The sequence below is a fragment of the Burkholderia sp. BCC1998 genome (assembly GCF_905339875.1).
Lineage (GTDB): Bacteria > Pseudomonadota > Gammaproteobacteria > Burkholderiales > Burkholderiaceae > Burkholderia.
The window spans coordinates 56,514-105,241 of the sequence record NZ_CAJPHE010000025.1 but is presented as its reverse complement, the minus strand read 5'-3'; the positions used below and the strand labels follow the sequence as shown (position 1 = coordinate 105,241).

Below are 48,728 nucleotides of genomic sequence, written 5' to 3'. Positions count from 1 at the left end.
GTTGCGCACCAGCGTGTCGCGCTTCAAGGTCGACGCGTGACGCGCGCCGAGTCGCACGGCGCCGCGCACGCGCTGTTCCTGATGTTCGAGCTCGACGGCGAGCGCTACGCGCTCGACGCGGCCGACATCGACGAGGTGTTGCCGCTCGCGACCACCAAGGCCGTGCCCGGCGCGCCCGAATGGATCGCCGGGCTGCTGATGCGCGGCGGCCAGCCGGTGCCCGTGATCGACGTGCCGATGCTGGCGCTCGGACGGCGCGCGCATGCGTTGCGTTCGACGCGACTGGTGATGGTCCGCTACCGCGCCGGGCAGCTCGACCGCGAGCGCGTGATCGGCCTGATCATCGAGCGCGCGACGCAGACGCTGCGGATCGACCGCACGGCGTTCCGCGCCAGCGGCGTATCGACCGCGCGCACGCGCTGGCTCGGGCGCGTCGCGAACACGCCCGACGGGATCGTGCAGCAGGTCTCGGTGTCCGACCTGATCGACGACGTTGCGCGCCTGTATCTGTTCGACGGCCTGCCGGGCCACGGAGGGGAATCCGCATGAAAGAGTCCGATTCGCGATTTCGCGGCTGGCTGCTGCGCGAGACCGGCATCGACCCCGATTCGCTCGGCAACGATTTTCTGAGCCGCGCGCTGACGGAGCGCGTGCAGGCGCTGCAGGGCGACGGCGAGCGGCTGCCGTCGGCGGCGCGGCCGCCCGTCACGCCGGAAGCGCTCGACGCGTACTGGCAGCACCTCAACGCGTCGGCCGACGAACGGCGCGCGCTGATCGATCTGTTCATCGTGCCGGAGACGTGGTTCTTCCGCGATCGCGAGGCGTTCGCAACGCTCGCGCGGCACGCGGCCGAGCGGCTCGCCGCGACGCCCGGGCGCGTGATCCGCGTGCTGAGCGCGCCGTGCTCGACCGGCGAGGAGCCGTATTCGGCGGCGATGGCGCTGCTCGACGCCGGGCTCGAGCCGGCCAGCTTCACGATCGACGCGCTCGACCTGAGCCCGCGCGCGATCGAACAGGCGCGGCTCGGCTGCTACGGGCGCAATGCGTTTCGCGGCACGGCGACCGAGTTCCGCGGCCGCTACTTCACGCCGGTCGCCGACGGCTGGCTGCTCGACGAGCGCGTGCGCGCGTGCGTGCAGTTTCGCCAGGCGAACCTGGTCGAACCCGGCACCGATACGGGCATCCGCTACGATTTCGTGTTCTGCCGCAACGTGCTGATCTATTTCGACCGCGACGCGCAGGACCGTGTGATCGGTTCGCTCGAAAGCGCGCTCGCCGACGACGGCATGTTGTTCGTCGGGCCGGCCGAAACGGGCGTCGCGATGCGGCACGGGATGCGTTCGGCCCGCGTGCCGCTCGCGTTCGCGTTTCATCGCGGGCGCGATGGCGCCGCGGCGGACGGGTACGCGGCCCGCCATGCGGCACCGCTGCCCGCGGTTGCGCCGTACCGGCGCGCCGAGCGTTTCGCCGTGGCGCCGCCGGCTGCGACGCGTCCGCTGCTGGCCGTCGTCCCGCCGACGTGGCGCGATGCCGCGCCGTCACGCGCTGCCTTTGAGCCGGCCGGGCGCCCGACGGCATTCGGGCCGCGGGCCGACGTGCGCGTCGACCCGCTGGCCCATACGGCGAACGTGGCCGACACGCCGGCGCCGGCGGCCGCCGACGGCGCCGCGCCGACGCTCGAGGAAGCGCAGGCGCTGGCCAACGCGGGCGCATTCGACGAGGCCGAGCGCGTGCTCGCGCAGTTCTCCGCGCACGCCGGGCCGCACGCCGACGCGTTCTACCTGAACGGACTGATCGCGGATGCGCGCGGGCGCGTCGCGGAAGCGGGCGATTTCTACCGGAAGGCGCTGTATCTGCGGCCGACGCACCACGAAGCGCTGACGCATCTCGCGACCTTGCTGGACGTCGGCGGCGACGGCGCCGGCGCGCAATGGCTGCTCGAGCGTGCGCGGCGCTCGGCCGGATAATGAGAATACGGGTTGGGAGCCGACATCGGGATGACCGAGGAACGAATGAACCGCGACGCCGTTGCCACTGACGACACGACGATCGGCGTCGACGATTGCTGGAACCGGATCGGCACGCACGGCGACCGCTCGTGCGAGCGGCTGGCCGATTGCCTGCGCTGCCTGAACTGCCCGGTCTACGCGTATCACGCGGCGAAACTGCTCGAACGCCCGCTCGGCGCCGCCGAGCTGGCCGACGCGACGCAGCGGATCAGCGCGTTCGACGCGACCCGCGCGCACGGCGACGACGATACGCATCAGGCGGCACTGGCGTTTCGCGTCGCCGACGAATGGCTCGCGCTGCCGATCGGCGTGCTGCGCGAGATCGCCGGCACGCGTCCGATCCATTCGCTGCCGCATCGCCGCCATTCGGCCGTGCGCGGCGTGGTCAACATTCGCGGCACGCTGCGCATCGCGATCTCGATCGGCGCGCTGCTCGGCCTCGACGCGGGCAAGGGCCGCGAGGGTGGCGCGGACGGCCGTTTCACGCGGCTGCTGGTCGCCGCGCACCAGGGCGAGCCGGTGGTGTTTCCGGTCGACGAGGTCGAGGGCGTGCTGCGCTTCGGCGCATCCGAATGGGTGCCCGTGCCGGCGACGGTCGGGCGCGCGAGCGCCGGCCTGTCGCGCGGCGTGCTGTCGTGGCGCGGCAAGTCGATCGGCTTGCTCGACGACGATCGGCTGTTCGACGCCGTGACACGGAGCATGCGATGAGCGGCGATGACGATCTGAGCCAACTGTCGCTGCTCGAGCTGTATCGCGAGGAGACGCGCACGCAGACCCAGGCGCTGTCCGAGCGCCTGCTCGCGCTCGAATCGGGCGAGCCCGACTCCGTCGCGCTCGAGGCGTGCATGCGCGCCGCACATTCGCTGAAGGGCGCCGCGCGCATCGTCGGCGTGCCGCTCGGCGTCGACATCGCGGGGCGCATGGAAGAATGCTTCGTCGCGGCGCAGGCCGGCACGATCGCGCTGACGGCCACGCATGTCGACGTGCTGCTGGCCGGCGTCGACCTGCTGGTGCGCGTCGCCGATCCGCAGGCGCAGCCCGTGTCGCCGGCGGAGATCGAGGCGTTCGCGCTGGCGCTGACGGGCGCCGACGGCGCGCACGCGATGCCGGCACCGGCTTTCGCGCCGCCGCCGGCGGCCGCGGTGCCGTCCGTCGTGCCGTCTCGCGAGCACGACGGCGCCGCGAACGAGCCCGTGGGGGCCGGCGCCGCGGTGCCGCCGCTCGCGCTGCCGGCGGCCATGCCCGATCCGGTCCAGGCCGGCCGCGCGGCCGGCGCGGGCGCGATGCGCCGCGTGCGGGCCGATACGCTGAACCGGCTGCTGAGCCTGTCCGGCGAGTCGCTCGTCGAATCGCGCTGGCTCAAGCCGTTCGCGGAATCGATGCTGCGCGTGAAGCGCGCGCAGCGCGATGCGGCCCGTTCGCTCGATCTGTTGTACGAACAGTTTGCCGACGATCTCGACGCGGGCGTGCTCGCGTCGGTGAACGAAGTGCGGCACATGCTCAACGACCTGCAGCGTTCGCTCGCCGAGCGCATGGACGAATTCGACCGCTTCGAGCGGCGCAGCACGCATATCGCCGAACAGCTGTACGACGAGGCGCTGCAGTGCCGGATGCGGCCGTTCGGCGACGCGACGCGCGCGTATCCGCGGATCGTCCGCGATCTCGCGCGCTCGCTCGGCAAGCAGGTGCGCTTCTCGATCGTCGGCGAAGGCACGCAGGTCGACCGCGACATCCTCGACCTGCTCGACGCGCCGCTCGGCCACCTGCTGCGCAACGCGATCGACCACGGCGTCGAAGCGCCCGACGCGCGCCTCGCGCGCGGCAAGCCGGCCGAGGCGAGCGTGACGCTCGAAGCGCGGCATAGCGCCGGCTCGCTGCTCGTCAGCGTGATCGACGACGGGCCGGGTGTCGACATGGATGCGTTGCGCGCGGCGGTCGTGCGCCAGCGCCTGACCGACGACGAGACGGCTGCGCGGCTGTCCGATCCCGAACTGCTCGAATTCCTGCTGCTGCCGGGTTTCTCGATGCGCGATGCGGTGACCGACGTGTCGGGGCGCGGCGTCGGCCTCGACGCGGTGCAGGAGATGGTGCGCGGCGTGCGCGGCGCGGTGCGCATCTTCAACGAGCCCGGCGCGGGCATGCGCTTCGTGCTGCAGTTGCCGCTCACGCTGTCGGTGATCCGCAGCCTGCTGGTCGAGGTCGGCGGCGAGCCGTACGCGTTCCCGCTCGCGCACGTGCGCCGCACGCTCGAACTGTCGCACGACGACATCGACGTGCTCGAAGGCCAGCCGCATTTTCCGTTCGACGGCCGGCGCGCGGGCCTCGTCGCCGCGCACCAGCTGCTCGATGCCGGCGAGCCCGGCGTCGCGCGCGCGAGCACGGCGGTCGTGGTCGTCGGCGGCGAGCCCGAGCTCTACGGTGTCGCCGTCGACCGCTTCCTCGGCGAACGGATGCTCGTCGTGCAGCCGCTCGACAGCCGCCTGCACAAGATCCAGAACATCGCGGCCGGTGCGTTGCTCGAGAACGGCGACCCGGTGCTGATCGTCGATGTCGAGGACCTGATCCGCTCCGTCGACAAGCTCGTGCGTGGCGGACAGCTCGCGAAACTCACGCGCGACCGGCAGCTCGCGCTCGCCGACCGGCGCCGCCGCGTGCTCGTCGTCGACGATTCGCTGACGGTGCGCGAGCTCGAGCGCAAGCTGCTGGAAAAGCGCGGCTACGACGTGACCATCGCGGTCGACGGGATGGACGGCTGGAATGCGGTGCGCAGCGACGCGTTCGACCTGGTCGTCACCGACGTCGACATGCCGCGCATGGACGGGATCGAACTCGTCACGCTGATCAAGGGCGATCCGACGCTCAAGCGCGTGCCGGTGATGATCGTGTCGTACAAGGATCGCGACGAGGATCGCCGGCGCGGGCTCGACGCCGGTGCCGACTACTACCTCGCGAAGAGCAGTTTCCACGACGAGGCGCTGCTCGACGCGGTGCACGACCTGATCGGGGACGCACGCGGATGAACATCGGCATCGTCAACGATCTGCCGCTTGCCGTCGAGGCGCTGCGCCGCGTGATCGCGCTGCGCACGGATCACCGCGTGCTGTGGGTGGCGACCGATGGCGACGAGGCAGTGGATTTCTGCGTCGCGCATCCGCCCGATCTCGTGCTGATGGATCTCGTGATGCCGAAGCTCGACGGCGTGGCCGCGACCCGGCAGATCATGGCGCGCGCGCCGTGCGCGATCCTGATCGTGACCGCGAGCGTCAGCGCGAACACGTCGTCGGTCTACGAGGCGATGGGGGCCGGCGCGCTCGACGCGGTCGACACGCCGACGCTCGCGCTCGGCCTGCCGTCGGATGCGGCGCCGCAGCCGCTGCTCGCGAAGATCGACCAGATCGGCCGGCTGCTCGAAAGCCGGACCACGACGCTCGTGCCGCCCGGGCCGGCACCCGCGCGCGGCCAGCCGACGCTGATCGCGATCGGCGCGTCGGCGGGCGGGCCGACCGCGCTCACCGCCCTGTTGCGCGCGCTGCCGGCCGATTTTCCGGCTGCGCTCGTGATTGTCCAGCACGTCGACCAGGCGTTCGCGGTCGGCATGGCGGAGTGGCTCGACGGCTATACGCGGCTGCCCGTGCGCGTCGCGCGGCAGGGCAGCGTGCCGCAGGCGGGCGAGGTGCTGCTCGCGGCGACCAACGATCACCTGTACATCTCGCCGCGCGGCGTGCTCGGCTATACGCGGCATCCGGCCGAGACGCCGTACCGGCCGTCGATCGACGTGTTCTTCAACAGCGTCGCCGACGGCTGGGAGGGCGACGCGCTCGGCGTGCTGCTGACCGGGATGGGGCGCGATGGCGCGCTCGGGCTGAAGGCGATGCGCGCGAAGGGGTGCTACACGATCGCGCAGGACGCGGCGACGAGCGCCGTCTACGGGATGCCGAAGGCGGCCGCGGCGATCGGCGCGGCGTCGGCGATCCTGCCGCTCGACCGGATCGCGCCGCAACTGATTTCACGCGTGACGCGCATGCCGCTCGACTGACGGCGCGCCGCGGCCCCGGCGGGGCCGCATTGCGCGCGCCGTGCGGCGTCGCGTACAATTGCCGCCTGCGGAGATGGCATGCCTCCCTGCGGTCGATCCCGGCGCGTCGCGCGCGGTTCGGTCCTCAACCGCCGGTTTGCCCGGCTGATGATGCCTGCGTGTTCCTGGGTCGTCAGGAGGTCGCAGGCCGTCCATGCGGTATTCTGCCGCCCAGGTTTTGATGTCCCGTCGAATCTGGAAATCATGTTTTTCTCGACTTCTGCCGATTTTTTCGCGACCGTGCGCTACGTGTGCCGCTGGCTCGCGCTCTCTGCGTTGCTCGGCGCGCTGGCCGGCACGGCTTCCGCGTTGTTCCTGATCGCGCTCGACTGGGCGACCGGTACGCGCGTCGCGCATCCCTGGCTGCTGTGGGGGCTGCCGGCCGCCGGTTTGGCGACCGGCTGGGTCTACCACCGGTTCGGCCAGTCGGTCGCGCGCGGCAACAACCTGCTGATCGACGAGATTCACGACCCGAAGGCGCTGGTGCCGAAGCGGATGGCGCCGCTCGTGCTCGTCGCGACCGTCGTCACGCACCTGTTCGGCGGGTCGGCCGGCCGCGAGGGCACGGCCGTGCAGATGGGCGGCGCGCTCGCCGATCGCGTCACGCACCTGTTCCGGCTCGATCGCGAGCACCGGCGCGTGCTGCTGATGGGCGGCATCGCGGCCGGGTTCGCGTCGGTGTTCGGTACGCCGCTCGCGGGCGCCGTGTTCGGGCTCGAGGTGCTCGCGATCGGCCGCGTACGGTACGACGCGCTGCTGACCTGCGTCGCGTCGGCGATCGTCGCGGATGTCGTGTGCCGCGCGTGGGGCGTGCATCACACCGCTTATGCGATTCCGTTCGTGCCGGCCGTGTCGGCGACGGGGCTGGCCGCGACGGTCGTCGCGGGTGTCGCGTTCGGCGTCGTCGGCCGGCTGTTCGCGTTCGCGACGCATGCGCTGACCGCGTGGTTTCGCCGCGTGATCCGCCATGCGCCGCTGCAGCCGGTGCTCGGCGGCCTGCTGGTCGCGGTGGCCGCCACCGTGCTGAACGTGCCGCAGTATCTCGGGCTCGGCATTCCGACGATCGAAGCCGCGTTTCACGGGCCGCTGCCGGCTTACGATTTCGCGGGCAAGTTCGCGTTCACCGTCGTCACGCTCGCGTCGGGGTTCAAGGGCGGCGAAGTGACGCCGCTGTTCTACATCGGCGCGACGCTGGGCAACGCGCTCGGACAGGTGCTGGCGCTGCCGGTGCCCGTGCTGGCGGGGCTCGGTTTCGTCGCGGTGTTCGCGGGCGCGGCCAACACGCCGATCGCGTCGACGATCATGGCGATCGAACTGTTCGGCGCGGATGTCGGCGTGTATGCGATCGTCGCCTGCGTGGTCGCCTATCTGTTTTCCGGACACGCGGGGATTTATCGCGCGCAGCGGGTGGCGGTGGGGAAGGGGGCGCAGGCGGAGGCGGAGTAAGGCGGCGTGCGGGGCGGCCGACCGGGCGCATTGCGCCGGAAACCGGCGCCCGGTGATCCCGAGCGTCACCGGGAACGGCGGCGTCCTTCGCCCGTTACGCCTTCGGCAGCTTCGCGACGTTCCGCGCGAGCAGTTCCTCGATATCGATGCCCTTCTCCGCGAGCAACGTCGTGACGACGCCGGTCAATTCCCCGAGGGTTTCCTTGACCGACTCGCGGATCGTATCCACGACGACCTGCGTGCTGCGCTCGATCTCGATATTGACCTTGTCGTCGACGCCCTTCGCATCGAAGGTGGTCGCGCGTCGCGTTTCGGGAATCAGCCAGACGTCGAACCAGCCTTCGTCGCGATTGACGTCCGACACGGTGAGGCTGCAGCCGTTGATCGCGATATAGCCTTTCGCAAACACGTAGCGCCTGAAATCGGCCGGCACGCCGATGCGGATCATCCGGTTGTGTTCGGACGACGCGATGTTCGCGATCGTTCCCATGAAATCGACGTGTCCGGACAGCGGATGTCCGCCGATTTCAGCGCCGTCCTTCGCGGCCCGCTCGACGTTGATCCGGGCGCCGGTCGTGAGGTCGGCGAGCGTGGTGATGCGCAGGCTCGGCAACATCACGTCGAAGTCGATCAGCTCGGGCGAATGGATGGTCGTCACGGTCAGGCAGACGCCGTCGACCGAGACGCTCGCGCCGATCTCGATGTCGGTGGTGAACCGCTCGGGGAATTCGATGCTGAACGTTCTCAGTTCGCCGTGATCCTTGATGGCCTTGATGACGCCAACACCCTGAACAATGCCTGTAAACATGATCCGCCTTTCGTCGCAAATTGCCTGGCCGGTATGATAAGTGATCCGGGCGGCCGGCGTCGGGGCCGGATGCGTCGGCGTCGCCTGACGGACGGCGGCGTATTATTCTCGAGCACCGGCTGGAATACGGTACGAGGCTATGGAGCGCGGTTGCACGATGCGCCTGCATTTGCGGGTGTACGGGGAACGCGGTACGTGCGGACAACGTCCGGCTCGAGCCTCGGGGATCGACAGAAAAGAACGAGAAAAGGGGTATGTCGAAGAATATGCGGAAAATCTACGTGACCGCGTGGTGGGTGACCATCATGCTGATAATCGTCGACGTGATCTGGGCATACCGCGTCGATTTCCGGATTGCGAAGGGCAGTCTGGTCGAAAGCGCGCAAATGCTGTCCGTCGTTCTTGCCGTCACCGCAGCTTCCTGGCTCGCCTCGCGCCCATCGTACAAAGTGCCGGCCAGGAAGGCGTTCTACGAGAATGTCGCGCAATCGTTCCAGTGGATCGCGTTGTTGTCGGTGTTCACGCATGCAGGCGCGCTCCTTCAGTATCTGGCTGTGGCGACCGATCTGCCGCTCGTGAGCGATGCGTTGGTATCGATCGATGCCGCGCTCGGGTTTCACTGGCTGCAAGCGTATAGATGGGTGACCGCAAATCCCGGTTGGCATGCCGTGCTCGGATTCGCGTATGCGTCCGGCAGCGTCCAGCTCCTTGCGATCCCGATCATTCTCACGCTGACGTCGAATTCGAAAGACTACGCCGAGTTTGCGGTGCAATTTATCGTCGCAGTCTTCGTGTCGATTCTGATCGCGGCATGGCTGCCGGCCGAGAGTGCGTTTCTTCACTTCGACATTCGCGATCCAGGTACGATTTCCACCGTATCGGACTTTGCGCCGTTGCGAAGCGGAGTCGTCCGGGAGCTGGCTTTCGCTTCGTCCCAAGGGCTCATTTCCTTTCCGTCGCTGCACACCATCCTTGCACTGTGCTTCGCGTACTCGCTGCGGCATGTGCGTATCGTCTTCCCGGTCGGAATCGTGCTGAACGGCATGATGATCGTATCGACGCCTACGCAGGGAGGGCATTACCTGTGCGACGTATTGTCGGGGCTGGTCATCGGCGTATTGCTGATTTACCTCGTTCGCAAGGGGTTTGCCGGGCAGCGCACGGCGGCTCGCGTGGCGCCGTCGAATGGAATCGACGACGCACGCAACGGCCTCGTGAATTCCTGACGATCGTATCGACGTCCCCGCGTGACGCAACCGGCCGCGGCGGCGGTGCGCCGCGCATCCAGTTGCGATCGGGGCGCCATCAGGCTTGCGCCGGCTCCCCAAGCGGCCCGGCATGACCGTCCGCCGTGCGCCGCGGCGGATCGTTCAGGCCCTTCGCGAGTTCCAGCGCCTGCCGCTCGAACAGCCGGCGATACGTCCCGCCGTCGATGCGGATCAGCGCGTCGTGGCTGCCTTCCTCGATCACCTTGCCGCGCTCGAGCACGAGCAGACGGTCGAGCGCGCGCACCGTCGACAGCCGGTGCGCGACGACGAGCGTCGTGCGCCCGACCATCAGTCGCTCCATCGCCTGCTGGATCAGCACCTCGCTTTCGCTGTCGAGGCTCGACGTGGCTTCGTCGAGGATCAGGATCGGCGCATCCGCGAGGAACGCACGCGCGATCGCGACGCGCTGGCGTTCGCCGCCCGACAGCTTGATCCCGCGCTCGCCGACGAGCGTGTCATAGCCGTCCGGCAGCGCGACGATGAAGTCGTGCGCGCTGGCAAGACGCGCGGCGCGCTCGATCTCCGCACGGCTCGCGTCGGGGCGCGCATACGCGATGTTCTCCGCGAGCGTGCGGTGGAACAGCACGGGTTCCTGCTGGACGATCGCGATCTGGCTGCGCAGCGAATCCTGCCGCACCTGCGCGATGTCCTGGCCGTCGATCGTGATGCGGCCGCCCGACACGTCGTACAGGCGCTGGATCAGCTTGATGAACGTCGTCTTGCCCGACCCGGAATGGCCGACGAGGCCCACGCGTTCGCCGGGCGCGATGCGCATCGAGAAGTCGTCGTACAGCGGCACCGGATGGTTGCCGTAGCGGAACGTCACGTGCTCGAAGCGGATCTCGCCTTGCCCGATCCGGATCGCGGGCGCGCCGGGCCGATCGTCGATGCCGAGCGGCTGGCGCTCGAGCGCGACGAGCTCTTCCATGTCGTTGACCGAGCGCTGCAGGTTGCGGATGTGCATGCCGACGTCGCGCAGGTAGCCCTGCAGCATGAAGAACATCGTCAGCGAGAACGCGATGTCGCCGACGCTCGCTTCGTCGTTCGCCCACAGCCGCAGCGCGACGCCGATCATCGCGGCCTGCATCGCGACGAGCATCGCGCCCTGCAGCCCGCCGTTGAACGTGCCGCGCACCCACGTGCGGCGCGTGCGCTGGCGCCACTTGCCGATCACGCGATCGAGCCGCGCTTCCTCGCGCGATTCCGCGCCGAACGCCTTGACGACCGCGTTGCAGCTCACGGCGTCGGCGAGCGCGCCGCCCATGCGCGTGTCCCACAGGTTGCCGAGCCGCGCGGCCGGCGCGACGATGCCGAGCGACACCGCGACCGTTACCGAGATGTACAGCAGCGAACCCGCACCGACGACGAGCCCCATCACCGGCCAGTGCGTGCCGAGCAGCACGGTCGCGCCGACGAGCATCGTGACCGACGGCAGCAGCGCGATCAGCACCGTGTCGTTCAGCAGGTCGAGTGCCCAGATCCCGCGCGTGATCTTGCGCACGGTCGACCCCGCGAAGCTGTTCGCGTGCCAGTCGGTCGAGAAACGCTGCACGCGATGGAACGACGCCGCGGCGATCTCGCTCATCATCTTCAGCGTGAGCGTGATGATGTTCAGGTAGACGCCCTGCCGCAGCAGCGTCGCGCCGATGCCGAGCGCGGCCAGCGTGCCGAACGCGGTGACGGCCGCATGCCACGCGGCGGCGCGGTCGGTCGGGCCGCTCGACAGCGCATCGACGAGGCGCCCGGCGAACAGCGGCGTGAGCACGTCGGCAAGCGCGCCGAGCAGCGCCAGCGTCGTGATCGTCGCGATGCGCACCGGCTGCTTGCGCCAGTAGCGGAACGTGAAGCCGAAGACGGCCTGGAATGCCTGGCCGCCCAGATGGGTGGTTTTTCTGGTCATGTATCGTTGCCCGGCGCATCGCGCGACGGGACTTTCCGGTTCGGAGAACGTCGAAAACGCGACAGCCGGACCGCGCGCACGACGCGGGCGAAACGAAACGGGCTGTCGGGAAATTGCGCGGGCGGGCGGGTTAGCGGAGCACCCGGAAGCCGGCGCGGACGACGGGCTGGATCAGCCGCGTCGTGGGACCACGTTCGGGAAGGTTGCTGGCATTCGGAACATCTGCACCCCCCTGAAGTGAACGGTTGAAAGGACGCCGAAAAAGACGTGAAGGAATTTTATCAGCAGAGCCGGACGCGCCGCAACGTCTGACGAATGCGGCGTTGCAGCAGCGATGCGGTTAGTATTCGGGGTTTTGGCCCTCTTTCGTGCGTGTTCCGCGGTGCGGTGCCGCACGGGGCGGCGGGCGGCATCGATTACACTCTGCCGTTGCGCGCCGGCCGCTGCGGCCCCGCGGATTCACCCCGATACACTCCTGAGGAAACGATGAGCGACGTTCAGCAAGGCATCCTGGCTCCGATCGACACGGCGGCCCGATACCTCACTTTCACGATTTCGAACAACGTCAATGTGGCCGCGGCGCTCGCGGCATTGCGCGAGCTCGTCGACGGGCGCGACACGGTCGCAGGCTTCGGGCACGCGCTGGCCGCGCATCTCGGCCGCCCGGTTCCGGGGCTCACCGAATACCCGGCGTTCGCGGTGAACGACCGTACGCTGCCGATCACGCCGGCCGACGTCTGGGTCTGGCTGCGCGGCGACGATCGCGGCGCACTCGTGCTGCGCGCACGGGCGATCGAGCGGGCGCTCGCGCCGGCGTTCGTGCTGCAGGACGCGGTCGACGGGTTCCGCTATTCGAACGATCGCGACCTGTCGGGTTACGAGGACGGCACCGAGAACCCGACCGGCGACGACGCGCTGGCCGCGGCGGTCGTCACGGGGCAGGGCGCGGGGCTCGACGGTTCGAGCTTCGTCGCGGTTCAGCAATGGGTGCACGACTTCGACCAGATGGAGCGCATTGCGTCGGGCGACATGGATCACATCATCGGCCGCCGCCGCTCGGACAACGAGGAGCTCGACGACGCGCCCGAGTTCGCGCACGTGAAGCGCACCGCGCAGGAGAGCTTCGAGCCGGAGGCATTCATGCTGCGCCGTTCGTCGCCGTGGTCCGATGCGCGCCGCGCGGGGCTCTACTTCGTCGCGTTCGGCTGTTCGTTCCGCGCGTTCGACGTGCAGATGCGCCGGATGAGCGGCGCGGACGACGGCATCGTCGACGGCCTGTTCCGCTTCACGCGACCGCTGACGGGCGCGTATTTCTGGTGCCCGCCGGTGAAGGACGGCAAGCTGGACCTGTCCGCGCTCGGACTCTGAGCGCCGGACGACATCCGCAAACGGGCGGGCCGCGCATCGCGCGCGGCCCGCCCGTTTTCTATGTGACGCGTCGATCGCGTGCGGCGCGGTACGCCGCCCGTCAGTTCAGCGTCGTTTCGATGCGTGTGCCGCGCTTGATGAACAGCGTCACCGGCGTCTTCTCGCAGATTTCCGCGAGCCGCTGGCGCTGCGCATCGTCGAGCGGGCCGTCGAGCGTCACGACGCGGCGCACGTATTGCTGCCCTTCACGATCGGCATGCAGTTCGGTGCGCACGTCGATGCGCGTGGCCGGCCACGTCTTGCGCTGCATGTACATGCGCAGCGTCGCGGCCGTGCATTGCGCGAGCCCGGCCAGCACGAACTCGAACGGCGCCGGCCCGAGGCCCTGTCCGCCTTCGCGCGGCGCTTCGTCGCCGGTCAGCGCGTGCGTGCCGGCCTGCAGCTGGACGACGTAGTCGGGCGCGTCGGCGGCGAGGGTGGCGGCAGCGTGGATGAGCGGCATGGCAAGTCTCCGGTAAGCGGGAAAGAGGCGGCCGCGACGATGCGCGGCGTGCGAGCCGTCAGCATACCGTCTCGACGAAAAACGCGGGCGCTACGCGCGTCGCCGGGGCTCGCCGGGATCAGCCGGCGACGCCGGCACTCCGGCGCACGAGCGCGGCGACGCGTTCGCGCACCCACTGGTGCGCGCGGTCGGTCTCGCGCGACTCGTGCCAGTACGCGAGCAGCGGAAACGGCTTGAGCCGCAGCGGCAGCGGCTGCACGGCGATCGGCAGCATCGCCGCCATGCGCAGCGCATACGTGCGCGGCAGCGTCAGCAGCAGGTCGCCTGCCGCGGCGATCTGGCAGGCGGCGAAGTAATGCTGGCAGACGAGCTGGATGTGACGGAAGCGCCCGTCGTTGCCGAGCAGCACGTCGAGCGATTGCGGTTCGCCGAGCGACGACACCGCGACATGCCGCGCGGAGAAATAGTCGCTGCGCCGCAGCGGACCGCCGGTCGACGGATGATCGTGCCGCATCGCGACGACGAGCGAATCGTCGAGCAGGTGCTCGGTCACGATGCGCGGGCCGGTCTGCACGCGTCGATCGACAGCCAGATCGAGATTGCCCGACGCGAGTTCGCGTTCGATGTCGTGCACCGCGACGCGGCGGCTCACGAATCGCAGGCCCGGCGCTGCGCCGGCGAACGCGGCGACGATCTGCGGCAGCGCGATCGATTCGAGCACGTCGCGAATGCCGACCGCGATGCTCAGGTCGAGCGTCGCCGGGTCGAATGCCGCCGGGTCGCGCGCGGCGCGCTGCAGGCCGGCGAGGTGAAGCTGCACGTCCGCGATGATCGCGCGCGTGCGCTCGGTCGGCACGACGCGGTTGCCCTGGCGCACGAACAGCGGGTCGTCGAAATGCGCGCGCAGCCGGTTGAGCGCATGCGTGACGGCCGGCTGCGTCAGGTGCAGCGCACGGGCGGCCGCGCCGATGCCGCCGTGCACGTAGACCGCATCGAGCACGCGGAACAGGTTCAGGTCGAGACGATGGTCGGCAGGCACGGACGAAGGCGGCGTGGTGGGCAGTGGGGCGATTCTAATGGATGCGCGAACAACGGAACGCGGGTGCGCGTTGTACAGGCGACCGATGCCGTCCGATGCATGCCGATGACGATCGTCCCGCTACGCGAGCGTGCGTGGAGCCGATGCGCGATGCGAGGCAGGCCTCACGATGCGAGTCCGCCCGTCGACACGCGCATTTCCGCGCGGCCAGATCATCGGTCGGCGATAGCCTGTAAAAATCCGCCATCATGCTGTCCCGGTCGGCCATTTCGTGACAAAGAGACGACCCGTTCGGCTAGTTCGGCTAAGATGCCGTCGCTTCATATTTCGAGATAGCCGTCCCTGTCGCACGTGTTCAAACCAAATATAAGCCTGACAGTTCGACGGCAATTAAAAGAAGTCGAAACAGTCCGGGGGCTTGGCCAGTGGAAGCAGCAGATCAGAGGTGGGTCGTAATCTATTTGAGTACGGGGTTTTCCTTGGCCGAGGCCGCGCGTCTGAGCGAGGCCTTCAACCTGGCGAATCGCCTGAACGCGTTCAATGCGGATTACCAGCTGAAGTACGTATCCGAAAACGGGGGCTTGCTGCAGTCGTCGTCCGGTGTGCAGATCGCCGCCGACTCGCTCGGCGACGAGCATGGCCATCGTGCACACGCGTTCTTTCATCTTCATGGTGAGCGCGCGTCGATCAACTGGAACGATGCGTTGCGGCGCCGCCTGAGCGACATCCGCCGCCATGCGCGCTGGATCGTCGATGCGATGGGCCTGTCGACGCTCGCCGCGTCGCAGCGGCAGACGGAAGTCGATCGCCCGCGAACCGATCGCACCCGCGGTGCGGCGGCCACGATCGAACTGCAGGCCGGCGAGGCCGACGTGTTCGCGACCGTGCTCGACATGTTCCGCGCCGATCTCGGCGACAGCGCCGCACAGGAGATCGCCAGCAACCTGATGCAGCCGGTCGAGCAGCGCTATGCGCAGTCGATGTGGGCGTTTCGCGAACTGAGCGCGAGCCCGTCGATCCGGATGTCGGTGCAGCGGCTGCGCGCGCAGAGCGCGAACCGCATTTCGGTTGCGGAAGTCGCGCAGACGGTCGCGATGAGCGAGCGCAATTTCCTGCGGCGCTTCAAGAAGGAAATCGGCGTGACGCCGACCGAGTTCGTGCAGCACGTGCGGCTCGAGCGCGCCTGCCACATGCTGGTCCACACGACGCTGCCGGCCGACAAGGTCGCGCGGCGCACGGGCTTCGGCAGCGGCGAGCGTCTGGCCAAGCTGTTTCGCCAGCGCCTGCTGGTGTCGCCGACCGAATTTCGCGTCGCCGAGCGCGAGCGGATCCTGACGAACGGTGCCGCGACGCCGCACCCGCAGGCCGATCGGCAGCCCGCGCCGCGGCTCGCGACTGCCGACGGCGAGCGGGCGAGCCGGGGTGTGCGCGGCGATGCGCGGGAGAAAGCGGGGCGGATGAACGTAAAATCACCGTGTCGCGATCACGATCCTCGGTTTCCATGCCCCTGCTTCCCACTACCGCCACAGCCCCCTTCTGCCCGTCGGAAGTAAAGGGCAGCATCACGATCGACGCCGGCGCGTCGCGCTGGATGAAGCTCAAGCGCTTCTTCGGCCCGGGCCTGCTGGTCGCGATCGGCTACATGGATCCCGGCAACTGGGCCACCGACATCCAGGCCGGCTCGCAATTCGGCTATTCGCTGCTGTGGGTCGTCGCGTTCTCGAGCCTCGCCGCGATCTTCCTGCAGATGCTCGCCGCGCGGCTCGGCCTCGTCGCGGGCAAGGATCTCGCGCAGGCCAGCTACGACCGCTATGGCACCTTCGGCCGCATCGTGCAGTGGGTGACCGCCGAGGTGTCGATCATCGCGTGCGACATCGCCGAAGTGCTCGGCTGCGCGCTCGCGTTCAAGCTGCTGCTCGGCGTGCCGCTCGCGTGGGGGATCGTGCTGACCGCGCTCGATACGGTGATCGTGCTCGGGTTGCAAGGCAAGGGCGTCCGGCAGATCGAGGCGATCGTGCTCGGATTGATCGCGACGATGGCGTTCTGCTTCGTCGCGCAGGTCGCGATCACGCCGCCCGACTGGCATGCGGTCGCGAAGGGGCTCGTGCCGGGCAATCCGGGCCATGACCGCAAGGACGCGATCGTGCTCGCGCTTGGCATCGTCGGCGCGACGATCATGCCGCACAACCTGTATCTGCATTCGTCGGTCGTGCAGACGCGCCATGTCGTCGGCGGCGCGCGCGGCCTGATCCGCGACACGCTCGCGCTGGTGCGCATCGACACCTGCGTGTCGCTGTTCGTCGCGATGCTCGTCAATGCGGCGATCCTGGTCGTCGCGGGCGCGGCGTTCCATGCGACCGGCCAGCACGACGTGACCGACATCGAACAGGCGTACCGGCTGATCACGCCGATCGCGGGCGGCGCGGCCGCGCTGCTGTTCGGCATCGCGCTGCTCGCGTCGGGGCAAAGCTCGACGCTGACCGGCACGATCGCCGGCCAGGTGATCATGGACGGCTTCCTGCATACGAAAATCCCGTGCTACCAGCGCCGGCTGATCACGCGCGGGCTCGCACTGGTGCCCGCGCTGATCGGCGTGCTGTGGCTCGGCGAAAACTCGGTCGGGCAACTGCTCGTCTGGAGCCAGGTGCTGCTGAGCCTGCAGCTGCCGTTCGCGATGTGGCCGCTGATCCGGTCGGTCAGCGATCGCAACACGATGGGCGAGCATGCGATCGGCCGAAGGATGCAGGCCGCCGCCTGGGTATTGTTTGCCGTCATCACCGGCACGAACCTGCTGCTGATCACGGGTGTCGCGGGCTGATACAGCTTGTCACAGGCTGAAACAGGCGCGTGGCGCGCCTGCGTTAAACTGCGCCTTTTGCCAGCCGTTCGACGTCCGTCATGTGGAGTGAAATCAGCAACATCGGCGATGCCGCGCTGACCTTGCCGGTCGCGCTGACCTGCGCCGTCTGGCTCGCGCTGTCCAACTGGCGGCTCGCGGTGCGCTGGATCGCGCTGCTCGCGGCCGGCATGAGCCTGGTCGGGGCGACCAAGATTCTCTATGCGGGCTGCGGTGTCGAGATCCCGCAGTTCGATTTCCGCGTGATCAGCGGCCATACGATGCTGTCGACGTCCGTGTGGACCGTCGCGCTGTCGATGCTGTGGCAGGCATTCCGTCCGGGCAAGGAGCCGGGCGTGGCGGCCGGTCTCGTCGTCGGCGCGCTGACGGGCGTCGCGCGTGTGTTCGACCATTCGCACACGGTCCCGGAAGTCGTCGTCGGCTGGCTGCTCGGCGCGCTGGTCGCGCTGGTGTTCCTGCGCGCCTACCGGCGGGCGCACAAGCGCGCGTTCTCGCCGCGCATCGCGGCCGTCTGCCTGCTCCTCGTGTCCGGCATCGCGTACGGGCATCGCGCACCGTTCCAGCAGATGATCGACACGCATTCCCCGCAGTTCTGCGCGTTCATGCGCACGTCCGGCGACGGGTTCTGAAGGCTGTTCGTTGCCGCGCATCGGTGCGCCGGTGCCGGATGCGGTGGTCGCCGCGGCGGTGGCCCCCCGAGTCCCGTCCCATTCCTTCTCGGTCATTGTCAAAAGCCGTTTCCCGGTCGTTATCGAGCCGACATCGGCGATGATCGGCCGTGCCGTGCCGTGCCGTGCCGCCGCGCCGTGCCGTGCCGTGCCCGCCCGCCCGCCCGCCCCGCCGCCCGCGGATCCGAAGGTCATGAGTGATGTCTATGACCGGGCATTACGAAGATTCATTTCATCGATTGGCGGCAATCGCGTACGCTGGCGTTCGTTCGAGCGGGGCCGGCAGCGGCCGGCCGCCGGATTCGTCCGGCGCGGTGCGGCCGGCTCGCTATACTCGCGCATACCGCGCGGCCGTCGGCCGGCGCACGGCAACCGCCGTCGCGGCACCGGTCCGCCGCGACGATTCACGACAGGAGCAGGTCCCATGACAATCGTTTCCCCGCGCCTCGCAGGCAAGTGCGCGTACATCACGGGCGCCGCCGGCGGCCTCGGCCGCGCGATCGCGCGCCGGATGGTCGAGCAGGGTGCGCGCGTGTTCCTGACCGACGTTGCCGACGCGGCGGTGCTCGATGCATTCGCCGACGAACTCAACGCGGGCCACGCGACGCCGGTCGCGTTTGCCGCGACGCAGGACGTCCGCGACGAAGCGCGCTGGCAAGCGCTGCTCGCGCAGGCGGTCGATGCGATGGGCGGGCTGTCGGTGCTCGTCAACAACGCAGGTGTCGGCTCGATCGGCTCGCCCGCGCAGATCGAACTGGACGAATGGCGGCGCGTGATGGCGGTCAACGTCGAGAGCATCGTGCTCGGCTGCAAGCATGCGCTGTCGTATCTGGCCGAGAGCCATCCCGCATCGATCATCAACATCTCGTCGGTGGCCGCGTTCAAGGTCGAGCCGGATTTCACCGCGTACAACGCGTCGAAGGCCGCGGTCGCGTCGCTGACGAAGTCGGTCGCGATCGACTGCGCGCGCCGCGAGCTCGACGTGCGCTGCAACTCGATTCACCCGGCGTTCATTCGCACGGGGATCGTCGAGCCGCTGTTCCAGTCGCTCGGCGAACGCGATGCGACGCGCAAGCTCGCACGCGGCATTCCGCTGCGCCGGCTCGGCGAACCGGACGACGTCGCGCATGCGGCCGTCTATCTGGCATCCGACGAAAGCCGCTTCGTGACGGCCGCCGAACTCGTGATCGACGGCGGCATGTGCGCGGTCTGACGCGCATCGATAAACACAACCGGAGGAGAACATCGTGTCGACACCCGTGAACCGCCAGCTGCTGCTGAAGACACGCCCGGAAGGGCGGGTCGGCCGCGAACACTTTTCGTTCGTCGAAACGCCGGTGCCGGCGCTCGCCGACGGCGAAGTGCTCGTGCGCGTGCTGTATCTGTCGATGGATCCGACCAACCGCGTGTGGATGAGCGACGTGCCGCAATACCTGCCGCCCGTCGCGATCGGCGAAGTGATGCGTGCGCTCGGCATCGGGCGCGTGGTCGCGTCGCGCCACGCGGGGTTCGCGCAAGGCGATCTCGTGCAGGGGCTGCTCGGCTGGCAGGACTATGCGCGGGTGCCGGCCGACCAGGCCGCGCAACTCGTGAAGCTGCCCGCGCAGTCGGGCCTGCCGCTGCCGACGCTGCTCGGCGCGTGCGGAATGAGCGGCCTGACCGCGTACTACGGGCTGACCGACATCGCGCCGGTGCAGCCCGGCGAGACGCTCGTCGTGTCGGCGGCGGCCGGGTCGGTCGGCTCGATCGCCGGCCAGATCGGCAAGATCCACGGTGCGCGCGTGGTGGGTATCGCGGGTGGCGCGGACAAGTGCCGCTACCTGACCGAGACGCTCGGCTTCGACGCGGCCGTCGACTACAAGGCCGACGATTTCCGTGAGCAGCTGAAGGCGGCGACGCCGGACGGCGTGCACGTGAACTTCGAGAACGTCGGCGGCGAGGTGATGCGCGCGGTGCTGTCGCGCATGGTGATCGGCGGGCGCGTCGCGCTGTGCGGCGTGATCTCGAACTACAACAGCGGCCGCGCGGCGGACGACGTCGGCGTGCTGATCTCGAAGCGGATCACGATGCGCGGCTTCCTGATCCTCGACTACCGCAAGAGCCGCGAAGCGGTGCAGACGCTCGCGGGATGGCTGCGCGACGGCCGGCTCAAGGCCGAGGAAACCGTCGCCGACGGGCTCGAAAACGCCCCCGACGTGCTGAACCGCCTGTTCGACGGCGACCATCGCGGCAAGCTCGTGCTGCGCGTCGATCCGGATGCATGAGCCGTCGCGCTCGCGCGCATTGAGTCCGAATATTCCGGTATCAGTTTAGGACTTGTCTCATATATTGTTCCGGTCGCTCTCCCTAAAGTAATTGCCGGCAAGCGGCGGCGTGACCTGCGCGTCACGCCGCCGTTTTCATTTGCGCGGCGAGAAGCGGGAAGGGAGGCGGAACATGCAGATGAAGACGACATGGGCGGCACCGACGGCGGCGCGCGATCGAACGAAGCGGCGCATCGGTGTCCGGGCGTGGATGGCGGCAGCGGGGATCGGTATCGCGCTCGCAGTGTCGAGCGCCGGTGCGGCCGGGCACGCGGGCGCGGCTGGCATCGTGCGCTTCACCGGCGCGCTCGTCGATCGGTACGACGTGACATTCGACACGCCGTCGCTCGGGGCGCCGGGCAGCGCGAGCGCGGCGGCACTCCGCTTCGATGCGCATGGCCGGCGCTTGCCCGGTGCGCATGTGGCGCTCGTGGGGCCGGACGGCCAGCCGCTTTCGCAGCCTGCGGGCGCGGCGGTTCGCGCAACCTGGCGCGATGCGCGCGACGATCGAGCCGTGCCGCTGGAAGCGGGGCGCGCGCATCGTGTCGGGCCGTATGGCGGCGTGCTGACGATCGCGGGGCCGGACATGGAAACGGGCGCCGTGGCGCCCGTCGTGATCAGGATTCGTCATCCGTGACGCGCGGCGTCATTCCCCCTGTTCGGCGCGCGCGTAGATGTCCCAGCTCGCCATGAACAGCGCGGCGACGAGCGGCCCGATCACGAAGCCGTTGATGCCGAACAGCGCCATCCCGCCGAGCGTCGAGATCAGCACGACCCAGTCGGGCATCTTCGTGTCCTTGCCGACGAGGATCGGGCGCAGCAGGTTGTCGACAAGGCCGATCACGCCGACGCAGAACGCGACGAGGATCACGCATTTCCAGATCGCGCCGATCGCGAGGAAGTAGAGCGCGGCGGGCACCCACACGAGGCTCGCGCCGATCGCCGGCAGGAGCGACAGGAACGCCATCAGCGCGCCCCACAGCACGACGCCCTCGATTCCGAGGATCCAGAAGATCAGGCCGCCGAGCGCGCCCTGCACGAGCGCGACCGCGATGTTGCCCTTCACGGTTGCGCGCACAACCGTCGTGAACTTCGCGAGCAGCAGGTTCTTGTGCTCTTCGTCGAGCGGCATCGCGCGGCGCACGCGGCGGCCGATCTCGCCGCCGTCGCGCAGCAGGAAGAACACCATGTACAGCATCACGCCGAAGCTGACGACGAACTGGAACGTGTTCTGGCCGATGCTGAGCGCCTGGGTCGCGGCGAACTGGCTGATCTGCGCGGCGCCGTCGGTCAGCTTCTTCTGGATGCCGGGGATGTTGGTCAGCCCGTATTTCTGCAGCAGGTTCTGGATCGACGTCGGCAGCGCATGAATGATGTCATGGAAGTACTGCGAATAATTCGGCTGCGCGCTCTTCAGTTCCTGGTACACGTACGCGATTTCCTGCACGAGCGTCGCCATGACGAACACGAGCGGCAGGATCACGATCAGGATGATCAGCGACATCGTCACGAGCGCGGCCAGGTTGCGCCGCTTGCCGAAGCGCGCGGCGAGCCAGCGCTGCACCGGCTGGAACAGGATCGCGAGAATGGTGCCCCAGAAGACGGCGCCGGAGAACGGCGCGAGTATCCAGCACAGTCCGACGGTGACCGCGAACAGCAGGAAATAGAAGAATTTTTGGTGATCGTGTCCGCTATCCATGGATGGTTCGCGCAGATTGATGCCTGGTTTGATTGAATTTCGTTGCCTCGGGCGCGATCGGCTCGCGAACGTCACGGATGTCGCGGCGCAGCGCGGCAGGGCGGCCTGATCGGCAGTATGCCCGCAAAGGTGCCGCCATCATACCCGCCGCGCGCGGCGCACGAGAAAACGCCGCGGCCGGGGCCGCGGCGTTGCCGGGAAGCGAACCGGCCCGGGGGCCGTGCCGCATCGTCAGATGTGGAGCCGGGTGACCTTGGTGCCGCTGACCGACAGATCGCCCATCAGGCCCGCGTTGGTCAGCACCAGCACCTCGACCGGTGCGGTGGCCGTGTTGGAGTCGATCGCGCCGTTCGCGCCCATCTTCACGACCGCGACGGAGGCGTCGGCGCCGGCCGACCAGCCTTCGGACTTGCGGAACGAGTCGAGCGCATCCTGCGTCATGAACAGGAACACGATCGCCTTCGATTGCGCACCGGCCTGCAGGCCGACCGACAGCGACGACGTGTTGTAGTAGCCGACGGTGCTGCCGCCGACGCGCAGCGCGCCGTTGCCGGACTGGCCGCCGACGATGAGGCCGGCCTGCAGCACGTTCGGGAACACGAGCACGCCGCGCGATTTCGCGACGAGTTCACGCGAGCCCGGCACCGTCGAATAGAGGCGCGATATCGTCGCGTTCACGCTCGCGTCGATCGACTCGCGTTTCGACGCGCTGGCCGATGCGTTGTCGGGTTTGTTGGGGGTGGTGGTGCAGCCGGCAAGTGCGAGACTGCCGAGCATGACGGCGGCGGCGGCTTTCAGGACGAGGGACTTCTGCATGGCGTTTCTCCTTCGTTGTCGGGTTGAGGACGGACGGGGTGATCGCCCCGTTCAACGGCGGGAAAGGAGCAGGCCGGCGACGAACGCGAGGCCCGCGACGACACCTGCGGTCTGCCATGGATTGTCGTGCACGGCTTGCGATACGCGTTCGGCCGAATCGCGCAGCCGCGCGACCGCGGTGCCCGACGCGTAGTCGAGCGTGCTGCGCGCTTCGTCGAGCCGCGCCTGCACGCGCTTGCGCAGCGCGGCGATATCGCCGTCGCCGTCGTTCTTCAGCAGGTCTTCCAGTTCATCGACCAGCCCGCGCAGATCGTCGGACACGTCCGCATGCAGGTCGCGAGCCGCCGAGCGCGTCGTGCGTCCCACGCGCCGGCCGGTGCGACGGATGTCGGACAGGCCGCGGTCCAGCTTGTGTTCGATCGAGTCGGTGAGCGCCATGGTGTTTATCCTCCTTCGATTTGATTTGCAGGCTAATTTGAAGATAAGACGAATCCCAGCAACCAATGTGATTCACATCAGCCAATTGAGTTTCGAGACAAATTTTCAATTCGCCGGCAAATTTCCCGGAAAGCCCCGCGCAATGGGGCGGGGCGGCGGTTGAAAAAATTTCGCGCTTCGGGGCGAAGCGACCAGCAAGCCGTTGGCGCGACGTGAAAGTCCGGTAAATATGGCGTCGCCCGATGCGCCAGGTAAATAGTGCCGTTGCACGCATCATGCTGATGCAATTGCACTAATCGCCCGTCTCTCGGTGGAGCAGGGTTTGTGCCCGCGATGGCTCAGGTGGCGCCTTCGTCCGACGCGAGGTCGATGACGACGGGGTCGTGATCCGACGAGCGATAGGCATCGGGTGCGTAATAGGCCGCCCGTTGCGCCGCGGTTTTGTAATCGGGCACGGATTGCAGCGCGACCGGTTCGTCGGCATTGATGTGCCACGCATGCACGGCCTTCACGCGCGCGGCAAGCGGCGACGTGGCGAGTGCGTGGTCGAGGTTGCCCGCTTCGCCGCGGTATACGTAGCTGTAGCCGGCGTTGCCGGCGAAGCGGGCGACGAGGTTCGTGTAGCCGCGCGATTCGAGCGCGCGCAGCGGGTCTTCCTTCGCGTAGCTGTTCAGGTCGCCGATCAGCAGCACGCCGTCGGCCGGGGCGCCGGTCGGCGACGTGGCGAGCCGCGCGGCGATGCGTTCGGCCGCACGCGTGCGCGTCGCGTTCCAGCAGCCCTGGCCGTCCGACTGGTCGAGATCCGGGCCGCTCGCCCGTGGGCAGTTCTTCGATTTCAGGTGATTGACCGCGACCGTGAATGCGCGGGTGCCGCCGATGCGCCGGAACGTCTGCGCGAGCGGCGGGCGATTGCCGCCGTCGAGCGCGACGGTCGCGGCGCGCCCGACGGGTTCGATCGTCCGGCTGTCGTACAGCAGCGCGACCGCGATCGCATCGCGGCCGAGTCGCGCCGTGCCGGGGTCGACCGCGCGCCAGCCGTCGCCGAGCCGCGCCGCGAGACGCTGCACGGCGCTCGCGGGGCCGTGGCCGTTGTTCGCGATTTCCATCAGGCCGATCACGTCGGCGCGCAATGCACGCAGTGCGGCGACGATCTTCGCTTCCTGGCGGGCGAAGACGGCGGGCGTCTTCGCGCCGCGATTCGCCGGATCGTCGAAGCCGCCGCCGCTTCCGTCGCCGTTGAAATAGTTGAAGACGTTGAACGACGCGACCCGCACGTCGGCCTGCGGATGCCGCGGCGGTGCATCGGTCCGCGGATTCGATGCGGCGTCGAAGACCGGCGCCGACGCCGGCACGGGCTGCACTCGCCACGTGCCGTAGCGCTGCTCGAGCACACCTTCGACGCCGCGCACCGTGTAGCCCGCGCGCAGCGTGTTGGCGGCGCCCAGCGCAGGCGGCGGATAGCGGGCGGTCGCGGGGTTCACGCGGCTCGAACCGTCGTCGAGCACGATGCGGTTGCGGGCATTGGCCGCCGCCTGCGCGGCGGCGTCGGCCGGCGGCACCACGTGCGTCGGCATGTAGAGGCGACCGTGGCTGAGCACGATGCTGCCGTAGCGGCCGAGGTCGTAGGTATCGCTGACGGTCAGCGTTTGCGGAAAGCGCACGCGCATGCCTTCATGCGCGGCGAATACGGACTCGCTGTCGACCGGCAGCACGAGCGCGGCCGGCGTGACGGTCTGCCCGCGCGCGCAGACGGCCACGCGGCCCGACAGAGCCAGTTGCGTGCGGCCGTACTTCTGCTCGATCCTGCCGGTGACGTGCACGCGTTCGCCCGGGCGGACACGCGCGTGCGGCGCGTAGACGAACAGGCCTTCCGGGACGCCCGGCCGGTGGCGCCGCTGCGCATCCGCCTGCTGGACGAAGAATCCGCCGAAGCCGTCGGCGCCGCCGAATGCCGCGGTGACGATCGCTTCGATCGACGCGGTGCGCCCGGCCAGCGGCGACCGGCCGCCGGAATGCCGGAGGTCGGCGATCGCCGTCGTGGGGCCGCCGCAGTCCGCGCTGACCGGAGGCGCGGTGGCGGCGGTGGCGGCCGGCGCTGAAAGGGCAAATGCGGCAAACGAGGCAAATGAGGCAAACGAGGCAAATGAGGCAAACGAGGCAAACGAGGCAAACGAGGCAAACGAGGCAAACGAGGCAAACGAGGCAAGCGGGGCAAGCGGGGCGAGCGACGCGGCGAGCGCGAGCGGCGGCGGCAGGCGTGACATGGAGTGCTCCACAGGAAGAAAATTCGAAGGTTCGGGCAAGCATCTTGACGGCAAAATCGCGTGCTGCGTTCGAATTGGCCATCAGGCCAGTGTCGAACGGCCAACGATGACGGCCGGCCCGCCCGCGGCTGTTACGCTTCGCATCTGACGTGTCATTCCGGCCTGCGATCCGAACGCTTCTTGCGCACGGCCCCCCACTGGAGAGTTCCATGTCCTACATGCTGTTGATTGTCGAACCGACCGGCCAGCGCGCCGAACGCACGCTCGAGGAGGGGCAGGCGCTGTACGCGCGGATGGTCGATTTCGCGCAGACGCTGAAGGCGCGCGGCGTGCTGCGCGGCGTCGAGTCGCTCGAGCGCTCGGAGCGCGCGACGCGTGTGCAGGTGCGCGACGGCGAGACGCGCCTCGTCGACGGCCCGTTCGCCGAGGCGAAGGAAATGGTCGGCGGGTTCTTCATCGTCGACGTCGACACGCGCGACGAAGCGATCGCGATCGCGCGCCAGTGCCCGGCCGCGCAATGGTGCACGGTCGAAGTGCGCGCGGTCGGCCCGTGCTTCCTGTGACGGCCACGGCTCGGTGTTAACCCGGATTCGTCGCGCCGTACGTCGATCCGGCAGTCTGCCGCCCGTCGTAGGGATAAGGCGCCGATGAACGGACGCCCCTTTCCACCGATGACAAGGAGTGAACGATGCGATTCATGATCATGATCCGGGCGAACGCCGTCAGCGAATCCGACGCATTGCCGGACAACCGGCTGGTCGAGGCGATGACGGTCTATCACGAGGAGCTGGCCAAGGCCGGCGTGCTGCTCGATGCAAACGGCCTGCGGCCGAGCGCGCGCGGCTGGCGCGTGCGCTACTCAGGCGGCAAGGGCACGGTGGTCGACGGCCCGTTCGCGGAGACGAAGGAACTGATTGCCGGCTATACGCTGATCCAGGTGCGCTCGCGCGACGAGGCGCTCGAATGGACGCGCCGGTTTCCCGCGCCGTTCGGTGCGGAGATGGACTGCGAGATCGAGGTGCGGCCGCTGTTCGAACTCGACGACCTGACGCCCAGCGAGGCGGTCGAGCGGTTCCGCGAACTCAATGTCGGGCACGGCCACGCCTGACTCCACCCCAAGCCAATCTCACCGGAGCACCCGTCATGCACAAGATGGTTTTCATCAACCTTCCCGTGGCCGACCTGCCGCGCTCGAAGACGTTCTACCAGGCACTCGGTTTCGAAGTCGTGCCGGCCTATACCAACGATCAGGCTGCCTGCATCAAGATCAGCGACACGATTTTCGCGATGCTGCTCGTGCGGCCGTTTTTCCAGACCTTCACCGGCAAGACCATCGTCGATCCGGCGACGCAGGTGCAGGCGCTGTCGTGCCTGTCGTGCGACAGCCGCGCCGAGGTCGACGCGATCGTCGCGAAGGCGCTCGCGGCCGGCGGGTCCGCGCCGCAAGCGCCGCGCGAGTATCCGAACATGTACGGCCACGGGTTCGACGATCCGGACGGCCACGCATGGGAGCTGATGGCCATGCCGCTCGATGTGTCCGCCCAGGGGCAAGCGTCGTGACGCGTGAGGCGACTCACCGTGCGATCGAAGCGGTCTGGCGGATCGAGGCGCCCAAGATCATCGCGCGCGCCGCGCGCGTGGTGCGCGACGTCGGCGTGGCCGAGGAACTGGCGCAGGACACGCTCGTCGCGGCGCTCGAGCACTGGCCCGTCGACGGCGTGCCCGACAATCCGGCCGCGTGGCTGATGACGGCCGTGAAGCGGCGCGCGCTCGACCGGGTGCGGCAGGAGTCGCTGCATGCGGCGAAGCGCGACCAGCTCGGCCATGAAATGGACGCGCTCGAGGCGCACGTCGTACCCGACATCGCGGAGGCGCTCGCCGACGCGCGCGACGACGATATCGGCGACGACCTGCTGCGGCTGATCTTCACGTCGTGCCATCCGGTGCTGTCGACCGATGCGCGCGTCGCGCTGACGTTGCGGCTGCTCGGCGGGCTGACCACGAGCGAGATCGCGCGTGCGTTCCTGTCGCCCGAGCCGACGATCGCGCAGCGCATCGTGCGCGCGAAGCGCACGCTCGCGGCGGCGCGCGTGCCGTTCGAGGTGCCGGCCGCCGACGCGCGGCCCGCGCGGCTCGCGTCGGTGCTCGAAGTGATCTATCTCGTGTTCAACGAAGGCCATGCGGCGACCGCGGGCGACGACTGGACGCGCCCGGCGCTGTGCGACGAGGCGCTGCGTCTCGGCCGCGTGCTCGCCGGGCTCGTGCCGGACGAAAGCGAAGTGCTCGGGCTCGTCGCGCTGATGGAACTGCAGGCGTCGCGCATGCATGCGCGGACCGATGCGCAGGGGCGGCCCGTGCTGCTGCTCGACCAGGACCGCAGCCGCTGGGATCCGCTGCTGATCCGGCGCGGCCTCGCGGCGCTCGAGCGGGCGACGAAGCTCGGCGGCGTGCGCGGCCCGTATGCGCTGCAGGCCGCGCTGGCGGCGTGTCATGCACGCGCGCGGTACGCGTCGGATACGGACTGGGCGCAGATCGTCGCGCTGTACGACGCGCTCGCGGAAGTCGCGCCGTCGCCGGTCGTCGAGCTGAACCGTGCGGTGGCGGTGGGGATGGCGTTCGGGCCGGCCGCGGCGCTGGAAATCGTCGACGTGCTGCGCGACGATCCGGCGCTCGCGCGCTATCACTGGTTGCCGAGCGTGCGCGGCGACCTGCTTGCGAAGCTCGGCCGCGCCGACGAGGCGAAGGTCGAGTTCCGCCGCGCGGCGGAATTGACCCGCAACGAGCGCGAAAGGGAATTGCTGTTGAAGCGCGCGACGGATGCGTGACGCAGACGGGCGACGCCGGTGTGCGTACACCGCGCGTCGCATCGGACGCCGAACGCCGAACGCCGAACGCGGGCCGCCAAACGCCAGACGCCAGACGCAGAACGCAGAACGCAGAACGCAGAACGCAGAACGCCGAAGGAAACGCCCCCCAGCCAGCGCCCCGCCTCCACCCGTCCCTCATTCCCACTCCCCGCTATCGGACGGATTGAAAAAGCCTATTGGGGGATGCGAACGCCAGCGCCTAGATTAAAAGGCACGAAGCGTGCGTGTCCGGCGTACGCATCGTTCCCCATATCCATCATCGGCCCGGCTTCGCACGCGGCCGCGCCGACTCGAACGGAGGCGCACATGGCTCAACTCAAGGGCAGCAAGACCGAAGAGAATCTGAAGGCCGCATTCGCGGGCGAATCGCAAGCGAACCGGCGTTATCTGTATTTCGCTTCGAAGGCCGACGTCGAAGGCCAGAACGACGTCGCCGCGCTGTTCCGCTCGACTGCCGAAGGCGAAACGGGCCATGCGCACGGTCACCTCGAATACCTCGAAGCAGTCGGCGATCCGGCGACGGGTCTGCCGTTCGGCTCGTCGCGGCTGAACCTCGAATCGGCGATTGCCGGCGAGACGCACGAGTACACCGACATGTATCCGGGCATGGCGAAGACGGCGCGCGAAGAAGGCTTCGACGAAATCGCGAACTGGTTCGAGACGCTCGCGAAGGCCGAACGCAGCCACGCGAACCGCTATACGAAAGCGCTGGACGCACTCGTCGACTGACGCGGGCGTCGCCCCGAGGCCGCACGGCCCGGCCGGGCAGGTCCCGCGGCCGGCCGTGCGTTGATCGCTGCCCGCGCCGCGCGGGCGGCGCGTTCGCGCGCATGCGCGCCACGCTGGAGCGCCTCATGCCCCACAAGGAAGGCAGTCTCGAAGCCCCGACCCGGCATCCGCTCGACTGGCAGTCCGAAGCGTTCTACGACCAGGCCGCGATCGATGCGGAAATGACGCGCGTGTTCGACATCTGCGCCGGTTGCCGGCGCTGCGTGTCGCTGTGCGGCGCGTTTCCCGCGCTGTTCGATCTCGTCGACGACACGCCGACGGGCGACATCGAGGAAGTGCCGAAGGACGCGTTCGGCAAGGTCGTCGACCAGTGCTACCTGTGCGACCTCTGCTACATGACGAAATGCCCGTACGTGCCGCCGCATGCATGGAACGTCGACTTCCCGCACCTGATGCTGCGCGGCAAGGCCGCGCGCTACAAGCGCGGCGAAGCGCCGCTGCGCGACAAGGTGCTGTCGAACACCGACGCGCTCGGCCATTTCGCGGGTATTCCGATCGTCACGCAGACGGTGAACGCGGTCAATCGCACGCCGCCCGCGCGCCACGCGCTCGAAGCGGCGCTCGGCGTCGATCGCAACGCATGGCTGCCGGAGTTCGCGCCGCGCAAGTTCCGGCGCGCGGCGAAGCGCTCGGACGGCCCGCCGGTTCGCGACGGCGAACGCACGCCCGGCAAGGTCGCGATCTACGCGACGTGCTACGTGAACTTCAACGAGCCGGGCATCGGCCACGACCTGCTCGCGATCCTCGCGCACAACGAGATCCCGTACGAACTCGTCACGCGCGAAGCGTGCTGCGGGATGCCGCTGCTCGAGCAGGGCAATCTCGCGGGCGTCGCCGCGAAGAAGGCCGTGAACATGCCGGTGCTGGAGCGCTATGCGCGCGAAGGCTATGCGCTGATCGGCGCGATCCCGAGCTGCGTGCTGATGTACAAGAGCGAACTACCGCTGATGTTCCCCGGCGACGAAGCCGTGCGCGCGGTGGCCGATGCATTCTGGGATCCGTTCGAGTACGTGATCGCGCGGCATCGCGACGGTTTGCTCAAGACCGATTTCAAGCAGGGCCTCGGCACCGTGTCATATCACGTGCCGTGCCACGCGCGCGTGCAGAACATCGGCCGCAAGACGGCCGACACGCTGTCGCTCGTGCCCGATACGCGCGTGAACGTCGTCGAGCGCTGTTCGGGGCACGCGGGCACGTTCGGCGTGAAGAAGGCCTTCCATGCGGACGCGATGCGGATCGGCGCGCCGGTGTTCAAGGCGATGGCCGAACCGAAGCCGGATTTCGTGTCGTCGGACTGCGCGCTCGCTGGCCATCACATCGTGCAGGGCATCGACGAGAAAGGGTTGCCGGCCGCGCCGCTCGCGCATCCGCTGACGCTGCTGCGCCGCGCGTACGGCATCTGAACCGGCCGCTTCACGACGACATCGACGCTATCCGAGGACATCCCATGACGCTGACCCGCGACTCGCTGCTGACGCTCGAAGCGTACGCGAAGATCCGCAAGACCGAACACGCGCGGCTCGTCGCGCACAAGCGCCGCCGCGCGGTGGCGCTCGGCAACCATCTGCGCCTCCTGTTCGAGGACGAGACCACGATCCGCTACCAGATCCAGGAAATGCTGCACATCGAGAAGATCTTCGACGAGGCCGGCATCGAAGGCGAGCTGGAAGCCTATCTGCCGCTCGTGCCCGACGGCACCAACCTGAAGGCGACGCTGCAGATCGAATACGAGCACGAAGCCGAGCGGCGCGCGGCACTCGCGCGACTGATCGGCGTCGAGGATCGCGTGTACCTGCGGGTCGACGGGCACCCTGACGTCTATGCGATCGCCGACGAGGATCTCGACCGCGACAACGCGGAGAAGACCTCGGCCGTGCATTTCGTGCGCTTCGAACTGAGCGGGCCGATGCGCGCGGCGCTCAAGGACGGCGCGACGCTGTCGATCGGCTGCGATCACCCGGCGTATACGGTGTCGCCGCAACGCATCGCGGCGGACGTGGCCGCGTCGCTGGCCGGCGATCTGCGCTGACGTGCGGCCGGGCGGCGCGCTCCATATCGCGCAGATCGCACGTCGTCCGGTCGCGAAACGCGGCGCCCGACCGTCGCGCCCGCCGCCGCCGCCTGCCCATTACCGCCGAAGATGTAACAGACCCGTCGACGCTTGCATGCCGGGAAACAATGTGCATCGCCTGTCCGATCGCTTTCATTACTCGCCGAGAAACAATTAAAAGATTGTGCACGGAGAAATTTCGGTTCAAGGCAATTTGAATGATTTACCGATCCGTGAATATCTTGTTACGAAATTTTCCCTGATTTACCGATTTTGGCCGGGCATTCGCGGGGTGGTTGCCGGCAAGGGTCGGAACATGGCGGATCGCTTGCCGGGCGGGGTGCGTCCGCACCCCGCAGAGCCCCGCCAGACGGGGCTTCCCAGCGTTGCGCATAACGATCGCGTAAAAAAATTCAACGGTAAATGGATTGCGCATCCATGGCAGGTTGTTTCAGTGCGTAACATTAAGTCATTGTCATATTGAGATAAACCCTGAGGATGGTATGCTTCGTGCACAAAAATTCCCACATTGGAGTGAGACCGTGATTTGTGCGCCATTGCCGGGAATGGCGGCACCGTGAAAGTGCGGTGTCGCGCCGGCATGCACAACAATCGGATAACCATAATGTGCAACCGGGCCGCCCCGTGACGCGATGCGTGACGGCGGCGCCGACAATCGCAGCCCCGGCCTGGCTGTGTGGAGAAACAACTATGTTCTTCGATGAGCTTAACGATGAAGAGTGGTTTCGTCTTTCAACGCTGATCGCCGACGAGCCGATTCGGCTGAACCGTCGAGGCCGTCCACGCGCGGAACCGCGCGTCGTCGCCAACGCGGTCCTCTGGATCCTGACGACCGGTGAAGCGTGGTCCAAACTGCCCGGGCGCTATCCGTCCGGGCCGACGTGCCGCCGCCGCTACGAGGAGTGGCTCGCGAACGGCACGCTGCTGCAGATGATCGACGTGCTGACCCAGTTCAGCGGGCGCACGTTCGCGTATGTGCCGCCGCCGCCGGCGCCGGTCGCGCCGGCATGCCGTGCGGAACCGGCGCCCGACAACGACCGTCTGCGCGGCGTGTTCTGGCAGAACCCCGAGTCGTGGCAACTGCCGGTCGCGCACGCAAACGTTTGGGATGGCGAGGGCGCGACGCTGTCCGCGATGCCGAACGATGCAGCGCACGCGTCGTCCGGAGCGTCGTTCGCGGTCCCGGGCGCGCAGCCCGCGGGGCTGCGCCACGGGCGTCCGTCCGCCGCGAGCTTTGCCGCGGCCGAGCCGCAAGTCGATGAATACCGCGGCTATACGATCTGCGGCAGCGCGCAGCCGGTGCAGAACCTGATGTATCGCGCGTGGGCCGAGATCATGCAGGACGACCGGCGCGTCGAGCGCTCGGGCCTGATCGGCCCGCGCTTCACCGATGCGGAGGAAGCCGAGCAGTACGCGCTCGACTGGGCGCGTCAGTGGATCGATCGCCACGGTGCGAGCGACGAACCGGTGCGTGCGCCGCAAAGCGAGGTGCTGGCCGGCCTGTCCGCGCTGGCGCGGGCCGAGTCGGACATCAAGCGCTTCATCGCCGAGCGTCGCGCGGGCGCGCTGTCCGAGAGCCGCAACGACTCGGTGCAGCCGGACCGCCGCGAATACGCGTACCGTGTAGGTTGATCGTCGTCCGCACGAAAAGAAAACGCGCGGGCCGTCGTGTGTCACGGCGCCCGCGCGTTGTTTTTTGTCGCTTCCATTGCCCGTGATGCCGGGTGCACCGTTGCGACGGTGCACCCGGCAGGCATTGCGTCATTGGCGTCCGTAGGTATCGTCGAAGCGGACGATGTCGTCCTCGCCGAGATACGCGCCCGACTGCACTTCGATCAGCTCGAGCGGCATCTTGCCCGGGTTCTCGAGACGGTGCGACACGCCGAGCGGGATGTACGTCGATTCGTTCTCGGACAGCAGGAAGGTTTCGTCGCCGCGCGTGATGCGCGCGGTGCCGCGCACGACGATCCAGTGCTCGGCGCGATGGTGGTGCATCTGCAGCGACAGTCGCGCGCCCGGCTTCACGACGATGCGTTTGACCTGGAAGCGCTCGCCCGTGTCGACCGAGTCGTAGTGCCCCCACGGGCGATGGACCTTGCGGTGATCGGTCGCTTCCGCGCCGCGTTCGGCCTTGATGCGCCCGACGATTTTCTTCACGTCCTGCACGCAGGACTTGTCGGCGACGAGCACGGCGTCGGGCGTTTCGACGACGACGAGATTCTGTGTGCCGACACATGCGACGAGCCGGCTTTCCGAATGCGCGAAGGTCGATTCGGCATTCTCGAACAGCACGTGGCCGCGGCCGACGTTCTCGGCATCGTCCTTCGGCAGGATCTGCCAGATCGCGTCCCACGAACCGACGTCCGACCAGCCTGCGTCGAGCGGCACGACGACGCTTTCGCACAGCTGCGGCAGGTTCACGAGCCGCTCCATCACCGCGTAGTCGATCGAGTTCGACGGCGAGGATGCGAACGCGTCGCGGTCGACGCGGAAGAAGTCGCCGTCGTCCTTGCCGCGTGCGACGGCCTGCTCGCAGGCCGCGAGGATCTCGGGTTCGAGCTGGCGGATCGCGTTCAGCCACACCGATGCGCGCACGATGAAGATCCCGCTGTTCCACCAGTATTCGCCGGAGGCGACGTACTGCTGCGCGAGTTCGAGATGCGGCTTTTCGACGAAGCGGTCGAGACGGCGCACGTCGAGGTTGCCGGTGCCGGCATCGCCGAGCGGCGCGCCGACGCGGATGTAGCCGTAGCCCGTTTCGGCGCGGCCCGGCACGATGCCCATCGTCGCGATCTTGCCCTGGGCCGCGCAGTGCACGCCGGCCGCGACGGCCGCATGAAAGCGCGGCTGGTCGGCCACCGCGTGGTCGGCCGGCATCACGGTCATCACGGCATCGCCGCCGCCGGCGACGATCCGCAGCGCGGCGAGCGTCAGCGCGGGCGCGGTGTCGCGGCCAAGCGGCTCGAGCATGATCGACGCACGCTTGCCGGTCAGGCGCAGTTGCTCGGCGGTCGTGAAGCGGTGATCCTCGCCGCACACGATCAGCACCTCGTCGTTCAGCGGATGACCGGTCGCGAGGCCGTCGAGCCGCAGCGCGGTGGATTGCAGCAGCGAATGATCGCCGAGCAGGCCGATCAGCTGCTTCGGATAGTGTTCGCGCGACATCGGCCACAGACGCGTGCCCGAACCGCCGGCAAGGATCACCGGCTGCACCGCGACGCGCGTGCTGGCGTCGCTGGCGGCGGAAGAAGAAGGGCGCGTATCGGCTGCCACGGCCGGAGCATTCATGATGACACTCTCCTCGATTGAAGTCAGTGCCTGTTTGTAGCACGAAGTAAATCGACAATAAAACCGGGCGCTTTGCAAGATATTCGTCGCGCACGTATCCGGGAAAATTTTCCGCGATAGCATCCGATGCAAATAAAAAAATAAAAAATAATTCGGGTGAGCGCGCTGGAACCCTTTCCCGTAAAGGGATGCCGGGAACCGTAAAGTTTCCGAAAAAATCCCGATTCCCGATCGATTCGGGAAAACGTGCCGAATTAATTCGAGAATGTCGCGGCAAGAATTTCCGATTATTTTTCGAAATACTTGTGCGCTTGAGAAGGGATTTTCTTACCGCTTCAATAGCGTCATGCAACGTTTGAATCGAAGGTGCGGCACGGGCTGCACGAGGAGCTGTTCGGCAAACGCCTGTTCAAAGAGGAAGCGGACATGTTGAGCGTGCTGGCGAGAGTCATCGATATCGCGATGGTCGTGTTGGGGGCGTTGATCGCCGCCGCGCTGCACGGCGGCAGCATCTGGCTCAACGACTTGCAGCGCACGACGGTGCTGTTCGACTGCCTGCTGGTGGTCGTGTTCTTTCCTGCCATCGGCATCTACCAGTCGTGGCGTGGCAAGCGTCTCGTCGGGCTGGTCGGGCGCGTGGCGTTCGCGTGGCTGGTGGTCGAGCTCGCGGGCATCCTGATGAGCTTCAGCTTTCACCAGTCGGGCGACCTGTCGCGGCTGTGGCTGGGTTACTGGGCGGTCGTGACGATGGCGCTGCTCGCCGGCTCGAAGACCTGCGTGCACGTCGTGCTGCGACAACTGCGCCGCGGCGGCTACAACCTGAAGGCGGTCGCGATCGTCGGCGGCACGCCGGCGGCGCGGCGGCTGATCGCGCAGATGCGGGCGCGGCCGGAAGCGGGCTTCAACCCGGTGTGCGTATACGACGAAAGCGAAGCGCCGGGCGAAGTCGCGCTCGACGACGTGCGCATCGAGCGGCAGTTCGAATCGCTGGTGTGGCTGGTGCGCAGCCGCGCGATCAGCGAGCTGTGGCTCACGCTGCCGATCACGGAGGAGCGCCGGATTCACCAGATCGTGACGGTGTTCCGCCACGACTTCGTGAATATCCGTTTCATCCCGGACGTGCGCACGCTGTCGTTCTTCAACCAGGAAGTGGTCGAGGTGCTCGGCGTGCCGGCGATCAATCTCGCGGCGTCGCCGATCACCGACGTGCGGATCCTGCCGAAGTTCGTGTTCGACCGGCTGTTCGCGCTGGCGGCGCTCACGGCGCTCGCGCCGGTGATGGTGCTGATCGCGTGCCTGATCAAGCTCACGTCGCGCGGGCCGGTGTTCTTCCGCCAGAAGCGCAAGGGCATCGACGGGCACGAGTTCGAGATCTACAAGTTCCGCTCGATGAAAGTGCATCACGAAGTCGCGGGACAGGTCACGCAGGCGACCAAGCACGACACGCGCGTGACGCCGGTCGGGCGGTTCCTGCGCCGCACGAGCCTCGACGAACTGCCGCAGTTCATCAACGTGCTGAAGGGCGAGATGTCGGTCGTCGGCCCGCGGCCCCATGCGCTCGCGCACGACGACATCTACAAGGATCTGGTGAAGGGCTACATGTTCCGCTACCGGATCAAGCCGGGCATCACCGGCTGGGCACAGATCAACGGCTTTCGCGGCGAGACCGACCAGATCGAGAAGATGATGGGACGCGTGAAGCTCGATCTGTACTACATGCAGAACTGGTCGTTCTGGCTCGACATCAAGATCGTCGTGCTGACGCTCTGGAAAGGCTTCACCGGCAGCAACGCTTACTGACGCGCAACGCGCGCAGACACCCCGGTTTCACGAATTTCGAATCATTGGTCACGAGGTCCGACACATCATGAATCTGACTATCATCGGCAGCGGTTACGTAGGTCTTGTCACCGGCGCCTGTCTCGCCGACATCGGGCACGACGTGTTCTGCCTCGACGTCGATCAGGCGAAGATCGACGTCCTGAACAACGGCGGCGTGCCGATCCACGAGCCGGGCCTCAAGGAAGTCATCGCGCGCAATCGCGCGGCCGGCCGCCTGCGCTTCTCGACCGACATCGAGGCCGCGGTCGCGCACGGCGACGTGCAGTTCATCGCGGTCGGCACGCCGCCCGACGAGGACGGCTCGGCCGACCTGCAGTACGTGCTCGCGGCGGCGCGCAACATCGGCCGCTATATGAAAGGCTTCAAGGTGATCGTCGACAAGTCGACGGTGCCGGTCGGCACGGCCGAGCGCGTGCGTGCGGCGGTCGCCGAGGAACTCGCGAAGCGCGGCGGCGACGCGCCGATGTTCTCGGTCGTGTCGAATCCGGAATTCCTGAAGGAAGGCGCGGCGGTCGACGATTTCACGCGGCCGGACCGCATCGTGATCGGCTGCGACGACGACGTGCCGGGCGAGCGCGCGCGCGAGCTGATGAAGAAGCTCTACGCGCCGTTCAACCGCAATCACGAGCGCACGCTGTACATGGACGTGCGCTCGGCCGAATTCACGAAATACGCGGCCAACGCAATGCTCGCGACGCGCATCTCGTTCATGAACGAGCTCGCGAACCTGGCCGACCGCTTCGGTGCCGACATCGAGGCCGTGCGCCGCGGGATCGGCTCCGATCCGCGCATCGGCTATCACTTCCTGTATGCGGGCTGCGGCTATGGCGGCTCGTGCTTCCCGAAGGACGTCGAGGCACTGATCCGCACCGCCGACGAGCACGGTCAGGCGCTGCAGATCCTGAAGGCCGTGTCGTCGGTGAACGCGACGCAAAAGCGCGTGCTCGCCGACAAGATCGTCGCGCGCTTCGGCGAGGACCTGACCGGTCGCACGTTCGCGATCTGGGGTCTCGCGTTCAAGCCGAACACCGACGACATGCGCGAAGCGCCGAGCCGCGAGCTGGTCGCCGAGCTGCTGTCGCGCGGCGCGCGCATCGCGGCGTACGACCCGGTCGCGCAGCAGGAAGCGCGCCGCGTGCTCGCGCTCGATCTCGCGGATCACCCGAGCTGGCTCGAGCGCCTCAGCTTCGTCGACGACGAGGCGCAGGCCGCGCGCGACGCCGATGCGCTCGTGATCGTCACCGAATGGAAGGCATTCAAGAGCCCGGATTTCGTCGCGCTCGGCCGCCTGTGGAAGTCGCCGGTCATCTTCGACGGCCGCAACCTGTACGAGCCGGAGACGATGAGCGAGCAGGGCATCGAATACCACCCGATCGGCCGCCCCGGCTCGCGCCAGGCCGTCGCCGCCCGCGTGCCGGGCGCCGCGCGCGCGAACGCTTGACGCGCGCGGCGCCGTTACCCGTCACCCGAATCGAGACGCCATGTTCCGGAACATCCTGATCGTCTGTCACGCGAACGTCTGCCGCAGCCCGGCGGCGGAACTGCTGTTCAAGTCGCACGCGGCGTCGCGTGGCGGCCCGCGCGTGACGTTCCACTCCGCCGGCGTGCGTGCCAACGACGGCGACGGCATCGATCCGGTGATGCGCCAACTTCTCGCCGAGCGCGGCGTCGATGCGACGACGCACCGTTCGCGGCGGCTGTCGCGCCGGATCGTGCGCGACGCCGACCTGATTCTCGTCAGCGAGCGCGAACAGATCAAGGCCGTCGAGGCGGTCGATCCGTTCGCGCGCGGCAAGGTCCACCTGCTGGGCAAGTGGGAGGACGCCGAGATCGCGGATCCGCATGGCGGCCCCGAGGCCGACTATCGCGAGAGCTACTCATTGATCGAACGTCTGGTTCAAGGATGGCTGCAAAAACTATGCTGAAACGTCCCATGCGCCCGCTGGCGCTCGCCGTCGCGATGACGACATTCCTGTCGGCCTGCGCGAGCGCGCCCGGCAACTATCTCGACTCGTCGAACCTGAAGGACGAAGGCCGGCAAGGGCAGGCCGAAACCTATCCGGTTCATTACATCGACGCGAAGCTGGTGATGGATCAGCTGCAGAAGCAGCAGGTCGAGCATCCGCTGCCGCCGGGCCGATACACCGATCCGTCGGAGTACGTGTACCGCGTCGGTCCGCAGGACATCCTCGGCGTCACGGTGTGGGATCACCCCGAGCTGACGACGCCGCAGGGCCAGTCGTTCTCGAGCGGCGGCAACACGACGCAGTCGGTCGCGGGCGCGCTGCAGCAGCCGTATACGACCGCGCTGCCGGGCCAGGCCGATCCATACGGCCAGACGGTCGCCGCCGACGGCACGATCTTCTTCCCGTTCGTCGGCCGCATCCGCGTGGCGGGCAAGACGGTCGCGCAGATCCGCGAGCAGATGGCATCGACCCTCGCGCGCTACGTGAAGAATCCGCAGCTCGACGTGCGCGTGCTGTCGTTCCGCAGCCAGAAGGTGCAGGTGACGGGCGAAGTGAAGCAGCCGGGCCCGCTCGCGGTGAGCGACGTGCCGCTGACGCTCGTCGACGCGATCTCGCGCTCGGGCGGCTCGACCAACGAGGCCGACCTGCAGCGCGTGCGCCTGACGCGCGACGGCAAGCTCTACACGCTCGACGCGAACGGCGTGCTCGATCGCGGCGAAGTGAAGCAGAACGTGATGCTGCAGCCGGGCGACATCGTCAACGTGCCGGACCGCAGCGACAGCCGCGTGTTCATCATGGGCGAGGTCAAGACGCCGGTCACCGTGCCGATGCTCAAGGGCAAGCTGACCATCGCCGATGCGCTGACGGCCGGCGGCGGCATCCTCGACACCGATGCGAACCCGCGCAAGATCTACGTGATGCGCGGCATGCGCGACAACCCGACGAAGCCGGAAGTGTTCCGCCTCGACATGACGCAGCCGGATGCGCTGATGCTGTCGAGCCGCTTCCCGCTCCAGCCGCTCGACGTCGTCTACGTCAGCACGGCCGGCTCGGTGCAGTTCAACCGCGTGCTGCAGCAGGTGCTGCCGACGATCCAGACGATCTTCTACATGCGGCAAATCACGCGCTGATAGCCCGCCGGGGCGGCGCCTGCCCCCCGGCACCACTCAAGCGGGAACGAATGGTGAACACGCAAGCGAAACACTCCTACGCGGATCTGACCGCGAAAACCGAGGAAGAGGACGTCGTCCTCGGCCAGCTGCTCCAGGTGCTCATGGACGACATCTGGCTGCTGCTCGGCATCGCGGTGACCGTCATCGCGATGGCCGGCCTGTACTGCTACATCGCGAAGCCGGTCTATCAGGCCGACGTGCACGTGCGGGTCGAGGGCAACGACAACACGTCGCAGGCGCTCACCCAGACGCAGACGGGCGCGATGATCAACAGCGGTCCGCAGCAGGCGCCGACCGAAGCGGAAATCGAGATCATCAAGAGCCGCGGCGTCGTCGCGCCGGTCGTCGAGCAGTTCAAGCTGAACTTCTCGGTCGCGCCGAAGACGCTGCCGGTGCTCGGTAGCCTGGCCGCGCGCGTCGCGACGCCGGGCGAACCGGCGCGTGCGTGGTTCGGCCTGCGCTCGTACGCATGGGGCGGCGAAGTCGCCGACATCGACACGATCAACGTCGTGCCCGCGCTCGAAGGCAAGAAGCTGACGCTGACGGCCGGCCCGAACGGCACCTACACGCTGGTCGACCAGAACGGCAACCGTCTTCTGTCGGGCCGTGTCGGCGAATCGGAGCAGGCAGGCGGCGTGACGCTGCTCGTGCAGAAGCTCGTCGCGCGTCCGGGCACGCAATTCACGGTGGTCCGCTACAACGATCTCGATGCGATCACCGGCTTCCAGTCGGGCATCCAGGTGTCCGAGCAGGGCAAGCAGACGGGCGTCGTCCAGATCTCGCTCGAAGGCAAGGACCCGGACCAGACCGCCGCGATCGCGAACGCGCTCGCGCAGTCGTACCTGAACCAGCACGTGATCGCGAAGCAGGCCGAAGCGACCAAGATGCTCGACTTCCTGAAGGGTGAGGAACCGCGCCTGAAGTCCGACCTCGAGCGCGCGGAAGCCGCACTGACGCAGTACCAGCGCACGTCCGGCTCGATCAACGCGAGCGACGAGGCGAAGGTCTACCTCGAAGGCAGCGTGCAGTACGAGCAGCAGATCGCCGCGCAGCGCCTGCAGCTCGCGTCGCTCGCGCAGCGCTTCACCGATTCGCATCCGATGGTGATCGCCGCGAAGCAGCAGCTCGCGGAACTGCAGGGCGAGAAGGACAAGTTCAGCAACCGCTTCCGCAGCCTGCCGGCCACCGAAGTGAAGGCCGTCCAGCTCCAGCGTGACGCGAAGGTGGCCGAGGACATCTACGTGCTGCTGCTGAACCGCGTGCAGGAACTGTCGGTGCAGAAGGCCGGCACGGGCGGCAACATCCACCTCGTCGATTCGGCGCTGCGCCCGGGCGATCCGGTCAAGCCGAAGAAGGTGCTGATCCTGTCGGCGGCGGTGTTCCTCGGGCTGATCCTCGGCACCGGCATCGTGTTCCTGCGCCGCAACCTGTTCCAGGGCATCGAGGATCCGGACCGCGTCGAGCGCACGTTCAACCTGCCGCTGTACGGGCTGGTGCCGCAAAGCGCCGAGCAGGTGAAGCTCGACGCCATGGCCGAGAAGGGCGGCGGCCGCGCGCGGCCGATCCTCGCGAGCCTGCGTCCGAAGGACCTGAGCGTCGAAAGCATGCGCAGCCTGCGCACCGCGATGCAGTTCGCGATGATGGACGCGAAGAACCGCGTGGTCGTGCTGACCGGCCCGACGCCGGGCATCGGCAAGAGCTTCCTGACGGTCAACCTCGCGGTGCTGCTCGCGCATTCGGGCAAGCGTGTGCTGCTGGTCGACGCCGACATGCGGCGCGGCATGCTCGACCGCTACTTCGGCCTCACCGCGCAGCCGGGCCTGTCCGAGCTGCTGAGCGACCAGTCGTCGCTCGAGGACGCGATCCGCGAGACGCCGGTGCAGGGCCTGTCGTTCATCTCGGCCGGCACGCGCCCGCCGAACCCGTCGGAATTGCTGATGTCGGCCCGTCTGCCGCAATACCTCGAAGGGCTCGGCAAGCGCTACGACGTCGTGCTGATCGACTCGCCGCCGGTGCTGGCGGTGACCGACGCGACCATCATCGGCCGCATGGCCGGCGCGACCTTCCTGGTGCTGCGCTCGGGCATGCATACCGAAGGCGAGATCGCCGACGCGATCAAGCGCCTGCGCACCGCGGGCGTCGATCTCGAAGGCGGGATCTTCAACGGCGTGCCGCCGAAGGCACGCGGCTACGGCCGCGGTTATGCGGCCGTCCACGAATACCTGAGCGCCTGACCGCATTGCACGAAACCGGGCCGGCGCGAGCCGCATCGGCCCGGCCGACTGGAGAACCTTCGATGAAAATTTCCGTGCTCGTTCCGACCTACCGGCGTCCCGCCGACCTCGCGCGCTGCCTGCTGGCGCTGCAGCGCCAGGCGCGGCTGCCCGACGAGGTGATCGTCGTCGCGCGCCCGGAGGACGATGCCACGCACGAGCGCCTCGCCGATCCGTCGGTCGGCGGCGCGCTGCCGCTGCGGATCGTGCCGGTCGACGTGCCGGGGCAGGTCGCCGCGCTGAACAAGGGGCTCGACTCGGCGCACGGCGACATCGTCGCGATCACCGACGACGACGCGGCGCCGCACGCCGACTGGCTCGCGCGCATCGAGGCCGTGTTCCTCGCCGACCCGCGCGTCGGCGCGGTGGGCGGCCGCGACTGGGTGCACGAGAAGGGCCGCGTGCTCGACGAATCGCGCGAACTCGTCGGCCAGCTCACGCTGTCCGGCAAGATCGTCGGCAACCATCACCTGGGCGTCGGCGGCGCGCGCGAAGTCGACATGCTCAAGGGCGCGAACATGAGCTACCGCCGCGCCGCGATCGAGCGGCTGCGCTTCGACACGCGGCTGCGCGGCGCCGGTGCGCAGGTGCACAACGACATGGGTTTCAGCATGCACGTGCAGCGCGACGGCTGGAAGCTCGTCTACGACCCGGCGATCGCGGTCGACCATTTTCCGGCCGAGCGTTTCGACGACGACCGGCGCGACGCCGCGTCGCTGAATGCGATCAGCAACGGCGCGTACAACCTGCACCTGATCCTGCGCGAGCATCTGCCGCCGCTGCGGCGCGAGATCGCGTGGTGGTGGTGGACGCTGGTCGGCACGCGCGTCTACCCGGGTTTCGCGCACGTGCTGCTGTCGCTGCACACCGCGCGGCGCGACCGCGTGCGCGACCACTGGCGCGCGGTGCGCCGCGGCGCGCGCGAGGCGCGCCGCGCGAATCTTGCCCCCCACCGTGCGGCGATGCCGCCGGTGACGTCTTGAACGGGCCGCGCGCACGATGCTCGGCCACCCGCGAAGGGCATGAAATGGTCCGACTCCCGCGCTCACTTGATTCGCTTGGAGGGGCGCAGCCCCTCCAGCTCCCTGAAGCTTGCCCGTCGGTGCATCCGACGGCCCGGCGGAGGCTGACATGACTTCGACGAAGGTTCACGTTCACCTGTTTTACGGTGCCGATCCGCGTACCTATCGGCAAGGCGAGAACATCGGCTGCCTGTACGGCTATCACCACGCGGAATCCGACGAATTCCGGCTGACCTATTCGCAGGACCGCCGCGAGAACCGTGTCGCGAGCCTCGCGCGCCGCGCGCTGAAGGCGGCGCTCGGCTTCGACGTCGTGCACGCGTGGCGCAATCGCGCCGCGCTGCTGAGCACGGACGTGATCTGGACGCACACCGAGCAGGAGCACCTCGCCGCCGCGCTGGTCCTGAAGCTCGCCGGCGCCCAGGGCAAGCGCCCGCTGCTGCTCGCGCAGAGCGTGTGGCTGTTCGACAAGTGGAACACGTTCGGCGGCCCGCGCCGCTGGCTGTACCGCAAGCTGCTCGCGCGCGCCGACGCGCTGACGACGCTCGCCCGCGACAACGCCGAGCTGTGCCGCCGCTATCTCGGGCGCGAGGCCGAGTTCGTCTACTACGGGCTGAACACGCAGGACTTCCCGCCGGCCGACCCGCAGCAATGGAAGCCGAACCGGCCGCTGCGGATCGCCGCGATCGGCAACGACCGCGACCGCGACTGGCGCACGTTCCTCGCCGCGTTCGGCGGCGACGAGCGCTACGACGTGCGGCTCGCGACGCGCCGCCGCGTGCCGCGCGAGTGGCATGCGCCGAACGTGAAGATCGGCTCGGCATCGGGCCTCGCGAAGCAGCACGAGCTGTACGCCTGGGCCGACGTGATCGTCGTGCCGCTGCGGCCGAACTTCCATGCGTCGGGCATCACCGTGATGCTCGAGGCGGCGGCGGTCGGCAAGCCGATGATCGTGTCCGACGTCGGCGGCCTCAGCGACTACTTCCCGCACGACACGGCCGCCTACGTGCCGGCGTTCGACGCAGCGGCGATGCGCCAGGCCGCCGATCGCTTCGTGGCCGATCCGGCCGCCGCGCTCGAATGCGCGCGTGCCGCGGCCGCGTGCCTGCGCGAGCGCGACCTGACCACGCAGGCGTTCGCCGAGCAGCACGTGCGGATCACGCGCGACCTGCTGCGCCGGCGTCGCACGCCGGCGGCCGCAGGTCTCGCGATGCCGCTCGCGGATTCGCGCCCGTCGTCGCGGTGAGAGCGGATCGATGAGTACGATTGCCGCCGAACGCGCGCCGTCGCGCAGCCGCAGCCGGTTACCCGAACCGAAGCACTGGGTCGGGCAGGCCGGGCTGTGGACGTTGACCGCTGCGCTGATCGCCATTCACCAGGGCAAGGTGCTGACGCTCGCGTTTCCGGTGCTGGCCATCGCGGTCGGCATCTGGCTGTATTTCAAGAGCCCGGCGCGCTACGTCGGCTTCATGTGGTGGGTGTGGTTCCTGAGCCCCGAAGTGCGGCGTCTCGCCGACTGGTCGAAGGGCGCGTTCACGCCGACGAGCCTGATCCAGGTCGCGCCGCTCGCGGTGACGATGATCGCTGGCTTGGGGCTGCTCAGGCATTACCGCGTGCTCGCCCAGCGGCGCGGGATTCCCGTGCTGCTGATGCTGTTCGGGCTGACGTACGCGTACCTCGTCGGGATCGTGTCGAGCGGCGTGATGGCCGCGACCTACGACCTCGCGAACTGGGTGTACCCGGTGCTGATCGGCTTTCACATCATGGTCAACGCGCGCGACTATCCCGAGTACCGCGACGTGCTGCTGTCCACGTTCATGTGGGGCATGCTCGTGATGGGCGTGTACGGGGTCGTGCAGTACTTCGTGATGCCGCAGTGGGACGTGCTGTGGATGATCGGCTCGGACATGGGTTCGCAGGGCGAGCCGGTGCCGTACGGCGTGCGGGTATTCAGTACGATGAACTCGTCGGGGCCGTTCGCGTTCGCGATCATGGGCGCGCTGGTGTTCGTGTTCGCGGCGCCGCAGAAGGTCCGCTGGTTCGCGGGCGCCGCCGGCTTCGTGTCGTTCGCGCTGTGTCTCGTGCGCTCGACCTGGGGCGGCTGGGTGATCGCGCTTGCGATCCAGCTCGTGCAGTCGAGCAACCGCGTGCGGATGCGGATCCTGATCAGCGGGGTCGTGCTGGTCGGGCTGTGCGTGCCGCTCCTGACCGTCGGGCCGGTGGCCGACCGGCTCGGCGCGCGCCTGCAGTCGATCACGAACCTGAAGGACGACCGCAGCTACGACGACCGCAACAAGTTCTACGCAACCTTCGCGCAAACGGCGTTCACCGACGTCGCCGGCGAAGGGATGGGCGCGACCGGCGCGTCCACCAAGCTGTCGAGCGACAGCGGCGAGCTCGGCAAGTACGGCAGCTTCGACAGCGGCGTGATGAACGTGCCGTTCGTGCTCGGCTGGCCCGGCACGCTGCTGTACCTGTCGGGTGTCGTGATGCTGCTCGCCCGCACGCTGCGCGCGGCGTTCAAGCTGCGCAAGGACAAGTTCGTCGGCGCATGCCTGAGCCTGTGCCTGTCGGTGTTCGCGATGCTCGTGTTCACGAACTCGCTGATCGGCACGGGCGGCCTGCTGCTGTTCACGGCCATTTTTTCCATACTATCCGCGGCGCACTGGCAAAAGGCACAGCGCCTGCTGGCCGCCGCGCGTTCACGGGGAGGCGACCATTGAGAATCGCGATCGTCACGCACGTCGTGCGACATAACGACGGGCAGGGCCGCGTCAATTACGAAATCGCGCGCGCGGCGCTGGCAGAACACTACGAGGTCACGCTGGTCGCGTCGCACGTCGCGCCCGAGCTGCTGGCCGACCCGCGCGTGCGCTGGGTGCCGGTCAAGGTCGGCGGCTTCTGGCCGTCGAATCTCGTCAAGCAGCAGGTGTTCGCGCTCAAGAGCGCGGCCTGGCTGCGCGCGCATCGCGGCGAATACGACGTGCTGCACGTGAACGGCTTCATCTCGTGGATCAAGGCCGACGTGAACACCGCGCACTTCGTGCACGGCGGCTGGTTCAAGAGCCCGTACTATCCGTTCGGCCCGACGAAGGGGCTGTGGTCGGCGTACCAGTACGTCTATACGCGCGTGAATACGGCGCTCGAGCGCTGGGCGTACAAGCGTTCGCGCGCGATCACGGCCGTGTCGCAGAAGGTGGCCGACGAGATCGCCGGGCTCGGCATCGACAGCCGCAAGATCAGCGTGATCTACAACGGCGTCGACGGCAGCGCGTTCGCGGGCGCGCAGGCCGATCGCGCGGCGTTCAAGCTGCCGGACGACGCGTTCCTGCTGCTGTTCGTCGGCGACCTGCGCACGCCGCGCAAGAACCTCGGCACCGTGCTGAAGGCGCTGACGAAGCTGCCGGCGAACGTCCATCTCGCGGTGGCCGGCTATCTGCCCGGCAGCCCGTATCCGGACGAGGCGCGCGCGCTCGGCATCGCGTCGCGCGTGCATTTTCTCGGGCTCGTGAAGAACATGCCGACGCTGATGCGCTCGGTCGACGCGTACGTGTTTCCGTCGCGCTACGAAGCGATGAGCCTGTCGCTGCTGGAAGCGATGGCGGCCGGGCTGCCGGTCGTCACCGCGCGCACCGCCGGCGGCGCGGAGATCATCACGCGCGATTGCGGGATCGTGCTGGAAGACCCGGACGATCCGGCCGCGCTCGCGCAGGCGATCGGCGCGCTCGCGGCGTCGCGCGACACCTGTCGCGCGATGGGCGACGCGGCCCGCGAACTGATGACCCGTTTCGGCTGGGCCCACATGGGCGCCCAGTACGTCGCGCTTTACCGGCGCATCGGCCAACCCACGCAGCCGTCCGCCTTCGAGCGGGTCGAGCATGCAATCACGCAGGAGCAACCGTGACGTCTCAATCTTCCCGGCCGATCAAATCGTTGCAAATCGGCATGCACTGGTTCCCCGAACGCGCGGGCGGCCTCGACCGGATGTACTACTCGCTCGTCGGCGCGCTGCCGGGCGCGGGCGTCGCGGTGCGCGGGCTCGTCGCCGGCTCGCCGAAGGTCGCCGACGACACGGGCGGTGCGATCCAGGGCTTCGGACCTGCGTCGCAGCCGCTCGCGCGCCGCATGCTCGCCGCGCGCCGCGCGCTGCGCGACGAGATCCGCAGCGAGCGGCCGGACGTGATTTCGTCGCACTTCGCGCTGTACACGTTCCCGGGGCTCGACGTCACGCGCGGGATTCCGCAGGTGTCGCACTTCCAGGGGCCGTGGGCCGACGAAAGCCAGGTCGAGGGCGCCGCGTCGCTCGGGCAGCGCGCGAAGCGCTATCTCGAACAGGCCGTCTATACGCGCTCGTCGCGCCTGATCGTGCTGTCGCAGGCATTCGGCCAGATCCTGACGAACCGCTACGGGATCGATCCGTCGCGCGTGCGCGTGATTCCCGGCTGCGTCGATACCGCGCAGTTCGACACGCCGCTCACGCCGGCCGAGGCGCGGCACAAGCTGCAACTGCCGCAGGACCGGCCGATCGTGCTGGCCGTGCGCCGGCTCGTGCGGCGCATGGGGCTGGAAGACCTGATCGACGCGATCGGCCTCGTCAAGCAACGTCACCCGGACGTGCTGCTGCTGATCGCCGGCAAGGGCAAGATCGGCGAGGAACTGCAGCAGCGCATCGACGAAGCCGGGCTGCAGGACAACGTGAAGCTGCTCGGTTTCGTGCCCGACAACCATCTCGCGGCGCTGTACCGCGCGGCGACGGTCAGCGTCGTGCCGACCGTCGCGCTCGAAGGCTTCGGGCTGATCACCGTCGAATCGCTCGCGTCCGGCACGCCGGTGCTGGTCACGCCGGTCGGCGGGCTGCCGGAGGCGGTCGCCGGGCTGTCCAACGATCTCGTGCTGCCGTCGACGGGCGCGGATGCGATCGCGGAAGGGCTCGGCGGCGCGCTGTCGGGCGCGATCGCGTTGCCGGACGAAGCGGCGTGCAAGCGCTACGCGCGCGACCATTTCGACAACGCGGTGATCGCGCGACGCGTCGCCGGCGTGTACGAAGAGGCGATCCAGGCGGCGGGGTAAGCGAACGCGACGCGTCGTCGCGACGGTCGAGCCGGCATACACGTCCGGTTCGCAGGCCGGCCGCCCGATCCGGGCGAGCCGGCTTTTGTCGTTTGACGCCGGGCATGCGGCGGCTCGCGCGCCGGGCTTCGTTCAGGCACGCCTGAGCGTCACGGCCCATACGCCGAACGCGGCCACGCTGACCGCCGCGCCGAGCCCGCAGACACCGATCCATCCCGCGTGCGCATACGTCATCGTCGACGCGATCGCGCCGAGTCCGCTACCGATCGAATAGAACAGCATGTAGCAGCCGACGAGGCGCGCATGCGCATCGGGCCGCGCGCCGAGGATCATGCTCTGGTTCACGACATGGACGGCCTGCCCGCCGACGTCGAGCAGCACGATGCCGACGACCAGCAGCGCGATCGACGTACCGGTGAACGCGAGCGGCAGCCACGAGCATGCGAGCAGTGCGAGCGCGGCGCCGGTCGTCGCTTCGCCGAGCCCGCGATCCGCGAGCCGGCCCGCGCGCGCGGCGGCCGCCGCACCCAGTGCGCCGACGAGCCCGAATGCGCCGATCTGCGTATGCGACATCGCGTGCGGCGGCGCGCTCAGCGGCAGCACGAGTGCGCTCCAGAAGATGCTGAACGCCGCGAACATCAGCAGCGCGATCGCCCCGCGCACACGCAGCACGCGCTCGTTGCGCAGCAGCGTGACCATCGAACCGAGCAGCGCTGCGTAGCCGATGCGCTCGCGCGGCGCGTCCGCATCGGGCAACAGCCGCGCCAGCGCGATCAGCATCGCGATCGCAAGTGCGCCCGACACCAGGTAGACCGCACGCCAGCCGGCGATATCCGTGACGACACCCGCCAGCGAACGTGCGGCCAGCAGGCCGATCACGACGCCGCCCTGTGCCGCGCCGACCACG

Annotated in this window: 42 protein-coding genes and 1 riboswitch (1 of these 43 only partly in view); of the genes, 32 read left to right on the top strand and 10 right to left on the bottom strand. The window is 68.4% G+C overall.

Features of this window, described 5'->3' with window-relative positions:
• Positions 1-36: 36 nt before the first annotated feature.
• The 6 genes from U5A56_RS31545 (at position 37) to U5A56_RS31520 (ending at position 7,530) form a co-directional block, all read left to right on the top strand.
• Positions 37-549 (top strand): chemotaxis protein CheW, encoded by a 513-nt coding sequence (locus tag U5A56_RS31545; protein WP_321926385.1) that lies wholly within the window; start codon positions 37-39, stop codon positions 547-549.
• Positions 546-1,967 carry a CheR family methyltransferase gene (locus U5A56_RS31540; RefSeq protein WP_321926380.1) on the top strand — a complete coding sequence of 474 codons (1,422 nt, stop codon included), beginning with the start codon at positions 546-548 and terminating at the stop codon, positions 1,965-1,967. The genes U5A56_RS31545 and U5A56_RS31540 overlap by 4 nt, the downstream gene beginning before the upstream one ends.
• 45 nt (positions 1,968-2,012) lie before the next feature.
• Positions 2,013-2,717, top strand: coding sequence for a chemotaxis protein CheW (locus U5A56_RS31535; protein WP_044849304.1), 705 nt, complete (start codon positions 2,013-2,015; stop codon positions 2,715-2,717).
• Positions 2,714-5,029 (top strand): hybrid sensor histidine kinase/response regulator, encoded by a 2,316-nt coding sequence (locus tag U5A56_RS31530; RefSeq protein WP_321926378.1) that lies wholly within the window; start codon positions 2,714-2,716, stop codon positions 5,027-5,029. Before U5A56_RS31535 ends, U5A56_RS31530 begins: the two co-directional genes overlap by 4 nt.
• Positions 5,026-6,045: a chemotaxis response regulator protein-glutamate methylesterase gene (locus U5A56_RS31525; RefSeq protein ID WP_044846626.1), complete on the top strand. Its 1,020-nt coding sequence runs from the start codon at positions 5,026-5,028 to the stop codon at positions 6,043-6,045. Before U5A56_RS31530 ends, U5A56_RS31525 begins: the two co-directional genes overlap by 4 nt.
• Positions 6,046-6,105: 60 nt before the next feature.
• Positions 6,106-6,209: riboswitch (Fluoride riboswitch) on the top strand.
• A gap of 79 nt (positions 6,210-6,288) precedes the next feature.
• Positions 6,289-7,530 carry a voltage-gated chloride channel family protein gene (locus U5A56_RS31520; RefSeq protein WP_044846625.1) on the top strand — a complete coding sequence of 414 codons (1,242 nt, stop codon included), beginning with the start codon at positions 6,289-6,291 and terminating at the stop codon, positions 7,528-7,530.
• A gap of 94 nt (positions 7,531-7,624) precedes the next feature.
• Here U5A56_RS31520 and U5A56_RS31515 read toward each other — a convergent pair whose 3' ends face one another.
• Positions 7,625-8,338 carry a riboflavin synthase subunit alpha gene (locus U5A56_RS31515; protein WP_321926375.1) on the bottom strand — a complete coding sequence of 238 codons (714 nt, stop codon included), beginning with the start codon at positions 8,336-8,338 and terminating at the stop codon, positions 7,625-7,627.
• Positions 8,339-8,592: 254 nt separating this feature from the next.
• On the opposite strand from U5A56_RS31515, the gene U5A56_RS31510 reads away from it, so the two are divergent.
• Positions 8,593-9,564, top strand: a complete 972-nt coding sequence (locus tag U5A56_RS31510) for a phosphatase PAP2 family protein (protein ID WP_044846623.1) — start codon at positions 8,593-8,595, stop codon at positions 9,562-9,564.
• 79 nt (positions 9,565-9,643) lie between these two features.
• Here the strand turns inward: U5A56_RS31510 and U5A56_RS31505 are convergent, their stop codons facing one another.
• Entirely contained in the window at positions 9,644-11,506 is a 1,863-nt protein-coding gene (locus U5A56_RS31505; protein WP_321926373.1) for an ABC transporter ATP-binding protein, read from the bottom strand.
• A gap of 486 nt (positions 11,507-11,992) precedes the next feature.
• On the opposite strand from U5A56_RS31505, the gene U5A56_RS31500 reads away from it, so the two are divergent.
• Positions 11,993-12,874 (top strand): Dyp-type peroxidase, encoded by an 882-nt coding sequence (locus U5A56_RS31500; RefSeq protein WP_321926371.1) that lies wholly within the window; start codon positions 11,993-11,995, stop codon positions 12,872-12,874.
• A 100-nt stretch (positions 12,875-12,974) separates the two neighbouring features.
• Here the strand turns inward: U5A56_RS31500 and U5A56_RS31495 are convergent, their stop codons facing one another.
• A complete protein-coding gene (locus tag U5A56_RS31495; protein ID WP_044846620.1) occupies positions 12,975-13,376 on the bottom strand; it encodes an OsmC family protein in 402 nt (133 codons plus the stop codon).
• Positions 13,377-13,494: 118 nt separating this feature from the next.
• Complete coding sequence (locus U5A56_RS31490) at positions 13,495-14,415, bottom strand: LysR family transcriptional regulator (RefSeq protein WP_321926369.1); 921 nt, start codon at positions 14,413-14,415, stop codon at positions 13,495-13,497.
• Between the two features lie 479 nt (positions 14,416-14,894).
• Here U5A56_RS31490 and U5A56_RS31485 point away from each other — a divergent pair, with 479 nt between their 5' ends.
• The 6 genes from U5A56_RS31485 (at position 14,895) to U5A56_RS31460 (ending at position 20,880) form a co-directional block, all read left to right on the top strand.
• Positions 14,895-15,968, top strand: coding sequence for a helix-turn-helix domain-containing protein (locus tag U5A56_RS31485; RefSeq protein ID WP_321926367.1), 1,074 nt, complete (start codon positions 14,895-14,897; stop codon positions 15,966-15,968).
• Positions 15,917-17,233, top strand: a complete 1,317-nt coding sequence (locus U5A56_RS31480; protein WP_044846617.1) for an Nramp family divalent metal transporter — start codon at positions 15,917-15,919, stop codon at positions 17,231-17,233. The genes U5A56_RS31485 and U5A56_RS31480 overlap by 52 nt, the downstream gene beginning before the upstream one ends.
• A gap of 80 nt (positions 17,234-17,313) precedes the next feature.
• Entirely contained in the window at positions 17,314-17,901 is a 588-nt protein-coding gene (locus U5A56_RS31475) for a phosphatase PAP2 family protein (protein ID WP_044846616.1), read from the top strand.
• Positions 17,902-18,364: 463 nt separating this feature from the next.
• Positions 18,365-19,153: an SDR family oxidoreductase gene (locus tag U5A56_RS31470; protein ID WP_321809759.1), complete on the top strand. Its 789-nt coding sequence runs from the start codon at positions 18,365-18,367 to the stop codon at positions 19,151-19,153.
• A 34-nt stretch (positions 19,154-19,187) separates the two neighbouring features.
• Positions 19,188-20,204: an NADP-dependent oxidoreductase gene (locus U5A56_RS31465; protein ID WP_321809760.1), complete on the top strand. Its 1,017-nt coding sequence runs from the start codon at positions 19,188-19,190 to the stop codon at positions 20,202-20,204.
• Between the two features lie 172 nt (positions 20,205-20,376).
• Positions 20,377-20,880, top strand: coding sequence for a thioesterase (locus U5A56_RS31460; RefSeq protein WP_415749246.1), 504 nt, complete (start codon positions 20,377-20,379; stop codon positions 20,878-20,880).
• Positions 20,881-20,889: 9 nt separating this feature from the next.
• Here U5A56_RS31460 and U5A56_RS31455 read toward each other — a convergent pair whose 3' ends face one another.
• The 4 genes from U5A56_RS31455 to U5A56_RS31440 form a co-directional block, all read right to left on the bottom strand.
• Entirely contained in the window at positions 20,890-21,942 is a 1,053-nt protein-coding gene (locus U5A56_RS31455; protein WP_044846613.1) for an AI-2E family transporter, read from the bottom strand.
• 231 nt (positions 21,943-22,173) lie between these two features.
• On the bottom strand, positions 22,174-22,758 hold the full coding sequence (locus U5A56_RS31450) for a YSC84-related protein (RefSeq protein WP_044846612.1): 585 nt from the start codon (positions 22,756-22,758) through the stop codon (positions 22,174-22,176).
• A 51-nt stretch (positions 22,759-22,809) separates the two neighbouring features.
• Positions 22,810-23,196, bottom strand: a complete 387-nt coding sequence (locus U5A56_RS31445; RefSeq protein WP_044846611.1) for a DUF883 family protein — start codon at positions 23,194-23,196, stop codon at positions 22,810-22,812.
• Between the two features lie 338 nt (positions 23,197-23,534).
• Positions 23,535-25,460 carry an ExeM/NucH family extracellular endonuclease gene (locus tag U5A56_RS31440; RefSeq protein WP_321926363.1) on the bottom strand — a complete coding sequence of 642 codons (1,926 nt, stop codon included), beginning with the start codon at positions 25,458-25,460 and terminating at the stop codon, positions 23,535-23,537.
• A 209-nt stretch (positions 25,461-25,669) separates the two neighbouring features.
• On the opposite strand from U5A56_RS31440, the gene U5A56_RS31435 reads away from it, so the two are divergent.
• The 8 genes from U5A56_RS31435 (at position 25,670) to U5A56_RS31400 (ending at position 32,819) form a co-directional block, all read left to right on the top strand.
• On the top strand, positions 25,670-26,023 hold the full coding sequence (locus tag U5A56_RS31435; protein ID WP_257770625.1) for a YciI family protein: 354 nt from the start codon (positions 25,670-25,672) through the stop codon (positions 26,021-26,023).
• Between the two features lie 125 nt (positions 26,024-26,148).
• Positions 26,149-26,568: a YciI family protein gene (locus tag U5A56_RS31430; RefSeq protein ID WP_044846609.1), complete on the top strand. Its 420-nt coding sequence runs from the start codon at positions 26,149-26,151 to the stop codon at positions 26,566-26,568.
• 35 nt (positions 26,569-26,603) lie between these two features.
• Positions 26,604-27,020: a VOC family protein gene (locus tag U5A56_RS31425; RefSeq protein WP_124486469.1), complete on the top strand. Its 417-nt coding sequence runs from the start codon at positions 26,604-26,606 to the stop codon at positions 27,018-27,020.
• A complete protein-coding gene (locus tag U5A56_RS31420) occupies positions 27,017-28,285 on the top strand; it encodes an RNA polymerase sigma factor (protein ID WP_321926360.1) in 1,269 nt (422 codons plus the stop codon). Before U5A56_RS31425 ends, U5A56_RS31420 begins: the two co-directional genes overlap by 4 nt.
• Positions 28,286-28,633: 348 nt before the next feature.
• Positions 28,634-29,056 (top strand): rubrerythrin family protein, encoded by a 423-nt coding sequence (locus tag U5A56_RS31415; RefSeq protein ID WP_040140994.1) that lies wholly within the window; start codon positions 28,634-28,636, stop codon positions 29,054-29,056.
• A gap of 125 nt (positions 29,057-29,181) precedes the next feature.
• On the top strand, positions 29,182-30,519 hold the full coding sequence (locus U5A56_RS31410) for a heterodisulfide reductase-related iron-sulfur binding cluster (protein ID WP_124486467.1): 1,338 nt from the start codon (positions 29,182-29,184) through the stop codon (positions 30,517-30,519).
• 44 nt (positions 30,520-30,563) lie between these two features.
• On the top strand, positions 30,564-31,145 hold the full coding sequence (locus U5A56_RS31405) for a DUF3501 family protein (protein WP_124486466.1): 582 nt from the start codon (positions 30,564-30,566) through the stop codon (positions 31,143-31,145).
• Between the two features lie 732 nt (positions 31,146-31,877).
• The gene (locus tag U5A56_RS31400; protein WP_044846605.1) at positions 31,878-32,819 is read left to right on the top strand and encodes a transposase; all 942 of its coding nucleotides are present in this window, start codon (positions 31,878-31,880) and stop codon (positions 32,817-32,819) included.
• A gap of 129 nt (positions 32,820-32,948) precedes the next feature.
• Here the strand turns inward: U5A56_RS31400 and U5A56_RS31395 are convergent, their stop codons facing one another.
• Positions 32,949-34,475 carry a mannose-1-phosphate guanylyltransferase/mannose-6-phosphate isomerase gene (locus U5A56_RS31395; protein ID WP_321926357.1) on the bottom strand — a complete coding sequence of 509 codons (1,527 nt, stop codon included), beginning with the start codon at positions 34,473-34,475 and terminating at the stop codon, positions 32,949-32,951.
• 426 nt (positions 34,476-34,901) lie between these two features.
• Here U5A56_RS31395 and U5A56_RS31390 point away from each other — a divergent pair, with 426 nt between their 5' ends.
• From U5A56_RS31390 to U5A56_RS31345, 10 genes are all read left to right on the top strand, one after another.
• Positions 34,902-36,275 carry an undecaprenyl-phosphate glucose phosphotransferase gene (locus U5A56_RS31390; protein ID WP_044846628.1) on the top strand — a complete coding sequence of 458 codons (1,374 nt, stop codon included), beginning with the start codon at positions 34,902-34,904 and terminating at the stop codon, positions 36,273-36,275.
• 67 nt (positions 36,276-36,342) lie between these two features.
• A complete protein-coding gene (locus tag U5A56_RS31385; RefSeq protein ID WP_321926355.1) occupies positions 36,343-37,758 on the top strand; it encodes a UDP-glucose/GDP-mannose dehydrogenase family protein in 1,416 nt (471 codons plus the stop codon).
• 40 nt (positions 37,759-37,798) lie between these two features.
• Positions 37,799-38,242: a low molecular weight protein-tyrosine-phosphatase gene (locus tag U5A56_RS31380; RefSeq protein WP_124486461.1), complete on the top strand. Its 444-nt coding sequence runs from the start codon at positions 37,799-37,801 to the stop codon at positions 38,240-38,242.
• Entirely contained in the window at positions 38,236-39,414 is a 1,179-nt protein-coding gene (locus U5A56_RS31375) for a polysaccharide biosynthesis/export family protein (protein WP_044846601.1), read from the top strand. Before U5A56_RS31380 ends, U5A56_RS31375 begins: the two co-directional genes overlap by 7 nt.
• A gap of 50 nt (positions 39,415-39,464) precedes the next feature.
• Positions 39,465-41,690 carry a polysaccharide biosynthesis tyrosine autokinase gene (locus tag U5A56_RS31370; RefSeq protein ID WP_044846600.1) on the top strand — a complete coding sequence of 742 codons (2,226 nt, stop codon included), beginning with the start codon at positions 39,465-39,467 and terminating at the stop codon, positions 41,688-41,690.
• 62 nt (positions 41,691-41,752) lie between these two features.
• Positions 41,753-42,712 (top strand): glycosyltransferase family 2 protein, encoded by a 960-nt coding sequence (locus U5A56_RS31365; protein ID WP_044846599.1) that lies wholly within the window; start codon positions 41,753-41,755, stop codon positions 42,710-42,712.
• 148 nt (positions 42,713-42,860) lie between these two features.
• Positions 42,861-43,997, top strand: a complete 1,137-nt coding sequence (locus tag U5A56_RS31360; RefSeq protein ID WP_124571624.1) for a glycosyltransferase family 4 protein — start codon at positions 42,861-42,863, stop codon at positions 43,995-43,997.
• A 10-nt stretch (positions 43,998-44,007) separates the two neighbouring features.
• Positions 44,008-45,474, top strand: a complete 1,467-nt coding sequence (locus U5A56_RS31355) for an O-antigen ligase family protein (protein ID WP_044846597.1) — start codon at positions 44,008-44,010, stop codon at positions 45,472-45,474.
• Positions 45,471-46,655, top strand: coding sequence for a glycosyltransferase family 4 protein (locus U5A56_RS31350; RefSeq protein ID WP_124921411.1), 1,185 nt, complete (start codon positions 45,471-45,473; stop codon positions 46,653-46,655). The genes U5A56_RS31355 and U5A56_RS31350 overlap by 4 nt, the downstream gene beginning before the upstream one ends.
• 41 nt (positions 46,656-46,696) lie before the next feature.
• Positions 46,697-47,821: a glycosyltransferase family 4 protein gene (locus U5A56_RS31345; RefSeq protein WP_044846595.1), complete on the top strand. Its 1,125-nt coding sequence runs from the start codon at positions 46,697-46,699 to the stop codon at positions 47,819-47,821.
• Between the two features lie 132 nt (positions 47,822-47,953).
• On the opposite strand, the gene U5A56_RS31340 is transcribed toward U5A56_RS31345, so the two are convergent.
• Positions 47,954-48,728, bottom strand: partial view of an MFS transporter gene (locus tag U5A56_RS31340; protein ID WP_321926350.1) — the 3' portion only. Its footprint extends 461 nt past the window's final position; only the last 775 of its 1,236 coding nucleotides appear in the window; the start codon falls outside the window, past its right edge — the gene reads right to left on this strand; its stop codon occupies positions 47,954-47,956.

Bases quoted from the DNA above. Each gene is read 5' to 3' on its own strand.
- U5A56_RS31540 (WP_321926380.1), top strand. From the start codon at position 546: ATGAAAGAGTCCGATTCGCGATTTCGCGGCTGGCTGCTGCGCGAGACC.
- U5A56_RS31535 (WP_044849304.1), top strand. From the start codon at position 2,013: ATGAACCGCGACGCCGTTGCCACTGACGACACGACGATCGGCGTCGAC.
- U5A56_RS31530 (WP_321926378.1), top strand. From the start codon at position 2,714: ATGAGCGGCGATGACGATCTGAGCCAACTGTCGCTGCTCGAGCTGTAT.
- U5A56_RS31525 (WP_044846626.1), top strand. From the start codon at position 5,026: ATGAACATCGGCATCGTCAACGATCTGCCGCTTGCCGTCGAGGCGCTG.
- U5A56_RS31520 (WP_044846625.1), top strand. From the start codon at position 6,289: ATGTTTTTCTCGACTTCTGCCGATTTTTTCGCGACCGTGCGCTACGTG.
- U5A56_RS31515 (WP_321926375.1), bottom strand. From the start codon at position 8,338: ATGTTTACAGGCATTGTTCAGGGTGTTGGCGTCATCAAGGCCATCAAG.
- U5A56_RS31510 (WP_044846623.1), top strand. From the start codon at position 8,593: ATGTCGAAGAATATGCGGAAAATCTACGTGACCGCGTGGTGGGTGACC.
- U5A56_RS31505 (WP_321926373.1), bottom strand. From the start codon at position 11,506: ATGACCAGAAAAACCACCCATCTGGGCGGCCAGGCATTCCAGGCCGTC.
- U5A56_RS31500 (WP_321926371.1), top strand. From the start codon at position 11,993: ATGAGCGACGTTCAGCAAGGCATCCTGGCTCCGATCGACACGGCGGCC.
- U5A56_RS31495 (WP_044846620.1), bottom strand. From the start codon at position 13,376: ATGCCGCTCATCCACGCTGCCGCCACCCTCGCCGCCGACGCGCCCGAC.
- U5A56_RS31480 (WP_044846617.1), top strand. From the start codon at position 15,917: ATGCCCCTGCTTCCCACTACCGCCACAGCCCCCTTCTGCCCGTCGGAA.
- U5A56_RS31475 (WP_044846616.1), top strand. From the start codon at position 17,314: ATGTGGAGTGAAATCAGCAACATCGGCGATGCCGCGCTGACCTTGCCG.
- U5A56_RS31470 (WP_321809759.1), top strand. From the start codon at position 18,365: ATGACAATCGTTTCCCCGCGCCTCGCAGGCAAGTGCGCGTACATCACG.
- U5A56_RS31460 (WP_415749246.1), top strand. From the start codon at position 20,377: ATGCAGATGAAGACGACATGGGCGGCACCGACGGCGGCGCGCGATCGA.
- U5A56_RS31455 (WP_044846613.1), bottom strand. From the start codon at position 21,942: ATGGATAGCGGACACGATCACCAAAAATTCTTCTATTTCCTGCTGTTC.
- U5A56_RS31450 (WP_044846612.1), bottom strand. From the start codon at position 22,758: ATGCAGAAGTCCCTCGTCCTGAAAGCCGCCGCCGCCGTCATGCTCGGC.
- U5A56_RS31445 (WP_044846611.1), bottom strand. From the start codon at position 23,196: ATGGCGCTCACCGACTCGATCGAACACAAGCTGGACCGCGGCCTGTCC.
- U5A56_RS31440 (WP_321926363.1), bottom strand. From the start codon at position 25,460: ATGTCACGCCTGCCGCCGCCGCTCGCGCTCGCCGCGTCGCTCGCCCCG.
- U5A56_RS31435 (WP_257770625.1), top strand. From the start codon at position 25,670: ATGTCCTACATGCTGTTGATTGTCGAACCGACCGGCCAGCGCGCCGAA.
- U5A56_RS31430 (WP_044846609.1), top strand. From the start codon at position 26,149: ATGCGATTCATGATCATGATCCGGGCGAACGCCGTCAGCGAATCCGAC.
- U5A56_RS31425 (WP_124486469.1), top strand. From the start codon at position 26,604: ATGCACAAGATGGTTTTCATCAACCTTCCCGTGGCCGACCTGCCGCGC.
- U5A56_RS31415 (WP_040140994.1), top strand. From the start codon at position 28,634: ATGGCTCAACTCAAGGGCAGCAAGACCGAAGAGAATCTGAAGGCCGCA.
- U5A56_RS31410 (WP_124486467.1), top strand. From the start codon at position 29,182: ATGCCCCACAAGGAAGGCAGTCTCGAAGCCCCGACCCGGCATCCGCTC.
- U5A56_RS31405 (WP_124486466.1), top strand. From the start codon at position 30,564: ATGACGCTGACCCGCGACTCGCTGCTGACGCTCGAAGCGTACGCGAAG.
- U5A56_RS31400 (WP_044846605.1), top strand. From the start codon at position 31,878: ATGTTCTTCGATGAGCTTAACGATGAAGAGTGGTTTCGTCTTTCAACG.
- U5A56_RS31395 (WP_321926357.1), bottom strand. From the start codon at position 34,475: ATGAATGCTCCGGCCGTGGCAGCCGATACGCGCCCTTCTTCTTCCGCC.
- U5A56_RS31390 (WP_044846628.1), top strand. From the start codon at position 34,902: ATGTTGAGCGTGCTGGCGAGAGTCATCGATATCGCGATGGTCGTGTTG.
- U5A56_RS31385 (WP_321926355.1), top strand. From the start codon at position 36,343: ATGAATCTGACTATCATCGGCAGCGGTTACGTAGGTCTTGTCACCGGC.
- U5A56_RS31380 (WP_124486461.1), top strand. From the start codon at position 37,799: ATGTTCCGGAACATCCTGATCGTCTGTCACGCGAACGTCTGCCGCAGC.
- U5A56_RS31375 (WP_044846601.1), top strand. From the start codon at position 38,236: ATGCTGAAACGTCCCATGCGCCCGCTGGCGCTCGCCGTCGCGATGACG.
- U5A56_RS31370 (WP_044846600.1), top strand. From the start codon at position 39,465: ATGGTGAACACGCAAGCGAAACACTCCTACGCGGATCTGACCGCGAAA.
- U5A56_RS31365 (WP_044846599.1), top strand. From the start codon at position 41,753: ATGAAAATTTCCGTGCTCGTTCCGACCTACCGGCGTCCCGCCGACCTC.
- U5A56_RS31360 (WP_124571624.1), top strand. From the start codon at position 42,861: ATGACTTCGACGAAGGTTCACGTTCACCTGTTTTACGGTGCCGATCCG.
- U5A56_RS31355 (WP_044846597.1), top strand. From the start codon at position 44,008: ATGAGTACGATTGCCGCCGAACGCGCGCCGTCGCGCAGCCGCAGCCGG.
- U5A56_RS31345 (WP_044846595.1), top strand. From the start codon at position 46,697: ATGCACTGGTTCCCCGAACGCGCGGGCGGCCTCGACCGGATGTACTAC.